The 57,538-nt window shown below is 53.2% G+C and carries 59 protein-coding genes and 1 riboswitch (1 of these 60 cut by a window edge); of the genes, 4 read left to right on the forward strand and 55 right to left on the reverse strand.

Going from position 1 to position 57,538, the window contains the following annotated elements; translation table 11 throughout:
- Positions 1–250: 250 nt before the first annotated feature.
- The 37 genes from lysS to pth form a co-directional block, all read right to left on the reverse strand.
- Entirely contained in the window at positions 251–1,747 is a 1,497-nt protein-coding gene (gene lysS / locus AC58P5_RS26615; protein WP_497391991.1) for a lysine--tRNA ligase, read from the reverse strand.
- Between the two features lie 204 nt (positions 1,748–1,951).
- The gene (gene greA / locus AC58P5_RS26620; protein WP_497391992.1) at positions 1,952–2,428 is read right to left on the reverse strand and encodes a transcription elongation factor GreA; all 477 of its coding nucleotides are present in this window, start codon (positions 2,426–2,428) and stop codon (positions 1,952–1,954) included.
- A 147-nt stretch (positions 2,429–2,575) separates the two neighbouring features.
- Entirely contained in the window at positions 2,576–3,586 is a 1,011-nt protein-coding gene (gene dusB, locus AC58P5_RS26625) for a tRNA dihydrouridine synthase DusB (protein ID WP_497391993.1), read from the reverse strand.
- An 11-nt stretch (positions 3,587–3,597) separates the two neighbouring features.
- Positions 3,598–3,810 (reverse strand): helix-turn-helix domain-containing protein, encoded by a 213-nt coding sequence (locus AC58P5_RS26630; RefSeq protein WP_009671865.1) that lies wholly within the window; start codon positions 3,808–3,810, stop codon positions 3,598–3,600.
- Complete coding sequence (gene folK / locus AC58P5_RS26635) at positions 3,762–4,298, reverse strand: 2-amino-4-hydroxy-6-hydroxymethyldihydropteridine diphosphokinase (RefSeq protein WP_497391994.1); 537 nt, start codon at positions 4,296–4,298, stop codon at positions 3,762–3,764. Before folK ends, AC58P5_RS26630 begins: the two co-directional genes overlap by 49 nt.
- On the reverse strand, positions 4,295–4,663 hold the full coding sequence (gene folB / locus AC58P5_RS26640; protein ID WP_497391995.1) for a dihydroneopterin aldolase: 369 nt from the start codon (positions 4,661–4,663) through the stop codon (positions 4,295–4,297). The genes folK and folB overlap by 4 nt, the downstream gene beginning before the upstream one ends.
- Positions 4,664–4,753: 90 nt before the next feature.
- A complete protein-coding gene (folP, locus tag AC58P5_RS26645; protein WP_497391996.1) occupies positions 4,754–5,584 on the reverse strand; it encodes a dihydropteroate synthase in 831 nt (276 codons plus the stop codon).
- Positions 5,585–5,605: 21 nt separating this feature from the next.
- Positions 5,606–6,484, reverse strand: a complete 879-nt coding sequence (gene pabC, locus AC58P5_RS26650; protein ID WP_497391997.1) for an aminodeoxychorismate lyase — start codon at positions 6,482–6,484, stop codon at positions 5,606–5,608.
- Positions 6,485–7,072 carry an aminodeoxychorismate/anthranilate synthase component II gene (gene pabA / locus AC58P5_RS26655; RefSeq protein WP_497391998.1) on the reverse strand — a complete coding sequence of 196 codons (588 nt, stop codon included), beginning with the start codon at positions 7,070–7,072 and terminating at the stop codon, positions 6,485–6,487. It lies immediately after the preceding gene.
- 23 nt (positions 7,073–7,095) lie between these two features.
- The gene (locus AC58P5_RS26660) at positions 7,096–8,694 is read right to left on the reverse strand and encodes an anthranilate synthase component I family protein (protein WP_497392000.1); all 1,599 of its coding nucleotides are present in this window, start codon (positions 8,692–8,694) and stop codon (positions 7,096–7,098) included.
- Between the two features lie 266 nt (positions 8,695–8,960).
- The gene (gene cysK / locus AC58P5_RS26665) at positions 8,961–9,899 is read right to left on the reverse strand and encodes a cysteine synthase A (RefSeq protein WP_497392001.1); all 939 of its coding nucleotides are present in this window, start codon (positions 9,897–9,899) and stop codon (positions 8,961–8,963) included.
- 112 nt (positions 9,900–10,011) lie between these two features.
- Positions 10,012–10,962, reverse strand: coding sequence for a peptidylprolyl isomerase (locus AC58P5_RS26670; protein WP_497392002.1), 951 nt, complete (start codon positions 10,960–10,962; stop codon positions 10,012–10,014).
- Between the two features lie 18 nt (positions 10,963–10,980).
- Positions 10,981–11,856 carry an Hsp33 family molecular chaperone HslO gene (gene hslO, locus AC58P5_RS26675; RefSeq protein ID WP_497392003.1) on the reverse strand — a complete coding sequence of 292 codons (876 nt, stop codon included), beginning with the start codon at positions 11,854–11,856 and terminating at the stop codon, positions 10,981–10,983.
- Positions 11,857–11,879: 23 nt separating this feature from the next.
- Entirely contained in the window at positions 11,880–12,653 is a 774-nt protein-coding gene (locus AC58P5_RS26680; protein WP_497392004.1) for a type III pantothenate kinase, read from the reverse strand.
- Complete coding sequence (gene nadC, locus AC58P5_RS26685; protein WP_497392005.1) at positions 12,650–13,519, reverse strand: carboxylating nicotinate-nucleotide diphosphorylase; 870 nt, start codon at positions 13,517–13,519, stop codon at positions 12,650–12,652. Before nadC ends, AC58P5_RS26680 begins: the two co-directional genes overlap by 4 nt.
- Positions 13,500–15,131 (reverse strand): L-aspartate oxidase, encoded by a 1,632-nt coding sequence (gene nadB, locus AC58P5_RS26690; RefSeq protein ID WP_497392006.1) that lies wholly within the window; start codon positions 15,129–15,131, stop codon positions 13,500–13,502. The genes nadC and nadB overlap by 20 nt, the downstream gene beginning before the upstream one ends.
- 40 nt (positions 15,132–15,171) lie before the next feature.
- The gene (gene nadA / locus AC58P5_RS26695; protein ID WP_497392007.1) at positions 15,172–16,110 is read right to left on the reverse strand and encodes a quinolinate synthase NadA; all 939 of its coding nucleotides are present in this window, start codon (positions 16,108–16,110) and stop codon (positions 15,172–15,174) included.
- A gap of 212 nt (positions 16,111–16,322) precedes the next feature.
- Positions 16,323–18,299, reverse strand: coding sequence for an ATP-dependent zinc metalloprotease FtsH (ftsH, locus tag AC58P5_RS26700; protein ID WP_497392008.1), 1,977 nt, complete (start codon positions 18,297–18,299; stop codon positions 16,323–16,325).
- Positions 18,300–18,394: 95 nt separating this feature from the next.
- Positions 18,395–18,934: a hypoxanthine phosphoribosyltransferase gene (hpt, locus tag AC58P5_RS26705; protein WP_009671909.1), complete on the reverse strand. Its 540-nt coding sequence runs from the start codon at positions 18,932–18,934 to the stop codon at positions 18,395–18,397.
- A 40-nt stretch (positions 18,935–18,974) separates the two neighbouring features.
- Positions 18,975–20,492 (reverse strand): tRNA lysidine(34) synthetase TilS, encoded by a 1,518-nt coding sequence (gene tilS / locus AC58P5_RS26710; protein WP_497392010.1) that lies wholly within the window; start codon positions 20,490–20,492, stop codon positions 18,975–18,977.
- Positions 20,493–20,576: 84 nt separating this feature from the next.
- Positions 20,577–21,497: a protein kinase domain-containing protein gene (locus AC58P5_RS26715; RefSeq protein ID WP_497392012.1), complete on the reverse strand. Its 921-nt coding sequence runs from the start codon at positions 21,495–21,497 to the stop codon at positions 20,577–20,579.
- Positions 21,481–22,200, reverse strand: coding sequence for a vWA domain-containing protein (locus AC58P5_RS26720; protein ID WP_497392013.1), 720 nt, complete (start codon positions 22,198–22,200; stop codon positions 21,481–21,483). Before AC58P5_RS26720 ends, AC58P5_RS26715 begins: the two co-directional genes overlap by 17 nt.
- 265 nt (positions 22,201–22,465) lie before the next feature.
- Positions 22,466–24,958 carry a stage II sporulation protein E gene (gene spoIIE / locus AC58P5_RS26725; protein WP_497392014.1) on the reverse strand — a complete coding sequence of 831 codons (2,493 nt, stop codon included), beginning with the start codon at positions 24,956–24,958 and terminating at the stop codon, positions 22,466–22,468.
- Between the two features lie 331 nt (positions 24,959–25,289).
- A complete protein-coding gene (locus AC58P5_RS26730) occupies positions 25,290–25,772 on the reverse strand; it encodes a S1 domain-containing RNA-binding protein (protein ID WP_497392015.1) in 483 nt (160 codons plus the stop codon).
- Between the two features lie 106 nt (positions 25,773–25,878).
- Positions 25,879–26,220, reverse strand: coding sequence for an FtsB family cell division protein (locus AC58P5_RS26735; RefSeq protein WP_497392017.1), 342 nt, complete (start codon positions 26,218–26,220; stop codon positions 25,879–25,881).
- Between the two features lie 54 nt (positions 26,221–26,274).
- Positions 26,275–26,856 carry a spore cortex biosynthesis protein YabQ gene (yabQ, locus tag AC58P5_RS26740; protein WP_497392018.1) on the reverse strand — a complete coding sequence of 194 codons (582 nt, stop codon included), beginning with the start codon at positions 26,854–26,856 and terminating at the stop codon, positions 26,275–26,277.
- On the reverse strand, positions 26,853–27,134 hold the full coding sequence (gene yabP, locus AC58P5_RS26745; protein WP_009671862.1) for a sporulation protein YabP: 282 nt from the start codon (positions 27,132–27,134) through the stop codon (positions 26,853–26,855). The genes yabQ and yabP overlap by 4 nt, the downstream gene beginning before the upstream one ends.
- 121 nt (positions 27,135–27,255) lie before the next feature.
- Positions 27,256–27,516 carry an RNA-binding S4 domain-containing protein gene (locus tag AC58P5_RS26750; RefSeq protein ID WP_454234701.1) on the reverse strand — a complete coding sequence of 87 codons (261 nt, stop codon included), beginning with the start codon at positions 27,514–27,516 and terminating at the stop codon, positions 27,256–27,258.
- Positions 27,516–27,788 (reverse strand): HU family DNA-binding protein, encoded by a 273-nt coding sequence (locus tag AC58P5_RS26755; protein ID WP_009671911.1) that lies wholly within the window; start codon positions 27,786–27,788, stop codon positions 27,516–27,518. Before AC58P5_RS26755 ends, AC58P5_RS26750 begins: the two co-directional genes overlap by 1 nt.
- A 114-nt stretch (positions 27,789–27,902) precedes the next feature.
- Positions 27,903–29,384 (reverse strand): bifunctional methyltransferase/pyrophosphohydrolase YabN, encoded by a 1,482-nt coding sequence (gene yabN / locus AC58P5_RS26760; protein ID WP_497392020.1) that lies wholly within the window; start codon positions 29,382–29,384, stop codon positions 27,903–27,905.
- Positions 29,385–29,498: 114 nt separating this feature from the next.
- Positions 29,499–31,307, reverse strand: coding sequence for an oligosaccharide flippase family protein (locus AC58P5_RS26765; RefSeq protein ID WP_497392021.1), 1,809 nt, complete (start codon positions 31,305–31,307; stop codon positions 29,499–29,501).
- Positions 31,308–31,351: 44 nt separating this feature from the next.
- Complete coding sequence (spoVT, locus tag AC58P5_RS26770) at positions 31,352–31,894, reverse strand: stage V sporulation protein T (protein ID WP_497392022.1); 543 nt, start codon at positions 31,892–31,894, stop codon at positions 31,352–31,354.
- 159 nt (positions 31,895–32,053) lie between these two features.
- Positions 32,054–32,596: a stage V sporulation protein T gene (gene spoVT / locus AC58P5_RS26775; protein WP_497392024.1), complete on the reverse strand. Its 543-nt coding sequence runs from the start codon at positions 32,594–32,596 to the stop codon at positions 32,054–32,056.
- Positions 32,597–32,828: 232 nt separating this feature from the next.
- The gene (locus AC58P5_RS26780; RefSeq protein ID WP_497392025.1) at positions 32,829–33,989 is read right to left on the reverse strand and encodes a peptidylprolyl isomerase; all 1,161 of its coding nucleotides are present in this window, start codon (positions 33,987–33,989) and stop codon (positions 32,829–32,831) included.
- A complete protein-coding gene (mfd, locus tag AC58P5_RS26785; RefSeq protein ID WP_497392026.1) occupies positions 33,976–37,497 on the reverse strand; it encodes a transcription-repair coupling factor in 3,522 nt (1,173 codons plus the stop codon). The genes AC58P5_RS26780 and mfd overlap by 14 nt, the downstream gene beginning before the upstream one ends.
- A gap of 128 nt (positions 37,498–37,625) precedes the next feature.
- A complete protein-coding gene (gene fin, locus AC58P5_RS26790) occupies positions 37,626–37,856 on the reverse strand; it encodes an anti-sigma-F factor Fin (protein WP_009671878.1) in 231 nt (76 codons plus the stop codon).
- 214 nt (positions 37,857–38,070) lie between these two features.
- Entirely contained in the window at positions 38,071–38,640 is a 570-nt protein-coding gene (gene pth / locus AC58P5_RS26795; RefSeq protein WP_497392028.1) for an aminoacyl-tRNA hydrolase, read from the reverse strand.
- A gap of 234 nt (positions 38,641–38,874) precedes the next feature.
- Between pth and AC58P5_RS26800 the strand changes: the two genes are divergently transcribed.
- Complete coding sequence (locus tag AC58P5_RS26800; protein WP_413000217.1) at positions 38,875–39,075, forward strand: hypothetical protein; 201 nt, start codon at positions 38,875–38,877, stop codon at positions 39,073–39,075.
- Positions 39,076–39,191: 116 nt separating this feature from the next.
- On the opposite strand, the gene AC58P5_RS26805 is transcribed toward AC58P5_RS26800, so the two are convergent.
- From AC58P5_RS26805 to AC58P5_RS26860, 12 genes are all read right to left on the reverse strand, one after another.
- Positions 39,192–39,821 carry a 50S ribosomal protein L25/general stress protein Ctc gene (locus tag AC58P5_RS26805; protein ID WP_497392030.1) on the reverse strand — a complete coding sequence of 210 codons (630 nt, stop codon included), beginning with the start codon at positions 39,819–39,821 and terminating at the stop codon, positions 39,192–39,194.
- Between the two features lie 81 nt (positions 39,822–39,902).
- A complete protein-coding gene (gene glmU / locus AC58P5_RS26810) occupies positions 39,903–41,300 on the reverse strand; it encodes a bifunctional UDP-N-acetylglucosamine diphosphorylase/glucosamine-1-phosphate N-acetyltransferase GlmU (RefSeq protein WP_497392069.1) in 1,398 nt (465 codons plus the stop codon).
- A gap of 115 nt (positions 41,301–41,415) precedes the next feature.
- The gene (spoVG, locus tag AC58P5_RS26815; RefSeq protein WP_009671859.1) at positions 41,416–41,700 is read right to left on the reverse strand and encodes a septation regulator SpoVG; all 285 of its coding nucleotides are present in this window, start codon (positions 41,698–41,700) and stop codon (positions 41,416–41,418) included.
- Between the two features lie 114 nt (positions 41,701–41,814).
- The gene (locus tag AC58P5_RS26820; RefSeq protein ID WP_009671871.1) at positions 41,815–42,201 is read right to left on the reverse strand and encodes a RidA family protein; all 387 of its coding nucleotides are present in this window, start codon (positions 42,199–42,201) and stop codon (positions 41,815–41,817) included.
- Between the two features lie 16 nt (positions 42,202–42,217).
- The gene (purR, locus tag AC58P5_RS26825; RefSeq protein ID WP_497392031.1) at positions 42,218–43,042 is read right to left on the reverse strand and encodes a pur operon repressor; all 825 of its coding nucleotides are present in this window, start codon (positions 43,040–43,042) and stop codon (positions 42,218–42,220) included.
- Between the two features lie 169 nt (positions 43,043–43,211).
- Positions 43,212–44,066, reverse strand: a complete 855-nt coding sequence (gene ispE / locus AC58P5_RS26830) for a 4-(cytidine 5'-diphospho)-2-C-methyl-D-erythritol kinase (protein ID WP_497392033.1) — start codon at positions 44,064–44,066, stop codon at positions 43,212–43,214.
- 359 nt (positions 44,067–44,425) lie between these two features.
- Positions 44,426–44,605, reverse strand: coding sequence for a small, acid-soluble spore protein, alpha/beta type (locus AC58P5_RS26835; RefSeq protein WP_497392035.1), 180 nt, complete (start codon positions 44,603–44,605; stop codon positions 44,426–44,428).
- 182 nt (positions 44,606–44,787) lie between these two features.
- On the reverse strand, positions 44,788–45,069 hold the full coding sequence (gene veg, locus AC58P5_RS26840; protein WP_009671869.1) for a biofilm formation stimulator Veg: 282 nt from the start codon (positions 45,067–45,069) through the stop codon (positions 44,788–44,790).
- A gap of 383 nt (positions 45,070–45,452) precedes the next feature.
- The gene (gene yabG, locus AC58P5_RS26845) at positions 45,453–46,331 is read right to left on the reverse strand and encodes a sporulation peptidase YabG (RefSeq protein WP_497392037.1); all 879 of its coding nucleotides are present in this window, start codon (positions 46,329–46,331) and stop codon (positions 45,453–45,455) included.
- A 61-nt stretch (positions 46,332–46,392) separates the two neighbouring features.
- Positions 46,393–47,313 (reverse strand): 16S rRNA (adenine(1518)-N(6)/adenine(1519)-N(6))-dimethyltransferase RsmA, encoded by a 921-nt coding sequence (gene rsmA, locus AC58P5_RS26850; RefSeq protein ID WP_497392039.1) that lies wholly within the window; start codon positions 47,311–47,313, stop codon positions 46,393–46,395.
- 48 nt (positions 47,314–47,361) lie between these two features.
- Positions 47,362–47,907: a ribonuclease M5 gene (gene rnmV / locus AC58P5_RS26855; protein WP_497392041.1), complete on the reverse strand. Its 546-nt coding sequence runs from the start codon at positions 47,905–47,907 to the stop codon at positions 47,362–47,364.
- Positions 47,908–48,013: 106 nt separating this feature from the next.
- Positions 48,014–49,135 (reverse strand): resuscitation-promoting factor, encoded by a 1,122-nt coding sequence (locus AC58P5_RS26860; protein WP_497392043.1) that lies wholly within the window; start codon positions 49,133–49,135, stop codon positions 48,014–48,016.
- A gap of 284 nt (positions 49,136–49,419) precedes the next feature.
- A riboswitch (cyclic di-AMP (ydaO/yuaA leader) is annotated at positions 49,420–49,614 on the reverse strand.
- A gap of 288 nt (positions 49,615–49,902) precedes the next feature.
- On the opposite strand from AC58P5_RS26860, the gene AC58P5_RS26865 reads away from it, so the two are divergent.
- The gene (locus AC58P5_RS26865; protein WP_497392045.1) at positions 49,903–50,646 is read left to right on the forward strand and encodes an ABC transporter ATP-binding protein; all 744 of its coding nucleotides are present in this window, start codon (positions 49,903–49,905) and stop codon (positions 50,644–50,646) included.
- Positions 50,643–51,905 carry an ABC transporter permease gene (locus tag AC58P5_RS26870; RefSeq protein WP_497392047.1) on the forward strand — a complete coding sequence of 421 codons (1,263 nt, stop codon included), beginning with the start codon at positions 50,643–50,645 and terminating at the stop codon, positions 51,903–51,905. Before AC58P5_RS26865 ends, AC58P5_RS26870 begins: the two co-directional genes overlap by 4 nt.
- Here the strand turns inward: AC58P5_RS26870 and AC58P5_RS26875 are convergent.
- Both AC58P5_RS26875 and AC58P5_RS26880 read right to left on the reverse strand, forming a co-directional pair.
- Positions 51,888–52,655: a TatD family hydrolase gene (locus AC58P5_RS26875; RefSeq protein WP_497392049.1), complete on the reverse strand. Its 768-nt coding sequence runs from the start codon at positions 52,653–52,655 to the stop codon at positions 51,888–51,890. The genes AC58P5_RS26870 and AC58P5_RS26875 overlap by 18 nt on opposite strands.
- Positions 52,656–52,690: 35 nt before the next feature.
- Positions 52,691–53,965 carry an HD domain-containing protein gene (locus AC58P5_RS26880; RefSeq protein ID WP_497392051.1) on the reverse strand — a complete coding sequence of 425 codons (1,275 nt, stop codon included), beginning with the start codon at positions 53,963–53,965 and terminating at the stop codon, positions 52,691–52,693.
- 340 nt (positions 53,966–54,305) lie between these two features.
- Here AC58P5_RS26880 and AC58P5_RS26885 point away from each other — a divergent pair, with 340 nt between their 5' ends.
- Positions 54,306–54,560: an AbrB/MazE/SpoVT family DNA-binding domain-containing protein gene (locus AC58P5_RS26885; protein ID WP_009671874.1), complete on the forward strand. Its 255-nt coding sequence runs from the start codon at positions 54,306–54,308 to the stop codon at positions 54,558–54,560.
- A 493-nt stretch (positions 54,561–55,053) separates the two neighbouring features.
- Here AC58P5_RS26885 and rsmI read toward each other — a convergent pair whose 3' ends face one another.
- The 4 genes from rsmI to AC58P5_RS26905 all read right to left on the reverse strand — a co-directional run.
- Complete coding sequence (gene rsmI / locus AC58P5_RS26890) at positions 55,054–56,151, reverse strand: 16S rRNA (cytidine(1402)-2'-O)-methyltransferase (protein ID WP_497392053.1); 1,098 nt, start codon at positions 56,149–56,151, stop codon at positions 55,054–55,056.
- Between the two features lie 6 nt (positions 56,152–56,157).
- Positions 56,158–56,955: a tRNA1(Val) (adenine(37)-N6)-methyltransferase gene (locus AC58P5_RS26895; protein WP_497392055.1), complete on the reverse strand. Its 798-nt coding sequence runs from the start codon at positions 56,953–56,955 to the stop codon at positions 56,158–56,160.
- 75 nt (positions 56,956–57,030) lie between these two features.
- Entirely contained in the window at positions 57,031–57,369 is a 339-nt protein-coding gene (gene yabA / locus AC58P5_RS26900) for a DNA replication initiation control protein YabA (protein ID WP_497392057.1), read from the reverse strand.
- Positions 57,370–57,405: 36 nt separating this feature from the next.
- A protein-coding gene (locus tag AC58P5_RS26905) for a PSP1 domain-containing protein (RefSeq protein WP_016424270.1) crosses the window boundary here: on the reverse strand, positions 57,406–57,538 show its final stretch. Its footprint extends 671 nt past the window's final position; the window shows 133 of its 804 coding nt (coding positions 672–804); its start codon lies off the right edge, out of view; the stop codon is at positions 57,406–57,408.

Here is a 57,538-nt window from a genome sequence, read left to right on the forward strand (position 1 = left end):
TGATTAAGCTCAAAAATTCGTTGCTGACGAGAATTTCTTCTCATTAATGTCTCGATTTCTCGAGACGCTTCAATCACTCGTTGTTCAGTTTTCAAAGGACAATCTCGGCTTGTCAGCCTCGTTGTCGGCACCGTGTTTCAGAGGCGACTTAAATAAGATACCACGCTGACAAAAAGAATGCAAGCACAAATTTTGGACAAGCACAAAAAATTTAAAAAGGCGCCACATCGGCGCCTTTTTACGTATATATCTATTCTCCCTGACGCTCGCGCATATGAGGGAATAACAACACGTCGCGGATAGACGGAGCATTGGTAAGCAGCATAACCAAACGGTCAATACCGATGCCCAGCCCACCTGTCGGAGGCATGCCGTATTCAAGCGCACGAATGAAGTCATCGTCCATTTCATGGGCCTCGTCGTTGCCGTGTTCGCGCTCCAGCAGCTGCGCTTCGAAACGCTGACGCTGGTCGATCGGATCATTCAGCTCCGTGAAGGCGTTGGCGTGTTCACGGGCCACGATAAAGAGCTCGAAGCGGTCCGTGAAACGCGGGTCTTCCGGATTCTTCTTCGCAAGCGGCGAAATTTCAAGCGGGTGCCCGTAAATAAACGTAGGCTGAATAAGCGTTTCTTCCACAAACGTTTCGAAGAATTGGTTCACGATGTGGCCGAAAGTCATATGAGGCTCGACCTTAACCTTGTGTTCTTTTGCCAGACGCTGGGCTTCTTCATTGCTCATGTGTACGCTGAAGTCAACGCCAACCACTTCTTTAATCGCATCTACCATAGAGATCCGTTTCCAAGAAGGCGCAAGGTTTACTTCATGTCCTTGATACTGAACCGTAGTCGTTCCCAGTACTTCCTGTGCGATATGGGCGACCATATTCTCCGTCAGCGCCATAATATCTTTGTAGTCCGCATAAGCCTCATACAGCTCAATCATGGTGAATTCGGGGTTATGACGGGTGGAAATACCCTCGTTACGGTAAACACGCCCGATTTCGTATACTTTCTCTAAGCCGCCTACAATCAGGCGTTTCAGGTGCAGCTCAATAGCAATACGCATGTAAAGCTGCATATCGAGCGCGTTGTGATGCGTTATAAAAGGCCGTGCGGCCGCGCCTCCCGCAATAGCGTGCAGAGTCGGGGTTTCCACTTCCAGATAGCCGAGGCCGTCCAGATAACGGCGCATGGATTGGATGATTCTTGAACGCAGAATAAAGGTTTCCTTCACTTCCTGGTTCATGATCAGATCGACGTAACGCTGGCGGTAACGGGTTTCGACATCCTTGAGGCCGTGATATTTCTCGGGCAGAGGAAGAAGCGATTTAGTCAGCACCTCCAGCTCTTTTACCTTGATGGAGGTTTCGCCGGTTTTGGTTTTGAAAACGGTACCTTTCACGCCCACCATATCGCCGATATCCAACAGATCAAAGGCGCTGTATTTCGTGTCGCCAAGCGCATCCTGACGTACGTATATTTGAATTTTGCCCGTGATATCCTGAAGATGGGCGAAGCTTGCTTTACCCATAGCACGCTTTTGCATGATACGTCCGGCAATGCTGACTTCAACAGTCTGCTGCTCCAGCTCTTCCTTAGGCGTTTCCTCGTAAGCGTCCAAAATTTGTTTGGCCGTGTGCGTCCGTACATATTTATCGCCGAATGGATCTACGCCCAGACCACGCAGCTCGTCCAGTTTGTCGCGGCGAATTTGTAGCAATTCGTTTAACTCGAGTTCCTGACTCATGCTTTCAACTCCTATATGTTATAGCTCCGGTTTGCGAAGCCTTTAGCATGCCCTTCCCGCTCCCGATGATGTTCCCAAGAGGAGAAAAACAGCGCTTATTATGCGGACTGCCCTTAATTATACGGTCTATTTTACGCGAAAAAAGCTTCCAAAGGAAGCTTTTCCTGCAATCGCCGCTTCGGATGGTGATCCGAGAGAGCGGTTTTATTTTTTGATGTCCATGATTTCGTATTGGATAACGCCGGCCGGAACAGTCACATCGACTTTAGCGCCCTTCTGCTTGCCAAGGATCGCTTTGCCGACAGGACTTTCATTCGAGATTTTATTCAGAAAAGGATCGGATTCGGCTGTGCCGACAATCGTATACTCGACAAGATCACCGAATTCGAGATCTTTGAGCGTCACGATAGAACCCACGTTGACTGTATTGATGTCAACTTCGTCCAGATTGACGATACGGGCGTTGCGGAGCATTTTCTCCAAGGTAATGACGCGGCCTTCAATAAAAGCCTGCTCGTTCTTCGCATCCTCGTACTCGGAGTTCTCGCTGATATCCCCATAGCCGATGGCTACTTTAATCCGTTCGGCCACCTCGCGGCGTTTAACCGATTTCAAATGTTCGAGTTCTTCCTCAAGTTTTCTGAGGCCTTCCTGGGTAAGGAGCACTTCTTTTTCACTCATACAAACCTATCTCCCGTCGTGTAAATTCAAGGAAATGCTATACGAATTCACTCATTTTTTCAAAAAACTTAACGTAAAGATGCAACTTATTGCCTGATTATAGGGCAACCAATTGCAATTGTCAATGTAACCCAGCGCCCCCTTTACTTAGTGCAAAGCAGGCTGTTCTTCCTGATTATCGGACATATTGTCGAAAGAACTCGCATATTCGTCCAGGATACGGACCATGCCGTCCCGGGTCGTCTGTTCCATAATGGCGTCCTTCAGACGGGCTGCGCCTTTCATGCCTTTGAGATACCACGCCATATGCTTGCGCATTTCCTTGATGGCCACGTTTTCGCCTTTGAGCTTGATCAGACGGTCCATATGAAGGGTAGCGATTCGCATTTTCTCTTCGGCTTCCGGTTCCGGAGGCAGCTCGCCTTTGGTCAGATACTGTACAGTGCGATACAGCATCCAGGGGTTGCCCAGCGCGCCGCGGCCGATCATGACGCCGTCTACACCGGTTTCATCGATCATCCGCTTGGCGTCTTCCGGCGTTACGACATCCCCGTTACCGATAACAGGAATGGAAACGGACTGCTTGACGTCGCGGATGATGTTCCAGTCCGCTTTGCCGGTATAGAGCTGTTCACGCGTACGGCCATGCACGCTTACGGCGGCACCGCCGCCGCGCTCGACAGCTTTGGCGTTCTCGATCGCGTAAATATGTTCGGAGTCCCAGCCGATCCGCATTTTGACCGTAACGGGCTTATTCACGGAACCCACTACCGTCCGAACCATTTCTTCGATTCTCGAAGGATCGAGCAGCCAGCGTGCCCCCGCGTCGCATTTCGTGATTTTGGGAACGGGACAGCCCATGTTGATATCGATAATATCGGCATTCGTGTTGGCATCGACATATTTAGCCGCTTGCACAAGCGTTTCGGTATCGCCGCCAAAGATTTGCAGGCTGAGCGGCTTCTCGCGGTCGTCCACGTAGAGCATCTCCATCGTACGGGAGTTGCCGTGAACAATCGCTTTGTCGCTGACCATTTCAGCGCAGACCAGGCCGCATCCGAATTCTCTGGCGATCAGACGGAAAGCGGGATTGCATACGCCGGCCATCGGTGCCAGTACAACGTTATTCGGGGCGACGACGTCGCCTATTTTTAACATGTGTTTTCCTCCTATTTGCCGGAGGGTGGAAGAAGCTCCTCCGGTTCAATGCCTAGGGCATTGGATATTTTCTGGATCATCCGGGTGTCCGGTTTACGTGTTCCCCGTTCGATAGAACCAAGAACGGCTATTGAAACGCCAAGCAGTTCGGCGAGTTGGTTCTGGGTGTATCCTTTTAGCTTGCGGAATGCCCGGATTCGCTGGGCCACTGCATTTTTTTCCACAACATAACGCCTTCCTTTCCATCCAGTTTAGCCAACTGTTTCTCTATGGATGCAAACGATGTGTTCGGTATATGGGAAAAAAGATCTGCCAAGGGGACTAACACAAACGCTCGCTCCTGCATGCGGGGATGAGGGACAATCAAATCCGGCGTGCGGATCTCTCGCTCCCCGTAAAGCAGCAAATCCAAGTCAATCGTTCGGGGACCGAAGCGAATGTCTCGGACTCTGCCCAGCACTTGCTCGATGTTCTGCATGACCGCAAGCAGCTCTTCCGGAGAAAGGCTAGTATGAACCGCTGCAGCCATGTTTAAAAAGGCATCCTGGTCCACATACCCGACCGGATCCGTCTCATAAATGGCCGAACAGGCCAGCACTTGAATGTGCGGATGTTCGTCCAGTTTCTTAAGCGCTTCGGCTAGGTACCGCTCCCGGTCTCCGATGTTGGAGCCAAGCGCGATATACGCGGTCGTGAAGTCGGCAGGACTCATAGTTGCGCCCGCTTCCGGCTTATCTCGACTGTCGCGCCCTCAAAGTGAATATCGAAAGGCGGATGAGGTTTGATTACCCGCACCGTCACTTCTTCGATACTAGTATAAGTTTCAAGAAGGGAGGATGCAACCTGCTCTGCCAGAGCCTCGATCAATTTGAAGGTTCTTTTCTCCACGACCTCTTTAATAACGGCATAAGCCTCCGCATAGTTGATGGCATCTTCTATGTTGTCGGTACGGCCGGGTTTGTCCAGCGGCATGTGCAGCTCGGCATCCACATAAAACCGCTGTCCCAATTTATTTTCTTCGGCGAAAACGCCGTGATACCCGTAAAACTCCATGCGTGTCAGTATAAGTTTGTCCATTACACGTCTTCCTCCTCAAGCCTCAAAAACATAATAGGTGCAAAACTGCCCGGCCGGAATTCCCGAAGGCTAACCGATCGGACTCAGGCTCTACATACTCCCGGGTCCGCGAACGATTGCGTCCGTCATGACCGCTACCCGCTTCATTGCCTGCACATCGTGTACACGGATAATATCGCAGCCCTGCGCGATCCCGAGTGCCGTTGTGGCCGCCGTCCCTTCAACGACATCATCGGGCGGCAGTCCGAGCGTCGTGCGGATCATGCTCTTGCGGGAAGTTCCGAGCAGGACGGGATACCCCAGTTCCGCAATAGCCTTCAGCCGGTTCATCAGCCACAAGTTCTGCTCGTAGCTTTTGGCGAATCCGATACCGGGGTCGAGGATGATATTGGTCTTCTCCACACCCGCGCTCAAAGCGAGATCAATGCTTTCCTGGAGATCCTGCAAAACTTCCGGCAGAAAATCCGTATATAAGGCCTCCGGGCGGTTATGCATGAGAATAACCGGACAGCCTGCTTGGGCGGCCACGCCGGCCATCCCGGGGTCCGCTTTGAATCCCCATACATCGTTGATGATATGGGCGCCCGCCTCGATCGCCTGCCTGGCGACCTCGGCTTTGTAAGTGTCTACCGAAATCGGAACCTGGACGTGCCGGACCAGCTCGCGGATAACAGGTACAACCCGTTCCAATTCCTCCTGGAGCGAAACCGGCGCGTGTCCCGGACGGGTCGACTCTCCACCGATGTCAATCATATCGGCGCCTTCTTCCACCATGCTCAGCGCATGTTTTACCGCATGCTCCACAGTGGAATAAGAGCCTCCGTCCGAGAAAGAATCCGGCGTGACGTTCAGAATTCCCATAATGAGAGTCCGTCGTCCGAGTTCAAAACTTGTCTCTCCCGCTGCAAACGTTCGAATCATTCCAAAAGTCACTTCCTAAGGCTAAAGTAATCTCGTGTATTCCCGATACAACTGAGCCAGGCGGCTCGTAACAGGTCCGGCCGTTCCCCGTGATATGTTTATCGAGCCGCCCCATTCATCAAACAGTTCATTTACGGAAACGATTTCCTGAACGGAATTCGTCATAAAAATTTCGTCGGCCTCGCACAGCTCGCTCCAAGGAAATAAACCCTCTCTTATTTCCAGACCTTCCTTTTCTGCAAGCTTAAGAACAAAAGCCCGCGTAATGCCGGGAAGAATGCCCGTTGTCAAAGAAGGAGTGAAACACACAGCTCCTCGGGTCCAGAAAATATTGCTGACGATTCCTTCGGCTACATATCCGCCGTTATCCGTAAGAAAAAGTCCCTCCGCTCCATGCGCCCACGGATAGTTCATCATTTCTCTTTTGGCAAGGATGTTGTTCATGTAATGAAAAGACTTATGCCTGCGTCCGCTTTCCGGCGTATTTCTCCTTAGACTCAGAAGCTGAAGGGAACGTGAGGCAGGCTGATCCCCGTTACGGTGCGGAAGACTTTTGATATAGATAATCTCGCTGGGATTTTCGTAAAAAGCGCCGCCCGGCAAACCGAGCATGTCCACACCGGCCGAAACGGCATACCGGAAATAGGCGTCTTCCAGACCGTTAGCCTCAAGAAGCTCCGCCACTCTGCCTCTCATCCCGGTCTCGTCCGTATGAAACGGAATGCCCAGTTCCGCACAGCCTCCGCAGATTCGCTCCATATGCTCTCGAAGTAAAAAAGGGTGTCCGTTGTACGTGCGAAACGTCTCGAACAGCCCCATGCCATATAAAAATCCGTGGTCGTAAATAGAAACGACCGCTTCTTTTTCTTCTACCAGATTCCCGTTCATCCAAATCTTCATTTACGCTCCGGTTCCCGCCGATACGGGTTGACCCAGGAAATTGCGGAGCAGAGTCAGGCCGTGGTCCGTAATGATGGACTCGGGATGAAACTGTACACCCTCGATCGGATATTCTTTATGACGGAGCGCCATAATTTCTCCTTCGTCCGAAGTGGCGCTGATTTCCAGACAATCCGGCAGTGTTTCTTTGCGGACGATAAGGGAGTGATAGCGCGTTGCCGTGTAAGGAGATGGGATACCTTCGAAAATCGTTTTGCCGTCATGGTGAATCGGAGAAGTTTTACCGTGCATCAGCTTGCCTGCCCGGACAACGTCTCCACCGAAAGCCTGACCAATGGCCTGATGGCCGAGACAGACGCCGAGAATAGGGATGCGGCCTTTGAAATGACGGATCACGCCGAGACTGATGCCCGCTTCGTTCGGGGTGCAGGGTCCCGGAGAAATCAGAATATGATCCGGCGAAAGCTCCTCAATACCCGAGAGATCAATGGCATCGTTGCGTTTCACGACGATTTCCTGCCCTAATTCACCCAGATATTGAACCAGATTGTACGTAAACGAATCGTAATTATCAATGACAAGAATCATGCTTGTCTTCCTCCTCTACTCTTCTACAGGACTTCTGTCCCTGCTCGGCTCATGCTGTGCTCGCTAAACTGAATCGCTTTCCATAACGCCCTCGCTTTGTTCAGGGCCTCTTCGTATTCACGGTCCGGCACGGAATCGATCACAATTCCCGCACCCGCCTGAATATATCCGCTGCCTCCGGCCGCGACGAGCGTTCGTATAAGTATATTAAATTCCATATTGCCGTTGTAGTCAATCCATCCCATCGATCCTGTATACGGGCCGCGCCGGACCGGCTCCAGTTCTTCAATGATCTCCATCGTCCGGATTTTCGGCGCCCCGGTGATTGTTCCTCCCGGGAATGCGGCCGCAATGACGTCGAAAGCGTCCAGACCTTCCCGCAGCTCGCCGGTAACCTCCGAGACGAGGTGCATCACGTGAGAGTACCGCTCGATCACGAAAAACTCATCGACCTTGACGGAGCCGTACCGGGCGATCCGCCCAAGGTCGTTGCGCTCCAGATCCACGAGCATCACGTGCTCCGCACGTTCCTTCTCGTTGGATAGAAGCTCTTCCGCAAGCCGGGCGTCCTCTTCCGGCGTGCGGCCTCTGGGACGCGTGCCCGCGATGGGCCGGGTGCGCAGGTGCCTGCCCTCGAGCTGGACCAGCAGCTCGGGCGATCCGGACACAAGCGTGAAGCCGGGGAACCTCATCAGCCCCATATAGGGCGACGGGTTCACGATGCGCAGCGCTTCGTAGATCTGCTCGGGCGATGTTTGGAGCGGTCTGCTTTGGCGGACCGACAAATTCACCTGGAAAACATCTCCCTGCCCGATGTAAGCCTGAATCCGCTCGACGGCGCGGATGAAGGATTCCCGCGGGAAGGCCCGGCTGGCGCCTTCCGCCGCTTCCGCCTCCAGCGTGGTGTCTTCGCCGGCGCTCACAAGCGCCTGCCACTCCGCTTCGCGCCGGAGGCGTCTTGCGCCGGCCTCGGCGTCCCCGGCCAGCCCGTGCCAGAGCCGGAGCATGCTCTCCGAACGCTGAACGGCGGCCTGGTAGAGCCGGGAGAGGTCGGAGGCGGAAGGCTCCGCCGGCAGCGGGGTATGCACGGCCGCGTAGAGCCTGCCTTCCTCGCGGTCGAAGATCCAGACCTCGTCGTAGCGGGCGAAGCTGTAGTCCGGCAGCGGAAGGTCGTCTTCCGCCAGCTCCGGCAGCTTCTCCATGCTCCGTACGACATCGTAGCTCCAAAAGCCTACGCAGCCGCCCGTAAATTTGGGGGCACCCGCTACATTTGGAGAGCGCCAGGGAGCCATCCATCGCTTGACGGCATCCAAGGGGGCGCCCTGCACAGGAACGGAACGCCAGCCGTGCGGGACGGTTCCGTCCCTCTCTGCGGCTTCAGCCGTTTCCGAACTGCCGTTTATCGCCGCAACCGGGTGCAGCCCGAGGAAGGTGTACCGGCCCCCTCTGCCGCTCTCCAGCACGAATGCGTGTGTACCCGCCGCCTTCCATGCATACTCCCATGTGCTGATTTCTTCCGTCCACGGGATGCTTGTTATATAAGGAACGGAGGTATAGGCGCCTGCTTTCGCCCATTCCGTCCAGTCAACCAAATTGGTTAACGTTATTGTTGTCGCAGACATGCAGCCAGCTCCTCATTCTGCTCTATACTCATGCGGTGTACGAATGTGCTTTTTCTACAAATTCCGTTTGTTTCAAGCCGTAATCCGTCTGTTCGAATACCGAAGACACATACGCCAACAAAGTTGTTGAAGCACCGTGTAAAAACGGTCCCAGCGGTTACATTTCCGCCGGATTTGTCCCTTAGTATACTTGAATTGGCTCAAAATAAAAAGCCTCCAGCACGATCTGCTGAAGACTTTCGAAGTGTTCCGGTTATGATCCGGTTCTATTCGTCGAATTGGTAAAGCGGGGTGCTCAAGTAACGCTCGCCATTGCTTGGGATTACGGCAATGACACGTTTGCCGGGTCCGAGTTCTTTGGCAACTTTAAGGGCAGCGAAGATCGCCGCACCGGAAGAAATACCGCCCAGAATTCCTTCTTGACGGGCAACGCGGCGCGAAGTTTCGAAAGCATCCTCGTTATCGACCGGAATGATCTGATCATAGATTTCCGTGTTCAAAATGTCCGGTACAAAGCCCGCACCGATACCCTGGATCTTATGCGGGCCCGGTTTGCCGCCCGACAGAACCGGCGAAGCGCTTGGCTCTACCGCAACGATTTTGATGCCCGGGAAGTTCTCGCGAAGCACTTCACCCGCACCAGTGATCGTTCCGCCTGTTCCGATACCGGCGATAAAAGCATCCAGCTTGCCGTCATGGCCTTTGATGGCTTCGACAATTTCCGGACCTGTCGTTTCACGGTGAATTTTAACGTTAGCCTGGTTTTTAAACTGCTGAGGAATAAAATAGCCAGGGTTCTCCGCTTGAAGCTCTTCCGCTTTGCGGATTGCGCCCTTCATGCCTTCGGCTCCCGGTGTCAGAACAAGCTCCGCACCATAAGCGCGCAGCAGATTGCGGCGCTCCATGCTCATCGTTTCCGGCATGACCAGAATCGCACGGTATCCTTTCGCTGCCGCTACCATAGCCAGACCGATCCCCGTGTTGCCGCTCGTCGGCTCTACGATCGTGTCGCCCGGTTTCAGCTTGCCTTCCTGTTCAGCGGTTTCGATCATGCTGATGGCAATCCGGTCTTTTACACTTGCTCCCGGGTTCTGGAACTCGAGTTTTACGTAGATTTCCGCGCTATCTTCCGGAACGACCCGGTTTAATTTTACGAGCGGAGTATTCCCGATTAACTGTGTAATGCTTTCCACCAATTTAGCCATTCGTGTCACCCTCCCAGGTTTGAAAAAAAAGGATTTATATCCGAGTTATTAGGTTGGTATTATAATCCTATATTATCAGTGCCTAAGACCCTTGTCAACACCTTACAATTCTCTAAAAATTCGGGTTTAATCCCGGGTCGGCAATGGTCGCTTTCCATTTTTGGCGGAGGGACAGCAAATACTCGTTAAGAGGAGGCGCTTCCTGCAGGGCGAGCTGTTTCCGTACACTCTCCCGGATAGCCGCTTCGTCGGGACCGGTATTCATTCTTTTCTCCGTTATTAAAATCAGGGCATATCCTCCCGCGCTCTTGATTGGCGCGCTCAATTGGCCGACCCCTAATTTACGGGCCGCCTTCATGATTTCGGCCGGCTGGAACGGATCGTCCTCCTCCATCCAGCCCAGATCTCCCCCCTGGCTCCCGGAATCGTCCAGAGAACGGTCCCTCGCCAAAGTTGCGAAGCTCTCCCCGCCCTTATAGGCGGCCGTCGCCTTTTTAGCCTGATCCAGAGTGGACACGACCATTTTGTGGAGGTGAATTTGAGCGGTCTGCTTGAATTCTTCAGAATGCGCCTGTATGTATTTCGTAATCCGGTCGTCTGCTATCTCGACGTTATGCGTCGCAAGTTTTTCGAGCAAAAGTTTATAGAGAACGTCTTCTCTGACGTCCTCCTTGCTCATTCCAAGCTGTTCTTTCATCGAGTCGTAAAAGTTTTGTTCGTTTTCGTAGCCCTGCTGCATCCGCTCCAGCTCGCGGCTGATTTCCGCTTCGCCGATGTCCGCTCCCTGCTCCTTGGCTTCCAGCCGGAGTGTCTCGCGGTCCAGCATTTGATTGAGCATTTCGGCACCATAGTGTTTGGTCAACTTCTCCGTCAATTCGCCTTGTGTAAATTCACGACCCGTGATCCGGGCCACAACGTGACCGTCGGCAGGAGTATCCCCAGAACGTCCGCCTGCCACCGGCTTCTTCCCTAATCCCGTATCCGACAAATATAGCGACAAGAGAACAATGACTCCTATCGACAAAGCGAGGATAGCTCCCCACAACACTTTTACATTGTGCATGCTCTCTCCCTCGATTTGTTACTTGTTGATGGAATCCAACATAGTCTGCAGCTCTTCACGTTCAAACTGGTAAGCCTCGTTGCAGAAATGGCAGACGACTTCCGCGCGTCCGTCTTCATCGATTAAGGATTGCAGCTCATCCCGGCCCAAGCTGATGATCGTCTGCTCCACTCTTTCACGGGAACATTTGCATTGGAAAGATACGGCCGACCGTTCCATAATCTCCACAGAAGGCAGAACCTCTTTCAGTACATCTTCAAGCGATAAACCGCGATCCAGCAAGGTTGTAATCGGCGGAATCTGTGCCAGCGTCTTTTCGATGTCGGTGATTTCATCGTCCGTTAAGCCCGGCAGAAGCTGAATAATGAAGCCTCCGGAAACTTTGACCGTCCGGTCGACGTCAACAAGCACACCTAGAGCTACAGCCGAAGGCGTCTGTTCGGATTTGGCGAAATAATACGTAAAATCCTCGGCCAGTTCTCCGGAGACGATCGGGATGCTGCCGCGGTAATTTTCTTTGAGCCCGAGATCCTTCGTTACATATAAAAAGCCGTCCGTTCCGACTGCGCCTGCCACATCGAGTTTCCCCTTGGCGTTCAATGGCAGGTCTACACTCGGATCGTCTACATATCCGCGCACCTCGCCTTTGGAATTGGCGTCAACGACAATAGAACCGATAGGTCCGCCACCTTTGACCTGCAGGGTCAGCTTTTCTTCACCCTTCATCATAGCGCCCATCATCAGACCGGCTGCGGCCGTTCTTCCCAGGGCGGCCGTGGCAGTCGGCGTTGTATGGTGCCGTTGGCGGAGTTCTTCGGTAATGGAGGTCGTCAGGACGGCAAACGCCCGGACTCTCCCTTCCAGCGCAGTTCCGCGGATTAAATAATCACTCATCACGTTACCCCGTTTCTTGTAAGCTATTCCTGCTTTGCATTTTTGGTATAAATGAAGCGCAGGCCTTCCAGCGTCAGCATCGGATCGACGACATCGATGGTGCGGGATTCGCTTGCAATCAACTCGGCATGTCCTCCGGTCGCGATAACCTTAGGCGCAATGCCGAATTCCTGCTTGACCCTGTCCACGATTCCGTCTACCTGGCCGACGTAGCCGAAAATGATTCCGGCCTGCATGGACGATATCGTGTTGCGCCCGATAACGCTCTTGGGCTTGATCAGTTCGATACGTGGCAGTTTGGCCGCCCGCTGATACAGAGCCTCTGTTGAAATTCCAATGCCGGGCGCAATCGCACAGCCGATAAGCTGCCCGGCCTTGTCTATATAATCGTACGTGGTCGCCGTACCGAAATCAACAATGATGCACGGAGAGCCATACAGCTCAAGCGCAGCCACGGCATTGACGATTCGGTCCGCCCCCACTTCCTTCGGATTATCGACCCGGATGTTGAGCCCCGTCTTGATGCCGGGTCCGACAACAAGCGGCGTTCTCTTCACATATTTTAAACAAAGGTGTTCCAGCGCAAACATCAGAGGCGGTACAACGGATGAAATAATGACCCCTTCAATCTGCTGGACTTCAATGCCGGCATGTTTAAAGAGGTTGTGGAACATCATCCCGTATTCGTCTACGGTCGCAGATCGATTCGTGCTGAGCCGCCAATGATGAAGCAGTTCGGTACCCTGGTAAATACCCAGGACTATATTGGTGTTGCCAACGTCTACGACTAAAATCACAAGGAAACTCCTTTCTGCTCGTTAAGATCCAGACTGATATCAAGCGCAGACACGGAGTAGGTCAGTCTTCCGACGGAAATAACGTGTACCCCTGTTTCCGCCAGTGATTTGATCGTTTCCAGCGTAACGGAACCGGAGCCCTCCACCAATACATGCGGGGCCTGGCTTTTTACGATGGAAACGGCTTTGGCCATATCGGCCGCTTTCATATTGTCCAGCATAATGATATCGGCGCCAACCGCAATGGCTTCGTCCAACTGTTCGAAGTTCTCGACTTCTACTTCGATTTTCATCGTATGAGGGATTCTCGAACGGGCCGCGCGGACAGCCGCCGTGATGCTGCCCGAGCCTTTGATGTGGTTGTCTTTGATCATGACGGCATCGTATAGACCGTAGCGATGATTGAATCCGCCGCCGACTCGTACGGCGTATTTCTCGAGCATCCGGTGCCCCGGTGTCGTCTTCCGTGTATCGACGAGCCGGGTAGGAAGACCTTCCAGCGCGTTCACATATTGACGCGTACGCGTGGCAATACCGGACATCCGCTGGAGAAGATTGAGAGCAAGCCGTTCTCCCTTCAGGATGCTTCGGGTGTTTCCCGTCACGACGGCAATTACCGTCCCCTTGGAGACAAATTCCCCTTCTTTCACCTGGGATGAGAAAACCAGATTCTCGTCCACTTCTGCAAATACTTCCTCCGCTACGCGCAGCCCGGCCACGATTCCGGATTCTTTCAGATGAATGATCCCTTTGCTCTGCTGGTCCGCGGGGATGGTGTACATCGTGGTCACATCACCCGTGCCGATATCTTCGTCAAGCCACAGCTTGATGTTCTGCCGTAATTGTTTAAAGTTTAATTCCATCATTAAGTATCCACTCCTCCGTCAGACCACATTCACGGTTGAATACGGTATGTTTAAGCCACTGCTCGTCCCTGCGCTGCGGAAAATCTTCCCGGTAATGACCGCCGCGGCTTTCTTCGCGACGCAGCGCGGCTTCGGCCGTCAGCAGCGCGCAGGTCAGCAAATTAGCAAATTCATAATCTTCCCTGCGGGTAAGGCATGAGTCAAAGGACGGCAGATGCCGTTTAAGTTCGTCGAGTCCCCGCTGAAGCCCGGCTGCATCTCGGCGGACTCCCGCATAACGAACCATGATTTTCTGCAGCTTCAATTTCTTCTCTACCATCGCCTGCTTCGGCAGTTCCGTACGGACGGCCTTCTCTCCACCTGTCTGCGGCACCTGATGCAGAAGGGGAGCAAGCGACCGGACGCGTTCAACAATCCGGCGTCCGAAGACAATCGCTTCGGATAAAGAATTGCTCGCGAGCCGGTTGGCTCCGTGTACACCCGTAGAGGACACTTCACCGCAGGCAAACAGCCTGTTAATGTTGGTTTCCCCATGCAAGTCGGTCTTTACCCCACCCATCATATAATGGGCGGCAGGGGCGACGGGAATCCAGTCGCTTGTTAGGTCCAGACCGAATGACAGACAAGTTTCATAGATGGTAGGGAACCGGTGCCGGATCATCTGTTCCGGCTCATGGGTAATATCCAGATAGATAAAACTGGAGCCCGTTTCCTCGATTTCGCTGACAATCGCGCGGGCTACTATATCGCGGGGGGCAAGCTCTAGCTGGAAATGGTATTTTTCCATAAACCGTTCCCCTTTGATGTTGCGCAAATAAGCGCCTTCACCGCGGACAGCCTCCGAAATAAGAAAACGCGGCGCTCCCGGATAAACAAGCACGGTCGGGTGGAATTGGATAAATTCCATATCACGTATATCCGCCCCGGCACGGTAAGCGATCGCCACTCCGTCTCCGGTCGCCACGTCCGGATTGGTCGTGTAGCGGAACAACTGACCCGCCCCGCCTGTGCAAAGCACGGTTGCGTTGCCCTGGACATATACGCGCTGTCCATCAGGCTTTTGAACTAGGGCACCCTGGCACTCGCCATCGACCGTAATCAAGTCGATAACGATATGATCGTCCCAAATTTCAATGGACGGGTTTTGCTTGGTTTTTTCGGAAAGCGCCCTCACAATTTCAGCGCCAGTTGCATCCCCGTTCGCATGGAGAATTCTCCGCTGGCTGTGAGCGCCCTCTTTGGTCAAAGCGATTTCTCCGTTTTCCAAATCAAACTGCGTTCCCATCCGGATCAGGTCCTGTACGCCCTCCGGTCCTTCATGAACCAGTACGTCCACAGCCTCTCGCGAACACAAGTCCGCACCCGCGACAAGTGTATCCTGCAGATGATACTCAGGCGAATCTTCATCGGAAATCACCGCGGCAATCCCACCTTGGGCATACCGGGTGTTGCTGTCCAGAAGCGATTTCTTTGTAATCAAAAGCACACGTTGAGAAGCGCTCGCCTGCAGGGCCGTAAATAAACCCGCAATCCCTGCGCCGATAATGATTACATCGGTTTTATAATGCGGAATGGCGGTCAAATCCGTATCCGTTAAGTATCTAGGTATCATGGCGGTTCACCCGTGCCTTCAACAAAGAGAGTAGCGCATGCTACTTAACTTGTAACATGCGCTCTAAGGAAAGCTTTGCTTTATCAGCCACTTCCGGTGCTACATAGATTTCAGGCTGCATGGTTTCCAGACACCGGACGACTTTTTTCAAGTTGTTTACTTTCATATTCGGGCATACCAGATATTTCGTGGCAAAATGAAAAGTTTTATCAGGGCTGTCTAAACGGAGCTGGTAACCGGTGCCGTCTTCCGTTCCGACGATAAACTCCTGGCAATCGGATTCACGACAGTATTTGATAATGGCCGTCGTGCTGCCTACAAAATCTCCGAGCTTGACGACCTCCGGACGGCATTCCGGATGAACCACGAATTGAGCATGGGGATGCGCTGCCTTCATTTCTTCGACATCTTTGACGGTCAGCATATCATGGGTGTTGCAGTAGCCTTCCCAGATGATCATTTTTTTGTTTGTGAATTTTGATACATAGTCGCCTAAATTTTTATCCGGTACCCAGATAATCTCTTCGGCATCGATGGATTCGATGACTTTTCTTGCATTCGCGGAGGTACAGCAGATATCCGTTTCCGACTTCACTTCCGCTGACGTATTGATGTAGGCGACAACCTTCGCATTGGGATGCTCTTTCTTCAAAGCCCGCAATCCTTCCACGTTCACCATGTCGGCCATTGGGCAGCCGGCTCGTTCGTCGGGAATAATCACCGTCTTGGTAGGAGCGAGAATTTTAGCGCTTTCCCCCATAAAGTGTACTCCGCAAAAAACGATAACATCTGCATCGGTTTCAGCGGCTTTCTGAGCCAAAAGAAATGAATCCCCGCGGAAATCGGCGACTTCCTGAATCTCGTCACGCTGGTAGTAATGAGCGAGAATAATGGCATTGCGTTCTTTCTTAAGCTCTAAAATTCGCTCTTTCAGCAGTCTGTTCTGCTCGGCTTTTCTTTCGAGAGCCAATGCCTCCATGAATGCATCCTCCTTATATGAAGCGGCACGCCCTATGTTCAAAAGCTATGGCGATCGCCTTCTCACTCTGTGAACTCTTTGTAAAAGGCATTTCAAGTATCACAACTAAATTTACACAACATGCTTAGACGTGTCAATCCGCAAATCCGGCCGCTAAAATGAAAAAACCGGATGTCCGCGGGGACATCCGGTTGTATGCTCAGTTCTTTCGGCTATGCCTGGTTGTTGCCTTCATCATCCGGTTTATCCGGATTGAGTTTGGTCCGTTCAGGCGTTTCGGTTTTCAGTTCGATTTCAGGTGTAGGTTCCGGCTTTACGCTGTCATCCTGTGCTTGGATCGTAACTTTTATTTCCTCATTGCCCGAAATTTGACCCTTCTCAAGAAGCTCCACAATCTGTTCCTTATCGAGCGTTTCTCTTTCGAGAAGCGTTTGAGCGACAAGATGAACTTTGTCCTTATGAGTATTCAGGATCTGCTTCGCCCGGTCGTAGCACTCCCGGATGATCAGCTGCATCTCCTGATCGATTTCATAAGCGATCGCATCACTATAATTCTGCTCATGACCGATATCGCGGCCCAGGAATACTTGGCCTTGGCTGCTGCCGAACTGCATCGGTCCGAGCTTGTCGCTCATACCGAATTCCATGACCATCTTGCGAACGATTCCGGTCGCTTTCTGGAAGTCGCTGTATGCTCCCGTTGCGATCTCGCCGATAAAGATTTCTTCGGCAACGCGACCGCCAAGAAGTCCGGTGACTTTGTCGAGCAGTTCGTTCTTGGTCTGCATCATCCGGTCTTCGCCTTCTTTAGGAAGCATCATCACGTAACCGCCTGCACGGCCGCGGGGAACGATCGTCACCTTGTGAACCATGTCCGCATTCTCGGCATAGTACCCGATGATAGCGTGACCGGATTCATGGTAAGCTACCGTACGTTTCTCGCGTTCGCTGATTACGCGGCTCTTCTTCTGCGTACCTACGATAACACGGTCGAAAGCTTCTTCAACCTCGGCCATCGAGATATCTTTACGGTTGCGGCGCGCTGCGATAAGCGCCGCTTCGTTAAGAAGGTTCTCCAAGTCGGCACCCGTAAAACCGGTGGTGTAACGCGCGATGGAGTCCAATCTTACGTCTTTGGCCAGCGGCTTGTTGCGCGCATGAACCTTGAGGACCGCTTCACGGCCTTTCACATCCGGACGGTCAACCGTAATCTGACGGTCGAAACGTCCCGGACGAAGAAGCGCCGGGTCCAAAATGTCCGGACGGTTGGTAGCCGCGACGATAATGATTCCCTCATTCGCTCCGAAACCGTCCATCTCGACGAGCAATTGGTTGAGCGTCTGCTCGCGCTCGTCGTGTCCGCCCCCGAGGCCTGCGCCCCGCTGACGGCCGACGGCGTCGATCTCGTCGATAAAGATAATACAAGGCGCGTTCTTCTTCGCATTCTCGAAGAGATCCCGTACCCGGGAAGCACCGACACCGACGAACATTTCCACGAAGTCGGAACCGGAGATGGAGAAGAACGGAACTCCGGCTTCACCCGCAACTGCACGGGCAAGCAGGGTTTTACCGGTCCCCGGAGGACCGTTGAGAAGCACGCCTTTCGGAATGCGGGCTCCTACTGCAGAGAATTTACGCGGATCTTTAAGGAATTCGACGACTTCGATCAATTCCTGTTTCTCTTCATCCGCGCCGGCAACGTCTTCGAACGTGACGCGCTTTTTCTCTTCATTATATAAGCGTGCACGGCTCTTGCCGAAATTCATGACTTTGCCGCCGCCGCCCTGAGCCTGATTCATCAGGAAGAAGAACAGGACAAAGATGATCACAAACGGAATGATGGACGTCAGGAAAGAAATCCAAACGCTGTCGCCTTCCATTTTCAGATACTCTTCTTGAACCCCCGCTGTTTCGATCAGCTCTACTACACTTGAATCAAAGGGACCACGGGTAACGAATGTAGATTTATCCGCCGCCTTAGGATTCTTGTAATGCCCGTTAATCAGGTACGTGCCCCCGTCGACTTTAATTTGAAGCTTATCGACGTTCTTGGACGTTAATTCCTGCCGGAACTGGTTGTAGGTAATCGCTTCTTTTTGATCGTTCTGCGTACTAATGAAATGCACAATACCGACTGTCACCAGGAAAATCAATAAATAAAAACCGGTATTCCGGATAAAGCGATTCATCCGCTACCTCCTCTCAAACGACACACTTTTTATATTTTACCACAGCATGTCTTAGCATCACAACAAAGCCGGCCGTGGGACATACCCGGGTGTTCTTAAGAAGAGTAAATCTCGGGTTTCAGAACACCGATGTAAGGAAGATTGCGGTATTTCTCGGCATAATCGAGCCCGTAGCCAACGATAAACGCATCCGGAATTTCAAAACCGGCATAATCGGGCTGCAGATCGACGGACCGTCTGGCAGGTTTGTTGAACAGAGTAACCACAGACACGGACTGGGCGTTTCTTCTCTCAAGCACGTCAATGAGGTAGCTCAGGGTCAAACCGCTGTCAATAATATCTTCGACGATCAGTACGTGACGTCCTTCTACGGATACGTCCAAATCTTTAATGATTTTGACGACTCCCGACGACTTGGTCGATTGCCCGTAGCTGGATACCGCCATAAAGTCAAGCTCAAGCGGAATCGTAACCTGTTTCACGAGGTCCGCCATGAAAATAAAAGCTCCTTTAAGCACACAAATCACAAGCGGATTGCGGCCTTCGAAGTCTTTGGATATCTGCGCTCCAAGCTCCTGTACCTTAGCTTGAATTTGTTCCTCCGAGTAAAAAACTTCTTGAATGTCGTTAAACAAGGATGCTCCCCCTACTTAATAATATGAAAACTGTGACAAATCATTCTCCAAGGCCGTTTCCCTCAGTCACCGGGGGCTCAATCCGGATGTGCAAACAACGTACGGTTCCCGGTCCGACAAGCGCATGGCGGGAACGACGAACGCCCGGTATCCACAGAACCCTTCCTTCTGCATCCATAAGCAGCGGAAGCCGGTCTCTGCGGCTGGGCGGTATTTTGGCATCCATGAGAATATCTTTTACTTTTTTGGTGCCGTTTAAACCAAACACGTCCAAACGGTCCCCGGCTTGCCGGTTTCTCACCGACAACGGCATCCGAAGGGCATCAAGATCAAACCAGGCCTCGTTGGGGCAGGCTCCCGGAATATCGGCGCCGCCGATTCCATCCCGCTCCGCGGCCGTGAAAACGAAGGTCATTCCGGCTTCCGGAATAGGCAGAAACGGCTGCTGCAAGTCCACTTGATGCAAAAAAGCCGCATCCCCCGACCTGGCTGATGTCTCGGATCGAAAGCAGATACGTTCGTACTCACGAATCAAGGCAATACGTCCGTCGATTGGCCATGTGAGATTGGAGGGACTATCCTGCACGATTGCCGTACGAATCGCCTCTAATCTTGCATAATCGACGTTTTCCTCTTGAAAAGCGAGATAATTTAATATTAGTTTAATCACACGCCTTTGTAAAGCGACGTGCAAGTGAACAAAATCACCCCGGTCCAAGCTCGCCGCACCCGCCTCGGCCTTGACGGCGGAAGCATATACACGGTCAGCTTCACGTTCCATATAATCGTTCTCTGCCGTCATGATTTCACCCAGCCGGTTCAAGGACTCCGGAAGCTGATCGTTATATTGGCGCAAATAGGGCATCGCATCCAGTCGTATCCGGTTCCGGAAATACTTCCGCGAATCGTTGCTGCTGTCCCGGCAGTATGCGAGCCCCAGGAATTCACAATAACTAATTACCTCTTTCTTGTATATACGAAGCATAGGCCGGACGAGTTCCACTTTTTTTTCACTTCTCCGCTCGGGTATTCCCGTTAATCCTCCGGGCCCGGTTCCCCGCAAAATCCGCATCAGAATCGTCTCGGCCTGATCGTCCGCGTGATGGGCGAGCGCGATTTTGCTTGCACCATACTTGCCAGCCGTCTCGAAAAGGAACTCATACCGTTTCCGCCGCGCCGCAACCTGAGAGTTCATGGCTGTTTCTTCTATATAAGCAGGCACATCGATAAAAGCCGACTCGCAGGGCAGTCCGAGACGCTCCGCAAAGGATGCGACGAATGCCGCTTCACGGTCGGACTCTTCCCCTCTAAACCGGTGATTGACATGCGCCACGATAAGGCGCCAATTTCTTGTGCCCGACAGCCCGTACAGCAAATGAAGAAGCGCAACCGAATCCGGTCCTCCCGAAACGGCCACAACGACGGTATCGCCCGGTTCCAGAAGCTTCTCTTCGACAATACGGCTCTCGACGGCCGCACGCACCCGGAATCCCGGGTCCAATCCTTTGCTGCCGGGCTCACTATGGTTAGCTTCCTTGGGCTGCCGCTTCCCTTCCATGATTCTTTCCCCGCTTTCCGCCAACTGCTGCAGCACCCTGTTTTTAGGCCCTTGTAACGAAAGGGCAGAAGTCTCTACCTTTTTTCAGTTCAGATAAAAGTAAATGATCGTGCCCAGCAAAACAATCAAGGATATCGTCAAAAACAGAACAATCCCGGGGGCTTCTTTTCGTCCGGCCGGAACTTTGATACCGCGCGCCTTCTTCGCTTGTTCCCTCCATACGGCAAGTGCTTCCTCGGAAGAAGCAAACCGGTTATTCAGAGCTTTCAGCAAAAAAGGGGCCATGCCTCTCATCCGCTCGCTGCTTTGAACGATATCTTCAAGCATGGAGATATTGCGGTTCTGGGGAAGCGCCTGCAGGGCAGGGCGGAACGCGTCGCGATCATCCAGTGTTTTGATGATCAGAACGGCGAACGAGAACAAATCGTAGCTCTCCTCCGCTACCCGTTCTCCCGCACACCAGTACCCGCGGTCAAAAATCTCCGTAAACTGCTTAACCGCACGTCCTTTGGCCGTCATTCCGCCGAAATCTATCAGCTCCACGCTTCCATGCTCCGTAAGAACGAGATTGTCGGATTTCAGATCTCCATAGATATACCCGCTCCGGTGCAGCTCCGTAAGCTTTTTAAGCAGATTCGATCCGATCACGTAAATCCAGTCTTTGCCGTAAGTTCGTATGTATTTCGATAAAGAAAGGCCCTGTATGTAAGGCATGATAAAAAACGACAAGCGGCGTCCCTCGAATTCCGCATCGTCGGCATCCAGCAAAAATCTGCGGAAAGATGTATCCGTTTTGGAAAGGGACAGCAGGGCGTTTACTTCGAACTGATGGTCGAGAGGATCGTATCCGATCTTCATCGCATACCGGCGCTCGCCTCTGCGTACAAGCAGCACTTGGCCGTTCGCTCCCGAACCCAACCCGCGCACAACCGTATAAGTTCTGCCGTTCCATATCCCCTTGAGGGTCGTACCGAGCGGCAGGGCGGGCTCATACGACGTAGTCACGCAGCATCCCGTCCTCATCGTCTGAATAGATAGGTTTACCCGATACGTACTCCGCCACTTTCAGCATGGCCGGTCCGGTAGGGGTGGTGCCCTTCATGTTTAATTTATAGAACATCTTATCCAGATTTGCAAGATTTGACGTCCAGCCCGAATCCATTTCCACATCAGGATCACCGTCATGCCGCCCCGGAAAATGAAAAACCGCCAGCTCGCTTGTTCCGCTTCGCGCCTTGAGACTCAGCAGCAGATCGGAGATGGCCTCGCGCACCGCTGTCATCTTCGGCTTCATGCTGGCGCTGGCATCCACCAGCAGCGCGACGCGGAGGGAACCGCTCTCCGCGAGCTCGTCTATGACGCGCACGACCTCGGAGCGCTGCGCAGGAGGAAGCTCGGTCATGTCCCCGCTGCCGAGTATACTCTGCAGCTCCCGGCTGACCGCCTGCTGCACCGTCTGCGTCACGGTCTTGCGCGTCATCATCTGCACGGTCTGCGACAGCTGCTGCGGGGTTGCGATGCGGCTCATGCCGCCGCCGGCTTTCGCAATCTCGCGGATTTCCTCGGCGCCGAGCAGGCCGAGCTCGCCCTGGTCAACGACACCGATCACGTTGACGGTAATGCCTTCCGCTCGGGCTTCCGCCGCAGCGGCCGCCGGGCTGATTCCGACGTTCGAACAGCCGTCGGTGATTAGTAGGATCTGTTTCATCTCTTCCGCCTCCAACCTATGAATGTTCTTACTAGTTTCGCCAAGTCTGCGAGATTCTAATCATAGGGACGGAAAAAATCAGGCGCCGGTAAACCTGACGGGCCGCAGGGGTGCCTGGCGGGCTTAGCCCGGATCTTTTTTCAAGAAAAAGCAGCGAGGCACCCGCTAGGATACTCCGCTGCACGTCGGCACTTGTCGAATTTCAGCATTCGCCTCTTTTCTATTCATAAACTGGCAGATCACAGTTCTATCGCTACCGCGACTCTCAGCTCACCACCTTCGGCCGCTCGATCCGGTTGACGCCTGGCCAGCGGAATGTCGCCCATTCCGGTTGATGCTTCTCTACACGCGCCGCGACCACGGTCATGTCGTCGATAATTTCCCCGTGATGACACCGCATAACGCGTTCAAGCAGACTATCGGCAAAATCCTGGGGAATATCCGTGTCGATTTCCTGAATCACCCGCTTCATCCACATTTCTTTGTTGACCGCATGTCCGGGTGCGTCATAAATGCCGTCGGTCATCATAATCAGAAGGTCGCCGTGCTGAAGAGATACCGATAGCAAGTCCACTTCAATGTCCTGCAGGATGCCGACCGGCAGATTATTAGCCATCACCGGAATTACTTCATTGCCTCTTTTGATAAAGCTCGGGATTGAACCGATTTTCATGAACGTTGTCTGTGCGCTGTACAAATCAATCAGAGCCATATCCACCGTGGCATACACTTCGTCCGAGGAACGCAGAAGCAGAACGGAGTTAACCGATTTGATTGCAATTTTCTCATCCATGCCCGATTGGAGCAGCTGCTGCAAAATAGTAAGCGCAGCCGAGCTTTCCGCCCTGGCCCTCTCGCCATTGCCCATTCCGTCGCTCAGCGCCACAACGAATTTGCCGTTGCCCAGCTCCGCTACGGAAAAGCTGTCCCCGGACAGCAGTTCACCGCCTTTGGCCGCTCCCGCAATCCCCGTCTCCACTTCGAATTCTTTGGCCGAGCCGAATAATACCGTGCTGTAGCCTTCTCCCCTCGGGAGCATTTCTTCATTTTTCACCGCTATATGTTCTCCGAGAATTTCACTTAACAGAGGCGCTATGATTTTGCGGCATTCATCGAATCCTTTTGTATATTGGTGGATGATTTCGATCTCCACGTTGCCTTCGTCCAGCGAAATAATATCAATGCTGTGTATGGACAGCCCGAGATCCTCCAGTGCCTGCCGAATCTGCTCTTCCTGGAGAAACAGCTCCTGGCCCTCCCGCTTGATCTCCTTCGCCAAATCCTCCATGACCTGGGACACACCGCTTAATTGATCCGCCACAATTTGACGGCTGTCCGAAATCTGCTTTTTCCAGTGCATATCATTCTGATATTTCGCATACTGATTTTTCATAACATCCAGCACCTGATCCGGTTTCGTACAGGCCTGCTTCCAGTCTATCGGAATCTGCTTCCGTGAGAAATTCGGGTTAAGCTCGATTTCCGTCATCATGCTCGTCATGAACTGATACGTCTGATAGAAACGCTGATCCCAGCACCGGACCCGCTTCGGGCACATCTGGCAGGTCTGGCAGGAGACGGCCTCCATGAAATGGCTGATCTCCTCTTCTTTCGCAACCGGCTGGCTCTCGACCGTAAGCTGCTTGAAGCTCCGGGCCAGTTGCATAAACACCTGAGAAAACTGCTCGACCCGGCCGGCCGTAATATCCCTGACGCGTTTGGCGTAGTCCTGCTGGGATTTGAGGTTTTCCTGGGTGCCCGGCACGTATTTGGCCAGTGTCTGAAGAACACTCTTGGGTGTGAGCAGGAAAAGCGCTACCGCCGCAACGGATTCCCAGGTGGAGTTCATGACTTCCCCCTGTGTCCCGATATAAATAGAGAGGATCGAGGAACCGAGCAGCATGCCGAAGGCTACCGCCATCCGTTTGCCTTCTTTCAGCAGGCCGGCCAGCATGCCCGAAAAGGCCAGCAGACTCATCTGGTAAATCGCATTTGTATTGGCGAGGCTTAAGATAAGTCCCGTCACCACACCGACCGAGGCTCCGAACGGCGCTCCGCCCACCAGTGCGAATAATAGAATCAGGTAACGGGAGACAACGTGCTCAACCGTAACCGGTCCCAGCGTCCAGCCCACCGTGCCGGTCATCATGGACGCCAGCAGAATGATCAGACAAATGATCTCCTCGTGCTTGAGCTGATAATTTTTGCGGGTTAACGTGAAGACGGGAACCGCTTGTACAAAAATAAGCGTGAGCACCAGACTCAACACCGATTCCACTCCCGTCATCGTCAAGGAATACCAGGAGAGGTCCGAGCTGACCAGGTGAGCGAACATCTGCACGAGCAGGGTCGTGATGAAGACGAGTACCGGCGCCAGAGAGATATCCGAGCGCTCGTATTTCTCCAACCCTTTCTGGATGAGGAGGAACACGATCATCTCCGCCAGGATAAACCCGCTCTGGGGTTGTACGGCAAGTAAGCTTCCGGCAAATAAAAACACGCCTGTCCACAGGAGCAAATCACGGCGCTGGAAATACATGACCGCAAAAAAAGCTATCGAAAACGGGGCAAGCTCCTCAAGGATCATAGCTCTCCCCAGCAGAAATGCCATCAGCAGGAGCAGGATAGACCATTTCTTGGCTACAAACGATTGAATAAGCCTGTTTTCCGCCACTCTTCCCTGAGCTGCCGACTTCGTCCGCTGCACCGCGCCTGCCCATTGCAGACCGATGGAAAGTGCACCATTTCGTTTTTCCATGTTCAGACACCACCATTTCTCTTAGTGGTGTTTATTATAGGTGGGTTCTATCATAAATTTTGTCACAATGAGTTACTAGAGTTTAAGAAATTTCCGACAAAAAAGGGGGGGCTGTCAGGTCGGCGCAAACGCCTACCCTGTGGGGGCCTGGCAGCCCCCTTCCGAACAGCCGTTCCGAAGCGGCAGGAGCCTGTCACCGGCAAAAGGGATGCATATGCGGTAAGGTTGTGTCGATTCCCCGAATAAGCGCATGTTAATCGACGCAAAAAAACCACATCCGCCGAAACGGAATGTGGTTGTAGATTTGTGTAAATAGTAGAGCTAGGAACAATTAGTCGCGGCGTCCGCCACGTCCACCACGCTTGGAGTCCTGCTTCTTCAGCGAAGAAATACGCTCTTCACTGTCCTTGAGGAAACGGTTCATCTTGTCTTCGAAAGACAATTTGCCGGGTACGTTACGGAAGCCGCCACCGCGTCCGCCGCGGTCTCCACGGTTACTGAATCCGCCACGATCTCCGGAACGAGGGGAGTCGAACTTGCCATTGCCTTGTCTTTCAGGGCGAGCAGGTTCAGCGGGCTTTTCAATCGTCTGCTTGATGGATAAGCCGATTTTCCCGTCCTTGTCCACGTTGATGACCTTGACCAGAACCTTGTCTTCCAGTTTGAGATGGTCGTTGACATCCTTCACGTAGTTGTCGGCAATCTCCGAGATATGCACCAATCCGGTGACACCTTGTTCAAGCTCGACAAATGCCCCAAAGTGAGTGATCCCGGTCACTCTTCCTTCTAATTTGCTGCCCACTTCTATTGCCATAAAATACAATGTTCCTCCCTTAAATTGTTCAAAAGAATGGCTATGCCGATTATACCCCATTGCTGATTAGACGGTCAACATGGAGAAAAGCCCAAATAATCCGGTTTTACGGATTTTGTGATTTGGACGTCGGAATAAAAAAACGCGTTTCACCTTCGCGGGCATAATTCAACTCGCTGCGGATGACTTGCTCCAAATACTCAGGATCGTGCAAACGGGCAATTTCCTGCTGAAGGTCCGCTTTACGCTTCTGTTCATCGGTAAACTGTAGTTTGATCTGCTGCATTTCCGCACGTTTCTCGCTGATCTTGCCATGCTGCCCCCAGAACGTAACTCCCGCCCACGTCAGAAAACCGAGCAGAATGACGGCGGCAATACGGAATCTGCGGCGCGTGCCTTTGCTATTCGATTTAGGTTGCGTCTGCGTTGATTTGGGTGAAACAGGCATTAATCTCTGAGCCTCCTGATCGTGCAGGGCCATAAAAACCCGACCCGTGCCCGGTTACTTACCCTTGCGAAACCACTTCTGAAACAGATGTTGTAAAAAATGTATCCACCGGAGCACGCGGGCAGGTACCCGTAAATGCTTGTACAGGGGACGTATCAGCCAAAGCAGCAGTTTCCACACAGGGTAAACCAATTGTACCACAACTCGGAACAGGAACATAGCCAGCGCCGCCAAAAACCCCAGCAGCACCCAGGCAAGCTTGTATAGCCCGATCGCAGGCTTGATGATCAGCAGCGTAAACAGTCGCCTGAAGAAGCCCAGGAGCCATTTAACGGCCCGGATCAGGACCGCAATAAACCTACGGACGATGCGGCTCAGCGTCATCATGTAAACCATCAGGCCGATAATCAAACCGACAAAGACGAAGAAGCGGACTTGTCCCTGATTGCTGTGCACGAGCGTCCCGAACACGCAGACGGTCGCCGTAATCCAGTAAATCACATCCGCAAGCGGGAAAGTCCAGCGCGGCAGCCGCAGCTGCACGAACACCACCCGGAAGGCGTCGTAGAGCATCCCCAGCCCCATCCCGCTGACGAACATTAACCATAAGGTTAAAAACTGGTCGTTCAGTGTCACTTGAACAGCTTACCCAGAAATCCCTTGTTTTTCTCCGGGGAATTTGCGTCCACGTAAGACAAGGCGTTGACGTACCCTTCTATCGCCACCAGTCCCTGCTCCAGACTCAAATTCTTGATATGCAGATTCTGTCCCTTAATCAGCAGAAACCCGCAGTCCGTCTCCAGCAAAAATTCCTCACTGTCAAAGCTCTCCACATTCTTCACACCGGAGATCTCGAGCAGCTTGCGGTTGAGCATTTTCACTTCCTGCCGTTTGGTCTTTCCGGCCTCCATCATGGCGAGTCCCCCCTACAGCTTTTCCTATCACTACGATATGGGGGGATGTCCGTTTTTAGAACACCCGGAAGCATGTAAAAAAAGAGGCCTAGTCGGCATAAGCCGCCTTTCAGCCTCTTGGTTATCCGTTATTCGCTTCTTCCCGCAGAAGCGTGTACATATGAGCCGCGTCCTCTTTACGAGTCGACTCCGTCAGCTGTTCCACGCGAACGGTCACTTTCTTCTGCCCGAATTGAATGGCAAGCTCGTCGCCTACCTTCACCGTCGAACTCGGTTTCGCATCCCGCCCGTTGATCCAGACACGCCCCTGATCGGAGACGTCTTTGGCTACCGTACGGCGTTTGATCAGCCGGGATACTTTTAAAAACTTGTCGAGTCTCATTATTTTACGGCTTCTTTAAGCTTGTTGCCCGCTTTGAAAGCAGGAACATTCGATTCCGGAATAGAAATTTCTTGACCGGTTTGCGGGTTGCGGCCCGTACGTCCGGAACGTTTGCGGGTTTCGAATGTACCGAAGCCGATCAGCTGAACTTTATCTCCTGTGGACAGGGCGTCCGTAATTTCACCGAGGAAAGAGTTAAGGACGGTTTCCACGTCTTTCTTGGTGAGTCCGCTCTTTGTGGAAATGTTGTTGATCAGATCTGTTTTGTTCATGATTCGAATACCTCCTAAAGTAAATGACAATATGTAGCTGGTTTTGAATCTCACAGGAAAGCCGCTTCCGAAACTAAGTATTCTTGCTCAGCTTGGAAAATCCTGCTCAAAATCCTACGTGGATTGAAGTTTTTTTGCTTCCTGCCACAATTCTTCCATCTCTGCCAAATCCGCCTCTGCCGGGGACTTGCCCCGAGCTTCCAGGCACCCTTCAATGTACTGGAAACGGCGTACGAATTTGCGGTTGGTCGAAGCCAGCGCCTCTTCCGGATCGATTTTGAGGAAACGTGACAGATTGACGACGGCAAAAAGAAGATCGCCGAGTTCGTCCAAGCGCTCCGCCGCCGCTCCGCTTTCCATCGCTTCCTGCACTTCACCCAATTCCTCGGTGATTTTGCCGATCACTTCTCCGACCTCGGACCAGTCAAACCCGACGCCCGCCGCTTTTTTCTGCAGTTTCAGGGCTTTCATCAAGGCAGGCAAATCCTTGGGCACGCCCGCCAGAGCCGACTGCTTCGACGGGTCAATCCCTTTGCGGCGCTTCTCCTCGTCCTTCATCTGCTGCCAGTTGGCAAGAGCCTCCTCCGCATTCTCCGCGCCTTCCGTGCCGAACACGTGGGGATGACGACGGATCAGCTTCTCGTTGAGCCCCGCGATTACGTCATAGACGGTAAAAGCGCCGGTCTCCTCTTCCATCTGGGAATGGAGCATCACCTGCAGCAGCAGGTCGCCGAGCTCCTCGCACATGTGGTCGGGGTCGTCCTCATCGATCGTCTCCAGTACCTCGTACGCTTCTTCGATGAGATTTTTGCGGAGGCTGGCATGCGTCTGCTCGCGATCCCACGGGCAGCCTTCCGGGCTGCGGAGAATCGCCACAATTTCATGCAGCCGCTCCAATGTACGGTTGCGGAGTTCGTCGCGGTCGCTGCGGGGCACCCATACGAGAGAAAGGTTCCCGTAGCCCTCGATCCGGTCGAGCTCGTAAAGGGGAACCCGGACAACCGATTCTTCTCCCGCAACGCCAAGGGAGTGACCCGCAAAGACGGTGTAATCGTCCGGGTAAAGCTCCATCAGCGTAAGCTTCACATCCGACGCCGTAAATGTATCGTACACTTGTCCGATCACTGTATGCAAGCGGGGGTTCAGCATGCCGGGCCGCAAGTCCGTCGCATCCAGAAGCTGCATTCCTTCGATCGGATCGAAGCCGAACCGGAGAAACGCCTGGTCGAGGAAGCTTTCCCCGCCCACGATCTCCAGCGGAATGCCCGCTTCCGGACATTTCGCCCTCAGCAGCTGCACGGTGTACTCGGCCACCATAGGATGGCCGGGAACAGCGTACACGACAGCCTGCGAACGGGCTGACTCCAGCAGCGATGCCGCTATCGCTTCGTACGTGTCGTCAAAGCGGTCCTTCGCTTCGTAAATCGCGTCAAAAGTCTCGTACCGGATCTCCTCCGCCCGGAGATAGGCGGCAACCGGGTGATGATCGGTGCGGAGAATCAGCTTCGGAGCCTGCCGCAGCCGGCGCAGCACGCCGAGCGTGAGCTGGTTTTCGTCCCCGGAGCCGAGTCCGAGAACCGTAATTCCTTGCGTCATAGTCCTTGCCTCCCATGCTTATTCCGGTTCCCGCGTAAGCGGAGCCGGTTGATTCGCAGCTATTTTACGCCGAAACGGCGCGGTCTATCACGGGGCGGGGGGCGGGGCGCGCTCCTAGAGCCGCTTCCCCTGCGGGAGCAGGCGCAGCTTCGTCAGCGCCGAAGCCAGCTTGCCGCCGCCCGGGAGCTGCTCAAGCTCCGCGCGGTTCACGGCGCCAAGGCGCAGCAGCGCGAGCGCGTATACGGCAGCGCCGAGCGCCACCCCGGCCAGCGCCATCACGCCGGCCTGTCCGCGCGAGCCGAGGTCCGGCGCCACGGCGCCAAGCAGCGGCCTGCCCGCGAGCTGGAGCGCGCCCAGAGCGGCGCACATGAGCGCCGCGGCGGCAAGCGGCGTCAGGGCCGAGGCGCGCCCGCGCTGCGGAGCGCCGGTCAGCCGCCGCACCTCAGCGAGGCCCAGGGCGGCCGCGAACGCGAACGCGAGCACCGCCGACACGGCTGCGCCGGCGATTCCCCAGCGCGGCACGAGCAGCAGACTGCCGCCGATCTTGACGGCGGCTGCGGCGAGCAGGTGCAGCGCGGGAGCGTTCACGGCGCCGAGGCCCTGTAGCACTCCGGCAAGCACGATGTTGAGCGTGCCGAACAGCGCCGTGAGCGCGAGGAGAGCCATCGTGCCGGATGCTTCTTCGCTCTGATAGAGCATCACGTTCACCGGCACGGTGAGAGAAGCCAGCCCGGCGGCCGCAGCCAGGCCGAGCAGGCCCGTCATCCGGACGGTCCGCTCCGTGCGGATTTGCAGCTGCGCCGGGTCCGTCGCCTTAGCTGCGGCGATCGCCGGCACCAGCACGGCCGTCAGCGAGGACGCGACCATCGTCACGGCCTGAACCAGGGGCAGGCCGTGGTTGTAGAGGCCGAACTGGCGCATCGCCTCGGCCGGGTCCGCTCCCCCGCCGAGCAGCAGGCGGGGAATGGTGAAGGCGTCGATGAGATTGAGAATCGGCGTCATGATCGAGCCGAGGCAGATCGGAAGAGCGTAAGCGCCGATAGAAGCCATAAGCCGGCCAAGCGGTTCTTTGGCCCCCGCAGGGCCGGTGGCCTCAGCTTGGGCGGCCTCTCCTATAGAGGCCGGTTTCTCAACAGCCGATCGTTCAAACCTCTTTTCCGGGCTATGCGAGGCTTCACAGCGGTCGGAATGATCCACGGGTTCCGCCGACGTTAATTCAGCCGGATTCCCGGCCCTTCTTGCCCTTCTTTCCCTGCTTCTCTGCCAATAGAACAGAAGCAGAAGCAAGGCCCCCGCCGCCCCGGTTACGGAACCGAATGTAGCTCCGGCGGCAATATCGCCGTCTCCCGCGCCTTGTTCGGTCAGGTACAGCAGCAGCAGAACCATCGTAAGTACGCGTACCGTCTGCTCGACAACCTGCGATACCGCGGTGGGGACCATATTCTGATAGCCCTGAAAATAACCGCGTAGAACCGAGAGTACAGGAACCAGCAGGAGCGCGTACGAAATGCTGCGGATGGCCGGCGCTGCAGCCGCTGTTCCTATCCAGCCCGCAAGCATATCGGCTCCAAAATACAGCAAGAGAAAGCAAAGCACGCCGGTACCTGTCAGGAGCAGAGCGGCAGCCAACGCTACCCGCCTCGCCCCTTCATGATCGCGTTCGGCTGCCCGGTCCTGGACGAATTTCGCAACGGTGATCGGAAAACCCGCGGTCGCCAGGAAAAGAATCAGGAGGTACAACGGATAGACGGCATTGTAGATACCGAAAGCCCCGTCCCCGGCTATATTCTGCAGCGGAATTTTTTGAAGGGTTCCGAGCAGTTTGGAGAATACCGCCGCCGCGGCCAGTATCGCTGCGCCCTTAAGGAGCCGAGAGCTGCCGACCGTCACAGTCTGTTCCTGCGTTCCCTTTTCCGTGGACATGGACGTATCTCCTGCGATAAAAGATTAAATGTATCTGTGTGTATCTACACTTCCATTTGCTTGGACAAGAAGGAAGCGGCCGTTTCGGACATGATCCGCTCGGTTTTCCCCATGACCACGTCGTTTTCTTTGCTGACCAGCAGAACTGTACCGATGGTATCTCCGTTGTGAATGATCGGTGCGATGACGAACGAGCCGTAAGCATCTGCCGCATCCTTAACCAGCTCGTAGCTGCCGGCCGTTTCTTCCACGATGGTCTGTCTTCCGTTCAAGGCACGCTCGACAAGCTCACCCACCGGTTTGCCGTCATATTCTTTACGTCCGCGGCCTGCCGCTGCGATGAAGGTCTCCCGGTCCGATATAACGGCCTGGTACCCCGTGCTCTCGTTTAACGATTCCGCGTATTCCAGTGCAAAATCTCCAAGTTCGCCGATCGGAGAATATTTCTGCAAAATGACTTCGCCGTCGGGGTTCACGAATATTTCCATCGGGTCGCCTTCCCGGATACGCATGGTGCGCCGGATCTCCTTCGGAATGACTACCCGTCCTAAATCGTCTATGCGTCTAACTATACCTGTAGCTTTCATACTGCTTAAAGCCTCGCTTTCCTTCTTGGGGGTTTACACTAGGATGTTTGAAAAATTACGGATTAAAGAGGACTCTTCCCATTATATATAAATTTCCTCATAAAACAAAAAAAGCCCCCTTACATCCGGAATTGGTTTCCAAGTAAGGGAAGCTTTCGGTTACTGCTCCATTTGTTTCGCCAAAAAACCAGCTGCAGTCTCCACCATTTTCGATTCCATGTTGCCCATCGTGACTTCTTCGTCCTTGCTCATCAGAATAACCGAACCGATCGGATCTCCGCCCGCAACAATCGGAGCGATGACGAAAGAGCTGTAAGTTTCGGGATTGTCTTTGGAGATTTCGTATGTACCCGAACCGCTCTCGATCGCCGGTTTACGGTTTTCCATGGCGGTCTCCACAATCTGCCCGATCTGCTTGTCCATATACTCTTTCTTTGAACCGCCCGCTACGGCGATAACCGTATCCCGGTCCGTAATCAGTGTGATATGATTAGTGCTCTCATAGAGAGACTCGGCATATTCTTTGGCAAAATCCCCTAATTCGCCGATCGGGGAATACTTCTTCAAGATAACTTCACCGTCGCGATCGACGAATATCTCGAGCGGGTCGCCTTCCCGGATGCGCAGTGTGCGCCGTATTTCCTTCGGAATGACAACCCTGCCCAGGTCATCAATGCGACGAACGATTCCAGTTGCTTTCATGACTCTTGTTGCCCCACTTTCACTTGAAGTTTTGGATACGACTGGACGCCGATCTGCGTGTATTTAAAAGAGAAGGGTGTAGCGATTCGATTCTGACCATAGTATTCATCCGCCCCCATATTCTTATACATTTCCCTCTTTCCAACCACGTAAAATAAAAAGCCATCCCGTCCGGATGGACGAGATGGCTTTCGTGATATAAATGATCTGCCGCGAGACTTCGCGGATTCGCTTACTTCGCCGCCGGCGAAGGGCTTGCGGCCGGAGGCGTCGCTCCAGGCACGTCGGTCGGCGCCGCGGACGGCGTCGTCTGCGGAGACGGGCTGCCTGTCGGAGCCGGCGTGCCGCTCGGTTCCGCGCTGGCGCCAGGCGCCGGGCTCGGATTAGCCGATGCGGCCGGTGTCGGAGTCGGCTTAGGAAGCTTGTTCGTTTCGATCAAGCCGGGAAGCTCCTTCGTGACGAACTCCTGCATCTTCACTTGCGCCAGGTTGGAGGCCAGATCTTTCTTGGCGTCTTCTACGGTTTCGGTTTTACGGGATTCCACTTTCATGACGTGGTAGCCGTAATCGGTCTCAACGGGATCGCTGATCGTATTCAATGGCAGCTCGAGGGCCGCTTTTTTGAATCCGGCTACCCACTGGCTTACTTTGGCGTTTTCATACTTGCCGCCTTTATCTTTCGAACCCGGGTCATCCGAGTATTCTTTGGCAAGAGCGTCGAAGTCTCCGCCGCTTTTCAGCTTCTGCTGCACTTCTTTTGCACGTTTCAGAGCTTCTTCTTTCGTACGGAGTTCTTTATTCGTAGCCGGATCGTTAAGACCGATCAGAATATGACGGACAGTCGCTACATCGTAGGCGTTCGGGTCCGCTTTTTTGGCCTTTTCGTATTCCGCTTTGATTTCATCGTCAGTAACCTGCTTCTCCAAGTGGCTCGTGGAATACACGCTGAGTCTCAAGAGGTCCTCAACGTCCTTCTCTTCCAGTTTCGCGTCTTTCAGCTTCTTCTCCAGGCCGCCTTCTTGCGCGCCCACAAAAGTTTTCAACTGGGTAACTTGCTCGGTTACCTGCTTGTCCGCTTCTTTCTTCACGTCATCGCTTGCACGTCCGGAAAGGACCTTCAGCATGATAAACTGCTCCAGCATACTTTGCTGGTATGCCGGATCGGTTTCGAACTGCGCGTATTCCGGATACAGGAGACGGTTGAAGGAAAGCAGTTTGTCAAACTCTCCGCGGGTCACTTTACCCCCGTCTTTGTAAGTGGCGATAACTTCTTCCGGCGTACCGGCTTTTCCTTCGTCCTTTTTGCCGCATCCGCTGGCCACGGCCAAGACAAGGACTAATACGGCAAGCAGCAGCCACTTGCTCTTGGCCCAACCTGATTTATTGTGTTGCATTCTGCAATTCTCCCTTCGTTTTCAAGGCTTCCCTGTATTGTAACAGAAAACGCTCCACCAATGCGATTGTGTCCTCGGGGGACAGCCCTTTGCCGCGGATATGAACATGAATCTGAGGTCCGGCAATCAGCTTGACGCGCCCGTCGAAGCCGTTCGAAATCGTAAACAGCTTCTGACCGTCCAGTCTTTCCGTCTCGTCCGGAGAAATCTTGATCTGATAGTCGTCGCCCTTCTGGGAGATGGATTCGATTTTATATTCGGCTCCATACACCTTCAATCTGGCTACGGCTAAGAGATTGGAAACGGCAGGCGGCAAATCGCCGAACCGGTCCACCAATTCCTCGTCCAGATCTTCCGCTTCCGCGAAGGAGCGGATATTCGCCACTTTCTTGTAAATCTCGATCTTCTGCATACTGTCGTAAATGTAATCCGACGGCAGGTAGGCATCCAGATGAAGGTCAAGCTGCGTGAGCCATTCCTTCTCCGGCTCCGCCTGCTCTCCGTCCAGTTCCAGCTTGCGCTTGGCGATTTCCTCGCTCAGCATCTGGGAATACAGGTCAAACCCGACGGAAGCGATAAACCCGTGCTGCTCGGCTCCGAGCAGATTGCCGGCTCCGCGGATGGACAAGTCCCTCATGGCAATTTTAAACCCGGAACCAAGTTCTGTAAATTCTTTAATTGCCTGGAGACGCTTCTCCGCCACTTCGTTCAGCACTTTGTCTCGCTGGTACGTAAAGTACGCATAGGCGACCCGGTTGGAACGGCCGACCCGGCCCCGCAGCTGGTACAGCTGGGATAAGCCCATCTTGTCGGCGTCATGCACGATCAGCGTATTCACGTTCGGGATATCGACGCCGGTCTCGATAATGCTCGTGCTCACGAGCACGTCGAACTCACCGTCCAGGAAGTCGAGAATGGTTTTCTCGAGTTCCTGCTCCGACATCTGCCCGTGCGCTACGGCCACGCGGGCTTCCGGCACGAGCATGGAGATCTGCTCGGCCATCTGGTTGATCCCCTGGACGCGGTTGAACAGGAAATACACCTGTCCTTCACGCGCCAGCTCCCGTTCAATCGCTTCCCGTACCAGCGTTGTGCTGTATTCCAGCACGTAAGTCTGTACCGGGAAGCGGTTCTCCGGCGGCGTCTCAATGACGGACAGGTCGCGGACGCCCAGCATCGACATGTGAAGCGTGCGCGGGATTGGCGTTGCGGTCAGAGTCAGCACGTCGACATTCGTTTTCAGCCGCTTCAGCTTCTCTTTGTGCGAGACGCCGAAACGCTGCTCCTCATCGACGATGAGCAGTCCCAAATCTTTGAACTTCAGATCCTGGGACAGCAGGCGGTGCGTTCCGATTACGATGTCTACGGTACCTGCCTTGACGCCCTTGGTCGTTTCATTCTGCTCTTTCTTCGAACGGAAACGGCTCAACACCTGGATGTTGAACGGGTATCCCGAGAAACGTTCACGGAACGTCTCGTAATGCTGCTGCGCCAAAATCGTCGTCGGCACCAGGACAGCTACCTGTTTGCCGTCGATAGCCGCTTTGAAGGCGGCGCGGATAGCCACTTCCGTCTTGCCGTAGCCGACGTCGCCGCAAAGCAGTCGGTCCATCGGACGAGATTTTTCCATATCTTTCTTAATTTCCCCAATTGCCCGGAGTTGATCCGTCGTTTCGTCATACGGAAACATACTTTCGAATTCCTGCTGGTAGGCGGAATCGGAACTGAAGCCGTATCCCGTTGTCGCTTGACGGTCCGCGTAAAGCTTAATGAGATCGTCGGCGATGTCCTTGACGGAGGTCCGCACTTTGTTCTTGACGCGGTTCCAGTCGGCTCCGCCCAGCTTGTATATTTTCGGCTCTTTCTCTTCCGAACCGACATATTTCTGAATGAGATCGATCTGGTCGATCGGGACGGACAGCTTATCGCCGCCCGCATAGACAATATGCAAATAATCTTTATGAATGCCGCCAACCTCAAGAGTGCCGATCCCGACATACTTCCCGATCCCGTGATTAACGTGAACGACGTAGTCTCCGACTTTAAGCTCCTGGTAGCTTTTGATCCTCTCGGCATTCTCGATCTTCTTGTCTACTTTGCGCGCTTTCCGCTGCTTCTGCGTAAACATCTCGCCTTCAGTGATCACGACGAGATGAATGGACGGCAGCTCGAAGCCCGTTTGCAGGTTCCCGTTCATAATCTCGGGTTCATCGATTTGATAGTCCCCGAGCACACGGCGGACACGGTCCATCCGCTCTTCGCCGTTGGCTAGGATGATAACGCGGCTCCCTGTCTTTTTCCACCGCTCCATTTCCGCTTTCAGAAGGTTCATCTGCCCGTGGAAATTCTGCATGACCCGGGACATGAAATTGACAATATTCTGCGGCTGGGTCTGCGGAACCTGGCGCAGGAAGAGCGACATATAAAGCGTCGGATAAGTGCGGCGCTGCATAAGAGTCTCCAGCTGCTTCGAGAGCGTAAGGGCCGGGAGTGCCTTCCCGTCCTGGAGGGAGCTGGTCACCCACTCTGCCTCCTCGCGCTCCAGCTGCTTGGAGGTTTCCACGAGCCGGGCCGGCTCGTCTACGAGCATCACGGTATCTTCCGACATGTAATCGGACAAGGTCTGCCGCTCCGGATAGAGCAGCGAGACATACTTGAACAGCCCCTGGAAGGTGTTCCCCTCGCGGAGCAGTTCGATGTCATGTCCGATTCCTTCCAGCAGCCTGTCCTTGGCCTGACGGTCCGTCATTTTGGCAAGCTGGGCCTGGAGAAGTTCGTAAGCATGCTGAGCAGCACTTTGAAAACGCTTTCTATTTATGAGGACTTCCCGACACGGCTGGATCACGAACGAATCCAACTTTTCGATGGAACGCTGGTCCGATACGTCGAACGTACGGATGGAATCCACATCCACATCGAATAACTCGATTCGGACGGCAGTGGAAGAAGTCAGCGGAAATAAATCCACGATGCCTCCGCGGACGCTCATTTCCCCCTTCGCTTCCACCCTCTCCACACGCTCGTAACCGAGTTCGGTCAGACGGGTCAGAAATTCCTCCAGGTCAATTGTATCCCCCAAACGTACGGTGAGCTGAGCTTCCTCGAATGTTTCCTTGGTCGGAAGCAGACGGCGGAACCCGGCATACGGCACAATGACCGCTCCCCGGTATCCGCCGGCCAGTTTGGTCAGCACATCGATCCGCTGCGCCAGCATTTCGGGACTGGCAATAGCCGCTTCGGCGGCAAGCAGCTCTTGTGCAGGATATAAGAGAACCCCGTCTTCCGGAAGACATTCGCTCAAATCCTCGAAGATCTTCTGGGCGGAGAACATATTATGCGTAACGATGAGAAGCGGACGCTGGAGCTGCTGCATCAGTGCAGCAAGCATCACCTGACGAGAGGAGCCGGTTAATCCGGCGATCAACTGCTCTTTCATGCCGGAACGAATACCCGAAATCACACTTTGAAAATCGCGGTCCGTTGAAAAAGCTTGTATTAAAGCTTGCAAATCAAGTACACTCCTCTCACAAAAAGAAGCCTCGGCGCTTGCCTAGGCTGTCATGTCACAATTTTTGGCACATGTCCGGAGTACGGGATAAGCGCCCTAAGCAGCACGCGGGCAGCGGCCGGATTCGGTCACTGCAGCGGGCTGCCGATCAGGTTAAGCTCCGGATTGGCGTCCAGTGCCTGCTTGCAGTAATCGCAAACCACCTTGACCGTAACGCCCCCGTCCATGTTATACGCTATTATATCGCTCCGCTCTTCGGGGGTCAAGAAATGGAAACCGAGCTGGTATTCACTCACTTGATCCCGGCTGATTTCTCCGATTGACGATTGGCAATGACGGCAAATATATTTTACTGACATCAATGTATGCCTCCTTGCAGGTTTCGATTACTCCTTAGTATGACCCCACTTTCAAAATCCTAGCCTACTCCGGAAGTAATTTACCAGCCCGTTCACGGCATACAATGTGTCTTGGAGCGGCCAATGTCCCCGGATCAGCTTTCCGGAAGCTGACACACGAGAGAACGCCACGTTTGCCGCAACTCAGGATATTCCATATATCCGGGACTCCGGACTAATTCCCGCTTCCGTTGAAAACCGCCATCGTTTTCTCGAAAGGCTCGCTCAGACAGTGCTCCATCGCTTCGCACGTTTTATCCAGTACGGCAGGTAAAGCCCCCGTTTCGGCTTTGCTGAAATTCGACAAGACATAGTCGACAATCGGATAGCCCGGATTCGGCCGGTTGATTCCCATGCGGATGCGGTTGAACGTCGACGTGCCCGTATGGGCTATAACGGATTTGATCCCGTTATGTCCACCGGCGCTGCCCTGGTAACGCAGCCTGATATTCCCGAATGGCGTATCCATGTCATCATACAGAATGACGAGATCCGACACGTCGACTTTATAAAAGTCCATAAAAGCCCGGATCGACTCCCCCGACAAATTCATATAGGTCATAGGTTTCAGCAAGTAGGCCTTTGTACCGTTCACACGCACCTCGGCCAGATGGCCTTTGGACTTATTCTGGAACGAGGAGACGCCCCATTTCTCGGCAAAACGGTCGATCGCCATGAATCCGATATTATGCCGTGTATGTTCGTACTGTTTCCCTGGATTGCCTAAACCGACAAAACATTTCACGTTTCATTCACTCCCAAAATTTTTTTTACTTTTTTTAACTAGACACCGTAACGATTCCCTGCCGAAACTTGTCTACTATATACAGGCATTTTGCGTGTACCGGGCATAGGTCTGCGGTTTTTTCGGCCGCTCGGCTCTTCGGCCGGTCCCATCCGCAAAGATAAAGTCATAAATTGGCGCAAATCAGCATGATTTACGCTTCAAAAAAATACGGGGTAGCAGGTGATGAATCTTATGTACGACAACGGTCAGCAGCTTTACCAGGACGATCATTTTCAAGATCATTTGGAAGCGGAGGTTCCTGTCCAAGTATACTATCTTAACTCCCACAAAGATATAGGCTTCGTCTATCACTATTCTTCCCACTTTATCAAGATCAACAACACGTTTTACAACCGCGGCATGTTTACATTCGTATCGAGACCAGGTTATTAAGCGTATTTTGGCAAGCGCTTTCAAAGCTTGTCAACTTTTCACACCGCGGTTAAGGATAAAAAAAGGCTGCTCCCGGATAACCGGCAGCAGCCTTTCTTTTTTGCCCTAAGGCCGTTCTATTCTTTCGATTCGGCAGCTTCTTCAGCCGCAGACTCAGCATCGGCCGCAGGCTCGTCCGCAGTTGTTTCTTCGACTTCCTTCTGCGGTTGAAGCACGGTAACCACAACGTCCTGGGCTTCCGTTTTCACTTCGACGTTCTCAGGCAGCTTCAGATCGGATACGAGGATATTCTCCCCGATGCCGAGATTACTGATATCCACCTGAACAGAGTCCGGCAGATCATCAGGCAGACAGCGGACGTCGAGCTGTGCAGTCTCCAGTTGGAGAATGCCGCCTTCCTTCACGCCTGCCGCTTCTCCCACGATCTCGATGGCAACCGTTGCTTTAACCGGCTCGTTCATGTTGATCTGATGGAAATCAATGTGGATGACATCCTGACTCAGGCTGTCTCTCTGAACTCCGCTGATAAGTACGGGGCGCTTGCCCACGCCTTCGATATTAAGATCAATCACCGCATTCGGGTGGCTTTTCAGCAGCGGCACGAGTTCCTTCCGCTCCAGAACAACCGTCAGGCTGTCCGTGGTTTTCCCGTAAACTACGCCAGGCACCTTGCCTTGTCTGCGCAGCTGCTTCGCCTCCGACTTGGTGGCATTGGTTCTGGTATTTCCTTTAAGAGCTACTCCCATACAAAAAGAACCTCCCTTTTAGATGGCTATAGATAAATTACCCATCTCGGGGAGGTTTAAACCAATTATTTATAAAAAAGTTTACGAGTGCTTGTTTTCTTTTTTCGCTTTCATCTTGCTGCGTACGCGGTCAGCGTAGCCTGTTTTATTCGTCTGGCGCTCGCGGGCGATCGCAAGGTCGTTGTCTTCCACGTTGTGCGTAATCGTCGATCCCGCCACCACGTAGGCTCCGTCGCCGATTTTAACAGGGGCGATCAAGTTTACGTTGCTTCCGATAAAAGCATCGTCGCCGACTTCCGTCAGGCTTTTGTTGAAGCCGTCGTAATTGACCGTGATGGCGCCGCAGCCGAAATTGACGTTCTTGCCGATCACGGCGTCTCCCACGTAACTAAGGTGCGACACCTTCGAGCCCTCGCCAAGCTTGGCGTTTTTGATTTCCACGAAATCGCCGATTTTGACATGCTCGCCCAGATCCGCTCCCGGACGCAGGTAAGCGAACGGCCCCACATTCGCGTGGCTGCCGACTTTGGCTTCCTGAAGCACCGATTGCTTGACGGTTACTTCGTCGCCCAGCGTACTGTCGCAAATCTCGGTGTTCGGTCCGATCTCGCATTCCGATCCGATGACGGTTTTGCCCCGCAGAGTAGTCCCCGGATACAGAACCGTATCCGGCCCGATCACGACATCTTTCTCGATATACGTTTGAGAAGGGTCGATGAACGTTACCCCGCCCACCATGTGTCCGCGGTTGATACGCTGACGCATCAACGTCTCCGCTTCTGCGAGGGCGATCCGGTCGTTAACGCCGATGGCCTCCGCTTCGTCAGGCGTGCAGTATGCTTCGACGATCTCGCCGGCATTTTTCAGAATCCCGACGACGTCCGTCAAGTAATACTCGCCCTGGGAGTTCTCGTTCTTCACGTTCTCCAGCGCTTCGAACAGCTTGCGGTTATCGAAGCAGTAGGTGCCCGTGTTGATCTCGCGCACAGCCGCTTCTTCCGGGCTGCAGTCCTTCTGCTCGACGATTCGGTCCACCCGTCCGCCTTCGCCGCGGATAATGCGTCCGTAGCCCGTGGCATCCGTCATTTCCGCTGTCAGAATAGTGCCCGCAGCGCCTTTTTCCTTATGCAGCTGGAGCATTTTCTCCAGCGTTTCCGGACGGACCAGCGGCGTATCTCCGCATACGACGAAGGTAACGCCGTCTTCCGCTCCGATAACATCCTTCGCCTGAAGGACGGCATGTCCCGTACCGAGCTGCCGCTCCTGAAGAGCATATTCCGCCCGGTCTCCCAAATAGCCTTTAACGGCTTCGGCCCCGTGGCCTACAATTACGATCGTTTTCTCCGTTTGTATATGTTCAAGTGTATCCAGTACGTGTCCCACCATCGGTTTTCCGCAGACGGAATGCAGCACTTTGTACAGCTTGGATTTCATTCGTTTCCCTTGTCCTGCGGCCAGTACAATCGCCATCAGCTTCAACTTCAATCCACTCCTTCTTCTCCTCTGGGTTTCACCCATGACTATAGCTTATCTGCCGGAAAAAGAAAAGAGAGCCCTGCAGGAACAGGACTCCTTCTGCCAAAACCGGCGTTGATTATGCGCCTTCTTCAATAACTTCCTCTTCCGCAGCCGCACGGTCGTACTCAGACAAAACCGCCGCTTGAATCTTCTCGCGGGTTGTGGATGAAATCGGATGGGCAATATCACGGAACTCCCCGTCCGGAGTCCGTTTGCTAGGCATTGCAACAAACATTCCATTGTTGCCGTCAATAACACGAATATCATGTACGACGAATTCGTTATCGATGGTAATGGAAGCAATCGCCTTCATTCTTCCTTCGGAATTCACCCGGCGAAGTCTGACATCTGTAATTTGCACTGTGTTCACCACCTTTTTCCATTCGCAGGACTTGGTGTATACTTCCACATTTTCGTGCAAATTCCTTCTGGATAAAGAGGAAAAATTTAGATTTTCCTTAAATTAAATGTCCTCTTAAACGTTTTCGACAGCTATCGCCGCAATCAGTTCGATTTCGACAAGCACATCTTTCGGAAGCCTTGCCACTTCTACGGTAGAACGCGCCGGCTTATGTTCGCCGAAGTAGGAAGCGTACACTTCGTTAATCGCTCCGAACTGGTTCATATCCTTGATGAAGACAGTCGCTTTGACCACGTTCTGAAGAGTCGCTCCCGCTTCTTTAAGTACCGCCTGAAGATTCCGGAACACCTGATGCGTCTGCTCCGTAACGCCGCCCTCTACGAGCTGGCCCTCGGCATTTAATGGAATTTGTCCCGATGTGAAAACGAGATTGCCTACCTGTACTGCCTGGGAATACGGCCCGATGGCAGCCGGTGCTTCATTCGTTGAAAGGATACGCATAACTTAGATCTCTCCTTTATTCGGAATCGAAATAATTTCCAGGAATGACGGTTACCTGTTTGGTTTTGGAATCGACGCCGGTCAGCTTAGCGAGAGAGATATAATCTTTCACAAGCTCCTCCTCGACCTCGTTCGATTCAATGAACACGCCCACTCCGCCGACGGTTGCCTTGAATTCGCTTAGCAGATCCACCATTCCTTGAATCGTGCCGCCCGCCCTTTTGAAATCGTCAATGATCAGGACCCGTGCCCCTTCCTGGAGCGTGCGTCTGGCCAGTGACATCGTTTGTATGCGTTTGCTGGACCCCGAAACATAATTAATGCTTACGGCGGATCCTTCCGTAGCGTTGCTGTCGCGTCGCACCGTCACAACCGGCAGGTTCATAAAGGAAGCCGTTGCGTAGGCAAGCGGGATGCCCTTGGTTTCTACCGTCATCACGACGTCCAACTCTCTGCCCGCGAAAGCGGTAGCGAACGTTTTGCCGATTTCGTTCAATACTTGCGGCCGCCCCATAATATCGGCCATATACAAAAATCCGCCCGGCAGCACGCGTTCCGGCTGCTCAAGCTGATTGCACAAATCCTGCACGAATGAAAGCGACGCTTCCTTGGCGACCTTCGGAATAAATTTCACGCCTCCGGCAGCGCCGGCAAGTGTATGGAGTTCCCCGAGTCCTTCGTCCTCGAATACCTCTTTAATAATCGCCAGATCTTCACTGATTGAAGATTTGGCCGAACTGTAACGTTCCGCGAATGTAGTCAGCGGTATGAGCGTATGCGGCCGAAACAACAAATACTGCGTCATCTCAACCAACCGAGCGCTTCGCTTCAATTTTTTCATGACGCACCCCTAATAAAAACCGAATATTATAAAGAGAATATACCATTTTTGTCCGTCTTTGTACAACCTATACAAGGAAAACGTCACATTCGGGACAAGGTTGCCCCCGTCCGGGCAGAAAAAAAGCTCCTCACCGGGAGCTATCGCACTGATTTCGAATGTCCGATGCTTACGGGAGCATCCGGACAGCGTATACGTCCTTGCAGAACCCTCTTAGCCCGTTATAGATCCGTGCAACCTTCGCTTCCTTCGATACAAGACCGAATACGGTCGGACCGCTGCCCGACATAAGCACGCCGTCGGCTCCCAGCCTCTCCATCACTTCTTTCATCTGCCGGACTTGAGGATACAGCTGCAGAGTGACCTCTTCGAGCACGTTGCCGAGACTTCCGCACAGCTCGTCGTAACGCTTATGCCGGATAGCCTCCAAAACCCGCTTAGTGTCCGGATGATGGTTGATTCCCGCGGCATTCAGCTTGCCGTACACCTCCGAGGTGGACACGTTGATAGGCGGCTTTGCGAGAATGACCCAGCACTGGAGAGGGTTGTCCACCGGGTGCAGAATCTCTCCGCGGCCGGTGGCGAGCGCAGTTCCGCCCGTCACGCAGAAGGGAACGTCCGAGCCTAGCTCGCCGCCCAGCTTCTGCAGCTCCTCCGTGGGAATGCCGAGTCCCCACAGCCGGTTCAACCCGCGCAGCGTAGCCGCGGCGTCACTGCTCCCTCCGGCGAGCCCCGCGGCCACCGGAATCTTTTTATCCAAATGTATATAGACGCCCTTGCGGACGTCGTACCGATCTTTTATGAGCCTCGCGGCCTGGAAGGCGAGGTTCTTCTCATCAAGCGGAATGTAACCGGCCTGACTTGAAATGATGATCGTATCCCGCGGAAGCTCCTGCATTTCGATCCTGTCGGCCAGATCGACCATCGTCATAACCATTTCCACTTCGTGGTAGCCGTCTTCCCGTTTCCGTAACACGTCCAGGGACAGGTTGATTTTGGCCGAAGCTCTTTCGTATATTTTCACAACGGTCACCTTCTTTTGGGCGCTTTGCCGATAATAGCTTCACATATTATAGCAAATGCCTCTAAGAAAAGCTAAAGCTTCCGGCACGTTTCAAACACAGGCTGGCCGGTCATTTTCCAATTGTTTACTTATTTATTAACAATTGTATTTAACAGTGCTTATCCAGTACTATCTTAGCTTCTATAAGAGGATGAACCTGCAAATCGCTCACCCGCCATTTACTCCGGACCGGAACTTCCAGGCAGACCCGATCACTCCATTCCGATGAATGTGCCGCATCTTTCTAAGCTAACCTTGCCGGATGAAGTTCAGCCTCTACTATGCCCTTCGGCATTTAATCGGCGCAGCAGCCTCCCCGTTTACGGACGGCGTTTTAGGGTCTGCTCGGCGATCTGTAGAGCTCTTTTCACCATATTTCCCGCATCCTTGCTACGTATCCCGCCCCAGCCTTCGCGCTCGACTGTCTCATAGAAACCAAGGTCCTTGGCGAGTTCGTACTTAAACTCCTCCGACATGACGCCCCTTCTTCTTCTGCTCATCTTAGTTCCTCCTTTAGAGTGCGGTTGCGGTAGGTTTCCCCCAGTAGTATGCGTCGGGAACGGAATGTCATTCACTCGCAACGGGACATGGACAGAAACGTATCCCTTGTCCCCTACAATCCTTGCACAAAAGCACCCTGGAAAAGCAAAAAACGGCAGCTCCCATAGGAGTGCCGCTGTTCTTAATGCTGTATATACGTGATGCGGAGTTCTTCTGCTGCGTCATCGTCACAAACCGTAACTTCAACGGATTCGGTCAAAATATCCGCGTAGCTGTACGAGACCCGCTTAAATGATTGTTGTTCCTGGTCTAGCTTTACGATAAAAACAGAAGGGTAGGTTTCTTCCAAAACACCGAAACGCTCAATGGTTTTCCGACGGCCGCCATTTGCTTTCAACATGATTTTCTGTCCAACATGAGGCTCAAGACTGCGTTTGATTTCCAACAGCGCATTTTTAGCCATTGTGATCTACCACCTCTTTCTCTGTTTATTATACCTCAAAACAGCATGTTTGTCAAACAAGCCAAATATTATATCAGCCAGACAAATACGTTGTCAACGGTATAAAATCCTAATTTTATTTCTTTTCACAGGCATAGCTTTTGTCAAAATCTGCAGAATTATGCACCACTGCCTTTTCCTAAGGTCCGCCGGTTCGTTACAGACCCAACTTCTCTGGCCTAAACCAAATCATATAAAAAAGCGCACAGCCCCTTGTATCCAAGATACATGGTTCTGTACGCTTATTTTTAAACGCCATGCAGGTGCTAAAGCCGCATCTTTATTCCGCAGGCCTTAGGGCACCGCTTCCCGCCCTCGGCTTCATTAGCCGCCCTGCCAGAAGCTTATACGGTGGCTTCCGCAGTCAGGTTCACAAGCCTGGGCACACCCATCCGGTAGCTCCCCCTGGTCTCAATGCCGCCGACGCCGTCCAGCCCCGTTACCGTAACGCTGGCCAGATCGGCCATGGACACGGTGTCCCGAATCGATGTGTAGGACGCTTTGGCCGCTATACATAGGGGATCCAGCGCATGAATGAGCACCCGGGCCGGAGAGCTTGCAAAATTCGCTCCGGCCTGCAGCAGCGCCTCGAAGTGGGACTGGCAGGCCCCCGCCACGATCGTCAGCGCATCGCGGTTGTTCTGGTACTGCCGCGCAACTTGGACGGCTCTGACGAAATGAAGCGAGTTTTTATAGCTGTCGAGCTGGTGTACGTCCAGCTTCTTTCTGTTTTTCAGCAGTCCGTCGTGTCCCGTGACAACGACGATATCGGGCTTTACCTGCGGAAGGAGCCGCTGCAGGGTGACGGCCATCTGAGATTCGTTTACATAGAAGCCCTCCGCGGGAATGCGGAGCTCCCCGTACAGATTCATGCTTTTGCGCAGATAGTTCGGATCGCCGTCCAGATGCAGGACTTTACCCGGCATCTCGAAATATTGCGTATTCTCGGGCAGCTTATTGCGCACCAGATCATCGTTGAGCTGATACAGCTCCTGACGAAACTGGCGGATGCTGCGGATTGTCTCGCCTACCCTGGGCAAATTCACTCTGGGAAAATCCGAATCGCGGGCGACCGTTATGCGGGATAGATCAGCAATGGGAGCGTCCGCCAGCAGGCGAAAATCGACGCCCCGAAGAATCGCCCTTGTCGTATCGATCTCCTGGATTCGAAAAATGATATCGTTGCCGTAGGATTTGCGGGTCGCCAGATCGCCTTGCCTCATGAAGCCATCCCCTCCTAAGCCTATCGTATGGCAGGGATGGGCAATTGGTGATTAGCCCGCTTTATTTGCTGCAGGTCGGGCAGTTCCGCAGAGCTTCCGTTACGCGGCCGTATTCCTCCATGCTGAGCGTTTCGCCGCGGCGGCTGGGCTCGATGCCCGCCTCCAGCAGAAGAGCCTCCAAATCGCGCTTGTTCTCTTTGGAGAAGAACCGGGCTCCGAGGTTGTTATAGATCGTTTTGCGCCGCTGCGCAAAGCTGGCTTGTACCACCTCGAAGAAGAAGTCTTCGTCCGCCACTTCGACTGGAGGCCCTTTGCGCAGACGCAGGCGGATCACAGCCGAGTCCACGTTGGGCTGTGGCACGAAAACGGTACGCGGAACGATCGTAACCAGTTCCGCTTCGCAATAGAATTGTACGGCGATGCTGAGGCTGCCGTACTCCTTGCCGCCCGGCTTGGCCGCCATCCGGTCCGCCACTTCCTTCTGGATCATCACGACGATGTTTTCGAGCGGAAGCTTCTCTTCGAGCAGCTTCATGATGATCGGCGTCGTGATGTAATACGGAAGGTTGGCGACGACACTGATTCCGGACAAGCCGGAGAATTTCTCCTCGATCAGCTGCCTCAGATCGAGCTTCAACACGTCGCCGTGGACGACCTCGGCCGTCGGATAGGGCGTCAGCGTCTCCCGCAGGATGGGGAGCAGACGCTGGTCGATCTCCACTGCGACGACGCGGCCGGCTTCCTTCGCCAGCTGCTGGGTCAGAGCGCCGATTCCGGGCCCGATCTCCAGCGCCCCCTTCTCGGGAGTAAGCTCCGCCGCGGAAATGATATTGCGCAGAATGTTGCCGTCCGTAAGAAAGTTCTGTCCCAGACTTTTTTTGAGCACCAGATTGTGCCGGTTTAGAATATCTTTGGTGCGTTTGGGCGTTGCCACATCTTCAGAAGCAAAGGACGGGCCGCTGCCTTGTTCATTTAAGTTCATAGTCATCCTCCAAACTTCCGTTCCTGACGAAAGCTGCCTGTACGTAAATTATTGATCCGGACGGTCCAGCTGCTCTATGGCAGCCTCGAACTCTTCCCGGGAAATTTGAAAAGCGGCGCAGCGCTTGTAAAACTGCTTACCATTACAATACCCGATTCCGAGCTTTTTTCCTACTTCCAGCCGTCTGGCCGCGGCATCGGGATGAACAACGAGGCCGGCGGCAATCAGATCTTCCCATGTCAGCAAAGACACGACACCTTCATATTCGGTCTTTACGTTCGCCAGAGCGGACCGTATAGCCTCCGGTGTCGCGTTCTCGACTCCGATGTCGCCGCGCTTCTCCGCAAGTTCCTGGGGAAGAAAAGCGTGCTTGCAGCCGGGGACCTTGCCTGAAATGATTTTACGGATGCGCTCTCCCGCATGATCCGGATCCGTGAAGACAATGACCCCTCGGCGCTCCTGGGCCAGCCGGATGCGGTCCAGAATGGCCCGGTTGATTGCCGATCCTCCCGTTTCGATCGTATCCGCTTCAACCGCCCGCTTGATGGCGGTAGTATCGTCTTTTCCTTCGACAACAATGATTTCTTTGATCATCTTCTTTATCCTCTCTTAAGCGCACAAAAAGAAGAGGGTGTCCCTCTTCTTTTTGCATACAGTTTGTTACCGGTTTGTAAATCTTCGTTTCAGGTAACATGTTATCCTAATCTTGTGTCGGTTTATTCGGACCGATGACATAAACGGTATATCCCCGTTTCACACCGAAAGTCTTGGCATAACTCATGCTGTCGAAATATACGTCCATTTTCTGGCCTTTAATAGCACCGCCCGTATCTTCTGCACGGCGGTATCCGATGCCTTCAATGTACACCCACCAGCCTAACGGCACGACTGATGTATCTACGGCAATCGTCTGGCCTTGCACTGGTTTCGTTCCACTGGCGGTCCGGTTACCAACGCCCGGCTCTTGGGAAGAGTATGCGGTCAAGGTAACGTTCTTTAATATTTTCTTCGCGTCTATGTCGGTACCTGCTTTAGTTACCTGCTTAGGCTTAACCGGTTCGGATGCGGCTGCCACCGTAACGACCGGATTTTTTGTGCCTACAGCCACAATCTTATCCACACTGGCGTTTTTGACTGCTTGATCGATAACCTGCTCGGATACGAGTTTTCCGTTTTCGAAAATCTTCTCTTTCTTTTTGACCAATACGCCTTCCTGGCCTTCCTGTACGACCTGCTCTTTGCCTTTCAGCAGATCCTCATTGGATTTCTTGACCACACTGAATGCGATGGGCTCCGAAATTTCTTCCGTTTCTTTCTTCACCCGGACAACTTCGATAGCCGCATTGGCTGAAAGCTCCGTGTCTTTGGCCGGAGTCACTTTGTCGTGCTCTCCCAGCGAAATATTTGAATCTTGCAGAACTTCATCTACCGTTTTCGCAGTGGTATGCACAGTTTGTGTCTGCCCGTCGGCAGTTAGCTGCACGGGTGATGCATGATCGATGACAATCTTCTGACCGTCTTGAATCTTGCCGTCCAGCGGCATAGATATCTGATCGTGCTCACCGATTGTAATGGCTTGTTCATCCAGTAGGCGTTGCAGGACCCATTGTCTTGTTTCCACAACGGTTTCTCGTCCGTTTACCACCAATGATACGCTTTTACCAGCCGTACCGTATAACAACACCAAAAACATGAAAGTCAAAGCGAATGAAATGATAGCTGCAAGGATGATCATACGCAAGTTTTCATGCTTCCATCGCAATGCGAAGGACATGCTGGATGATCGCTTAACATGGGTCTCTGGTTGCGAGATATTGCCCACTTCTTCGGTCCTCCTTCAAAGCCTCGCCTCTGTGATACGCATGATGATTGGACGCGACTTAGGTTTATTTGGTGGTTCCTAACGGAACCCTTGCAATTGGCTACTTTCCCGCCGGCTGACCGGTTGCTCTCAGTCTCACGGGGTCTGCACCACCTCCGCTTGATGTTTACCTGTATGCGGGTCGGATACCCGTCCGATATGGAACAAAAAAGGCCATCGGAAAGAGAAAGCTTCCCGGTGGCCTGTGTGTGAGCGCGACTAAACAGAATGACACGACAGTTGGTTATCTCTCCCGGTACGCTTACGAGGTTAGCTGACGGATTCGGGCCGTGAGAGCTGCCCTACTCGCCGGCGGTGCTGCCTGCACCTGCCATTGAGATTCACCCCAAATTGTTTCCTGTTGTATCGGCCCAAAACTGTTCCGACCTTGACAGCGGTTCCCCCGTTTTCCTTTTACGGAAACTCAGCGTTAAAACTTGGCGTTTATTAAGTTATCATGAAAGTATATTACGCTCAAATATCCAACCTGTAAAGGGGTCATATTCCTTAAAAATAAGCAAATTTAACCAAACCAACGGCATTTATCTAATTATCTTGCAGTCGTTCTCCTTTTTTCTCCCGTTATCTCACTCCTAGTTTCCTCCATTTCCGCCGTTCCGCTTGGGCATTGGGCTTCCAGGCATTTTTTGACTATAATAAAAGATACGGCAATCAGCCCGAAATGGCCGAAAGCCGCAATAACCGATTGAAGAAAAGCAGGTGAAGGCATGGATCCAATTCTTCACATCTCCCGTCTCAGCGGAGGCTATCTGCCCGGAAAACCGATTCTCCGCGATCTCGATATTACAGTCGGACAAGGTGAAATGGTGGGTCTGATCGGACTCAACGGAGCGGGAAAAAGCACGACCATCAAACACATCCTCGGGCTCCTGAAGCCCCAGGAAGGCAGCGTCCGCATCCGTAACCGGACCCTGGAAGAAGACCCGCTGGGATACCGGTCCTCGTATTCTTTCGTACCGGAGTCTCCCGAATTGTACGACGATCTCACGATTGAAGAGCATTTGGAACTGACGGCGATGGCTTACGATATTCCGAAGGAAGTGTACCAGGAACGTTCCGGCCGCCTAATGAGCGAGTTCCAGATGGAGCCTAAGCGCAAAAGCTTCCCGGGCCAGCTTTCCAAAGGGATGAAGCAGAAAGTCATGATCATGAATGCGTTTCTTGTCGAGCCCGCGCTTTATGTCATTGACGAGCCGTTCCTGGGCCTTGACCCGCTGGCGATGCGTTCTCTTCTCGACATTATGGCGGACTTCAAGAGCCGGGGCGCCAGCTTCCTGATCTGTTCTCACATCCTCGCCACGATCGAAAGATACTGCGACCGGTTCGTCGTTCTCCATCAGGGACGGATTCTTGCCCAAGGCACGCTGGAGGAACTGAGACAACAAACCGGGCTGTCCGATGCGACGCTTGACGAGCTGTTCTATGAGCTGGTGCGGAGGAATCCGGCATGAACCACGAAGCAGCCGTTCACAGAGACGGTACGGCCGCAGCAGTCCGGCAGCTGTGGAAGCGGAGATTCGACCATTACCGGCAGGAAACGTCCCGCTACTGGGCTTATGTCGCAAGAAGCCAGTTTTTCGGTTTTCTTTTCCTGATTTTTATCGTTTCTTCTTATTATTACGCAAAAATACTTCAACAGCTTCCGACATCTTTTCCCTATATCTGGATCGTTCTGCTCGTGCTCGTTCCGGCTCTTGCAGCCGGCTCTGTGCGCACGCTCCTAAGGAATGCGGACCGGGTGTTTCTGCTTCCGCTGGAACCCGTTATGAACGTGTTCTTCCGGGCGGCCTTCCGCTACAGTTTAGGGATCCAGGCCGCACGCTCCCTCATTCTGATGCTGATTATTTGGCCTTTGTACAAACACTGCACGGGTACGGAAGGACAGCCTTTGTGGCTGATGGCGATTTTTGTTCTTCTAATAAAAATAGCCAACCTGCTCGGATCGTGGCAGGAAGGCCGTTTTTCATCTCCCGGATGGCGTCTGGTCTCGGCGGGTTACCGCTGGATCTTAAGCGCAGCCGTCGTATTCGCCTTGTTCGGAACGGGTCCGCTTCCGGGCGGGATCGTTCTATTGACTGGACTTGCCGTCTGGATAGCCGTGTACAGGCTTGGGCCCGGACGGCGGGCAATCGGCGTCGCCTGGGATTATCTCATCGACAACGAGCGCAAGCAGCAGTACCGGCTGTACTTGTTTTTTAGCGGCTTCGCCGATGTGCCCCAGCTACCTGTGCGGGTAAAACAGAGACGATGGCTGGCGGGCATTGCGGACCGGTATTCGTTCCGGTCTTCATCTCTTTATCTGTATCTCTTCACGAAGACGTTTGTCCGTTCGGAGCTGCTCGGCATCGTCGTCCGGATCACGCTTGTCGCCGGTCTGGCGGCCGCGGCCGTTCAATCCGCACAGGTTGCCGCCGCCGTCTGCCTCGTGGCCATGTTCATCTCGGTGATCCAGCTTACTTCGCTGGAACAATCGCACCGCTACACGTTCTGGCTGCAGACTTATCCGGTAGATCCCCGCCGGAAAGTGGACGCCGTGGTGCGGATCATCAGCGCCGCTTTCATCCTGCAGGGGTTCGTTTTTACCCTGCTGATGCTGTTAAGCGGAGCGGGCGTCTATGCAACCGCTCCGCTCGCGGGCCTCGCGCTTGGCCTCGTGCTTTGCGCCACGGTAATGAAGCGGAAATTTACCGCTTCATTTGAGGCCGAGTAGGCGCACGGCATTGTCCGTCGTCACCTTGGCGAGTTCCTCGAGGCTCATGCCGCGCAGCTCGGCGGCCGCTTCCGCAACGAGACGCACATAGGACGTCTCGTTGCGCTTGCCCCGGAACGGATGCGGCGTCAAATAAGGCGCATCCGTTTCGATAAGCAGGCGGTCAAGCGGCACCTGCTTGAGGACTTCCTTGGGCTGCTTGGCGTTTTTGAACGTAATGGGCCCGCCGAAGGAAATATGAAAATTCATATCCAGACACTTCTTCGCCGTTTCCCAGCTGCCGGAATAGCAGTGCATAATGCCGCCGACTTCGGCGGCTTTTTCTTCTTTCAGGATATCGACGATATCTTGATGAGCCTCGCGGTTATGGATCACGATCGGGAGCCCGACCTTTCGTGCAAGGCGGATCTGCTCGCGGAACACTTTTGCCTGCACATCTTTCGGGGACGTATCCCAGTGATAGTCCAGCCCGATCTCCCCGATCGCCACTACTTTCTCGTGCCTGCACAGTTCTTCGATCCATTCAAGGTCGCCCGGCTGCATATCAATGGCATCTGTCGGGTGCCAGCCTACAGTCGTCCATATAAAATCGTACTTCTCGGCAAGCTCGATGGAAGAAGGAATGGTTTCGCGGTTGAACCCTACGTTAACAATCCGGGTTACTCCATTATCCCACGCCCTTTGGATAGCTTCATCGCGGTCTTCATCGAAAGCTTCATTGTTCATATGAGTATGAGTATCGGTCAGCATAACGGGAACTCCTTTTATTTCGTCTGTTTTTTGAATTAGGCGTTGAACAGCTTCCTACGGAGGGCCGCAACCTTGCCACCCTCTCTTTCAAACAATTCGGCGGGATAATAAATACGGTGCTGCCCCATGTGAATGCCCGAGATCGATTTGACGATTTCGGAGCGCGCCGAAATTTCCGTCAGTTTGTCCTGGCCGTCAAGCAGCAGAATGGGCTGTTTGTCTTCCTTGCCGGTATCGGGCCGGTAAACGTCATACGACTGGTCCGACGGGAAATCCAGCTCCAGGTAATAATCCGCATCAAACCCGGCTTCCTCCAGAGCGTCGCGGAATTCCGTCAGGAGCTCTTTGTCCCATTCTTCCACGGCCGAGAATTTGAACAAACGGCGGTGCAGAAAACGGCCGGACAAATCAGCCAGCACGGGGTCTTTTTCCATACTCCAATACATGAGAACCGTCTGCATCAAAGATTCGTCCAGGAGGAAATAATCCTCCAAAGACAATTTTCCTTGGAAAAGATGAAGGATGGGCTCCGGCATAAATTTAAACGAGTAGTCGTCTTCGAACAGCGCTTTGGCGCACTCCAGAACTTTCCCCAGCAAAATTTCCGCACTCCGGGTAACCGGATGAAAATAAACCTGCCAGTACATCTGATAACGGGACATTAAATAATCTTCAACAGCATGCATCCCGCTCTCTTTTACGACAATTTTCCCTTTATAAGGCCGGACTACCCTCAAAATACGCTCCAGATCGAAAGTTCCGTAATTAACACCCGTAAAATACGCATCCCGCAGCAAATAATCCATCCGGTCGGCATCGAGCTGGGACGAGACGAGACTCGTTACAATCTCCTTGCGATACGTTTTGCAAATGACACCGGCGACGTCATGAGCAAACGTCGGAGAGACTCTGGAAAGCACCTGATTCACTTCACTGTCACCCAAAATGATCCGACAGGACCAATTTTCGTGATTCGTTCCGAATACTTTTTCTATAGAGTGGGAAAAGGGGCCGTGACCGACATCATGCAGCAGGGCGGCGCATAAACAAAGGAGCCTTTCCTCTTCGGGCCAGTCGGCATACGAATTTCTTTCAAACTGAGAAATAATCTTTCTCGTAATCTCGTAAACGCCGAGCGAGTGAGAAAAACGGCTGTGCTCCGCGCCGTGAAAGGTCAGGAACGAAGTACCCAGTTGGCGGATACGCCGCAGCCGCTGAAATTCCCTGGTGTTGATGAGGTCCCATACCGTACGGTCCTGCACATAAATATATTTATGGACAGGGTCTTTAAAAACTTTTTCTTCTATCATTTTTCCGCCTCCTTTTCGACATAAAAGCCGACTATTTGACCATTTAAACAAGGAATTTGTCGAATAATGTTACTGGCCATTTTCCAAACCAAGAGGTACTTGTCACAAAAATAAAACAATTGTCAGTTGGAAAGAAAGCGGTTAACTGCAAAGGATCCACTTATTTTTAAGGGTTAAGGAGGAATTCGGCAATTCATAAAGAATTCATTAAATATAAAAACTGCAATTAGAGACCAATTTTGGGTTGACTATTTTGGGAATGCTTGGTATCATAAATATCGAAAACTATGTCGAATAATGACGATTAATTATTTCAGTAGATTGGAAGGAGCTTTTATATATGATGAAATCCACAGGTATTGTAAGAAAAGTTGACGAATTGGGGCGTGTCGTTATTCCAATCGAACTTCGCCGTACACTTGGTATCGGTGAAAAAGACGCGCTGGAGATTTATGTAGACGGCGAGCGCATCATGCTCAAGAAATATGAGCCTGCTTGTATCTTCTGCGGCAACGCTGAAAATGTGACTTATTTCAAAGGAAAAATTGTTTGTCACGAATGTTTAAATGAAATGCCAATACCTGTGACAAAGTAAGAAAAATAGTATATAATAAGAACTAGCAAAGTTCCCATTGGTAATTCTAACCTTTTTCATATCTCCTCTACGTCTCTGATCCCGGCAGACCACTGCCATGGATTAGGGACATTTTTTTATGTCCGGAGATGTAGAAAAGTTTTCTGCAGATACGAGTATACGACCCGCCCGGAACTTGAGGGAAACAGGAGCCGCTGAAAGTGCCCCAGCGCCTCTGCATAGAATGCTCCGCCGAGCAGCAAGCGTTCACTCGACGTGGATGAAGCCGCCCAGACTAACAGCCGCTTATCCACCTTAGCTCCATTTGAGGCTCCGGAAGCGGAAATCCTGAGATCGGCTCTGCCCTATCCGCGTGTTCCTTATTGCTCAGGCGAGAACGCGCCCTGCCGGAAGATTACACACCGCGCGCTTCCGGCGCTGGGTGCAGCGTCACACGACGGTGACCAACAATCAGTCCCCCGATCCCCAGCATGATTTCCCTGCCGCCGGAAGATTAATTCCGAAGCAGCTCGTTGTAGACATCCCGCTTCGGCAGGCCTCGGTCGGAAGCGGTCTTTTTGATCGCTTCCTTCTTGTTAAGCCCCTGCTCCATGTAATGGGCGGCATGTGCCTCCAGCGAAAGCTCCTTCCACCACGCGGCTTCCGCCTCCGCCGTTTCGGCCGCGCTGCGTCCCTCCACGAGGACGACGTACTCGCCCTGAGGCGGATGCTCGCCGAGATGGGCCAGCGCCCCGCTGATCCGGCCGCGTCCGAATTCCTCATAGCGCTTCGTCAATTCGCGCGCCAGGCAGATCTCCCGATCCCCCCATGATTCGAGCATCTGCTCGAGCGTACGGACAACCCGATGGGGGGATTCGTAAAACAGCAGCGTGCCCTGCGCGGGCGCCAGCCTCGCCAGCTCCCGCTGCTGATCTTTCTTATCGCGCGGCAGGAACCCGATGAAGGTGAATTCATCGGTAGGCAGCCCAGAGGCGATAAGGGCCGACAAGGCCGCGTTCGCTCCCGGGATCGGCACGACCGTAACTCCGGCTTCAATTGCCAGCCGGACCAAATCGTGCCCGGGATCGGAGATGGCGGGCAGCCCCGCATCGCTGACCAGCGCGATGGTCTGCCCCTCGCTCATGAGCCGGACCAGCTCCGGGCCGCTCGCCTGCTTGTTGTGCTCGTGATAGCTGACGAGTCTTCCGGAAATGTCGAAGTGAGTCAGCAGTTTGCGGGTCTGGCGTGTATCCTCCGCGGCGATAAGGTCCGCTTCCTTGAGGATGCGGACGGCCCGGTAGGTCATGTCTTCGAGATTACCGATCGGAGTGCCGACCAGATAAAGCATTCCCGTGCCGGCCGACTTCTCCGTTTTACGGCTGCGGCCCCTCCCCTGAATCTCTTCCGGTGGAGATGAGATGGCCTTATGGCCGTACGGTTCTTTGTGGAGCGTTTCAGCACCGGCCTGACTTTCCGTAATCAGTGAATTTTCCGGTTCTAACGCCGCTTGATCCTTCACATTCTCCGCTGTATGCGCCGTATCCCCCTCCTTCCCGATTGTGCGCAGATCGTCTTTCTTCATTATATAGCTTCGCTGTATGTTAAAATTCATGACGGATTATCCTCGGTTTCTTTCGTTTTCCGGGCTCTTTTGCCCGCCTGCTTCCAGCTCACTCTTCTCCCCGTAGAATACGGCATGAAGTTCGCCGCAGTACCGTCCGCCCTCCTCGTGAACGAAGAGCGGCGGAAGGGTTCGCATATCCGCTTTGCCGTCACGGATGCCTTCGATCAGTACCATCATCGCCTCTTCCCCCTGCCGCGGATGGACAAAACGGACTCTTTTGGGCTCGACGCGGTACTGTCTCATTAATGTACAAATATCGACCAGCCGGTTCGGCCGGTGTACCATGGCCATCTTGCCTCCGGCTTTGAGCAGTTTAGCGGAAGCCGCTACCACATCCTCCAGGGTACAGAAAAGCTCGTGCCTTGCGGCAGCTACATGTTCGTTGCGGTTTTGTTCGCCTGCCGGGACCGGCAAATAGGGCGGATTGACCGTCACCAGATCATACTGTGAAGCTCCCAGCGTCCGGTGAATCTGCTTGAGATCAGCATGTACCATGTGAAGCCTTTCCTGCAAACCGTTCAGCTCAATATTGCGCATCCCCATACCTGCCAAGCGCTCCTGGATTTCGACGCCCCAGATCTCGGCCGCGGATGTCCTCGTAGACAACAGAAGGGGAATCACTCCGTTGCCTGAGCACAGATCCACAATTTTGCCCCGTGGAGGCACCGTGCAGAACCTTGCCAATAAAACCGCATCCAAAGAAAAAGCAAATACCTCTTCGCTTTGAATGATTTTCAAATCATGTGTCAGCAGATCGTCGATCCGCTCCGATTCACGCAGTGCAACCTGCACGCGGACTCCTCCTTTATTTTAACCGGATTTCCCATATGGAAAAAACCGTAGAGAAAAAATTCCCTACGGCTTACGTTATTTATTTAAGAAAGACAGGCAGAACAAACAGTCTCCTTCCGTCCGCAGGTGTCCGTAATAGACATTGCAGATATGGAAGCCTTCATAATACAGACGGGCCAGGTTGTCGTACCCCTCTCCGATTACAGGCTCAACGCCTTTCTCCGGTTGGGAGTCCGTCTCCTCGGCATCCCCCTGCTTCAGCAATTTGCGAAGCTGTTGATTTTCCATCATCAGCCTTTGATTATCCTCAAGCAAAGAAATGATGGTTTTCTTCAAATCGCCAAGCTCCGCGTATGCTTTTCCGATCTGTTCTTCCAAACCGTCGATTTGCGCAAACATTTCATGTTTCTCCACTGTCTCACCTCAAGTAACGCTTCCCGCATCCGTTAACTAGTCTTGCTCCGCTACATCGTCAAAAGGAAGATCCATTATTTTGCCGATATCGTACAGCTGAACCTTGCAAGTTTTTTCGTTCATATTCAGTGAAAGCACCTTGCCGTTGCCGAGTGAGGTAATCACATAA

The sequence above is a fragment of the Paenibacillus sp. JT31N7 genome, from assembly GCF_059692095.1.

Excerpts from the sequence above, each read along its gene's own strand:
- spoVT (WP_497392024.1), bottom strand. The coding sequence starts at position 32,596 with ATGAAAGCAACTGGAATCGTTCGTCGCATTGATGACCTGGGCAGGGTT.
- ftsH (WP_497392008.1), bottom strand. The coding sequence starts at position 18,299 with ATGAATCGCTTTATCCGGAATACCGGTTTTTATTTATTGATTTTCCTG.
- fin (WP_009671878.1), bottom strand. The coding sequence starts at position 37,856 with ATGTCAGTAAAATATATTTGCCGTCATTGCCAATCGTCAATCGGAGAA.
- AC58P5_RS26885 (WP_009671874.1), top strand. The coding sequence starts at position 54,306 with ATGATGAAATCCACAGGTATTGTAAGAAAAGTTGACGAATTGGGGCGT.
- AC58P5_RS26755 (WP_009671911.1), bottom strand. The coding sequence starts at position 27,788 with ATGAACAAAACAGATCTGATCAACAACATTTCCACAAAGAGCGGACTC.
- spoVT (WP_497392022.1), bottom strand. The coding sequence starts at position 31,894 with ATGAAAGCTACAGGTATAGTTAGACGCATAGACGATTTAGGACGGGTA.
- AC58P5_RS26870 (WP_497392047.1), top strand. The coding sequence starts at position 50,643 with ATGAACCACGAAGCAGCCGTTCACAGAGACGGTACGGCCGCAGCAGTC.
- nadA (WP_497392007.1), bottom strand. The coding sequence starts at position 16,110 with ATGGAGGCATTGGCTCTCGAAAGAAAAGCCGAGCAGAACAGACTGCTG.
- AC58P5_RS26735 (WP_497392017.1), bottom strand. The coding sequence starts at position 26,220 with ATGCCTGTTTCACCCAAATCAACGCAGACGCAACCTAAATCGAATAGC.
- AC58P5_RS26800 (WP_413000217.1), top strand. The coding sequence starts at position 38,875 with ATGTACGACAACGGTCAGCAGCTTTACCAGGACGATCATTTTCAAGAT.
- AC58P5_RS26780 (WP_497392025.1), bottom strand. The coding sequence starts at position 33,989 with ATGCAACACAATAAATCAGGTTGGGCCAAGAGCAAGTGGCTGCTGCTT.
- AC58P5_RS26660 (WP_497392000.1), bottom strand. The coding sequence starts at position 8,694 with ATGTCTGCGACAACAATAACGTTAACCAATTTGGTTGACTGGACGGAA.
- veg (WP_009671869.1), bottom strand. The coding sequence starts at position 45,069 with ATGGCTAAAAATGCGCTGTTGGAAATCAAACGCAGTCTTGAGCCTCAT.
- yabP (WP_009671862.1), bottom strand. The coding sequence starts at position 27,134 with ATGATGGAGGCCGGAAAGACCAAACGGCAGGAAGTGAAAATGCTCAAC.
- greA (WP_497391992.1), bottom strand. The coding sequence starts at position 2,428 with ATGAGTGAAAAAGAAGTGCTCCTTACCCAGGAAGGCCTCAGAAAACTT.
- tilS (WP_497392010.1), bottom strand. The coding sequence starts at position 20,492 with ATGGAAGGGAAGCGGCAGCCCAAGGAAGCTAACCATAGTGAGCCCGGC.
- AC58P5_RS26875 (WP_497392049.1), bottom strand. The coding sequence starts at position 52,655 with ATGCTGACCGATACTCATACTCATATGAACAATGAAGCTTTCGATGAA.
- nadC (WP_497392005.1), bottom strand. The coding sequence starts at position 13,519 with ATGATGGAATTAAACTTTAAACAATTACGGCAGAACATCAAGCTGTGG.
- spoIIE (WP_497392014.1), bottom strand. The coding sequence starts at position 24,958 with ATGGAAAAACGAAATGGTGCACTTTCCATCGGTCTGCAATGGGCAGGC.
- AC58P5_RS26670 (WP_497392002.1), bottom strand. The coding sequence starts at position 10,962 with ATGCACAATGTAAAAGTGTTGTGGGGAGCTATCCTCGCTTTGTCGATA.
- folK (WP_497391994.1), bottom strand. The coding sequence starts at position 4,298 with ATGAGTCCTGCCGACTTCACGACCGCGTATATCGCGCTTGGCTCCAAC.
- AC58P5_RS26880 (WP_497392051.1), bottom strand. The coding sequence starts at position 53,965 with ATGATAGAAGAAAAAGTTTTTAAAGACCCTGTCCATAAATATATTTAT.
- rsmI (WP_497392053.1), bottom strand. The coding sequence starts at position 56,151 with ATGAATTTTAACATACAGCGAAGCTATATAATGAAGAAAGACGATCTG.
- dusB (WP_497391993.1), bottom strand. The coding sequence starts at position 3,586 with ATGTTAAAAATAGGCGACGTCGTCGCCCCGAATAACGTTGTACTGGCA.
- lysS (WP_497391991.1), bottom strand. The coding sequence starts at position 1,747 with ATGAGTCAGGAACTCGAGTTAAACGAATTGCTACAAATTCGCCGCGAC.
- AC58P5_RS26805 (WP_497392030.1), bottom strand. The coding sequence starts at position 39,821 with ATGGGAGTAGCTCTTAAAGGAAATACCAGAACCAATGCCACCAAGTCG.
- AC58P5_RS26865 (WP_497392045.1), top strand. The coding sequence starts at position 49,903 with ATGGATCCAATTCTTCACATCTCCCGTCTCAGCGGAGGCTATCTGCCC.
- pabC (WP_497391997.1), bottom strand. The coding sequence starts at position 6,484 with ATGAAGATTTGGATGAACGGGAATCTGGTAGAAGAAAAAGAAGCGGTC.
- folB (WP_497391995.1), bottom strand. The coding sequence starts at position 4,663 with ATGGACAAACTTATACTGACACGCATGGAGTTTTACGGGTATCACGGC.
- rsmA (WP_497392039.1), bottom strand. The coding sequence starts at position 47,313 with ATGAACTTAAATGAACAAGGCAGCGGCCCGTCCTTTGCTTCTGAAGAT.
- AC58P5_RS26750 (WP_454234701.1), bottom strand. The coding sequence starts at position 27,516 with ATGAGACTCGACAAGTTTTTAAAAGTATCCCGGCTGATCAAACGCCGT.
- folP (WP_497391996.1), bottom strand. The coding sequence starts at position 5,584 with ATGATTCGAACGTTTGCAGCGGGAGAGACAAGTTTTGAACTCGGACGA.
- AC58P5_RS26820 (WP_009671871.1), bottom strand. The coding sequence starts at position 42,201 with ATGCGTATCCTTTCAACGAATGAAGCACCGGCTGCCATCGGGCCGTAT.
- hslO (WP_497392003.1), bottom strand. The coding sequence starts at position 11,856 with ATGAGTGATTATTTAATCCGCGGAACTGCGCTGGAAGGGAGAGTCCGG.
- yabN (WP_497392020.1), bottom strand. The coding sequence starts at position 29,384 with ATGACGCAAGGAATTACGGTTCTCGGACTCGGCTCCGGGGACGAAAAC.
- cysK (WP_497392001.1), bottom strand. The coding sequence starts at position 9,899 with ATGGCTAAATTGGTGGAAAGCATTACACAGTTAATCGGGAATACTCCG.
- yabG (WP_497392037.1), bottom strand. The coding sequence starts at position 46,331 with ATGAGGCAAGGCGATCTGGCGACCCGCAAATCCTACGGCAACGATATC.
- AC58P5_RS26835 (WP_497392035.1), bottom strand. The coding sequence starts at position 44,605 with ATGAGCAGAAGAAGAAGGGGCGTCATGTCGGAGGAGTTTAAGTACGAA.
- AC58P5_RS26720 (WP_497392013.1), bottom strand. The coding sequence starts at position 22,200 with ATGAAACAGATCCTACTAATCACCGACGGCTGTTCGAACGTCGGAATC.
- nadB (WP_497392006.1), bottom strand. The coding sequence starts at position 15,131 with ATGATACCTAGATACTTAACGGATACGGATTTGACCGCCATTCCGCAT.
- purR (WP_497392031.1), bottom strand. The coding sequence starts at position 43,042 with ATGAAAAAATTGAAGCGAAGCGCTCGGTTGGTTGAGATGACGCAGTAT.
- rnmV (WP_497392041.1), bottom strand. The coding sequence starts at position 47,907 with ATGATCAAAGAAATCATTGTTGTCGAAGGAAAAGACGATACTACCGCC.
- AC58P5_RS26730 (WP_497392015.1), bottom strand. The coding sequence starts at position 25,772 with ATGGCAATAGAAGTGGGCAGCAAATTAGAAGGAAGAGTGACCGGGATC.
- pabA (WP_497391998.1), bottom strand. The coding sequence starts at position 7,072 with ATGATTCTTGTCATTGATAATTACGATTCGTTTACGTACAATCTGGTT.
- AC58P5_RS26765 (WP_497392021.1), bottom strand. The coding sequence starts at position 31,307 with ATGTCCACGGAAAAGGGAACGCAGGAACAGACTGTGACGGTCGGCAGC.